The sequence below is a fragment of the Bradyrhizobium sp. Kon69 genome, from assembly GCF_055807515.1.
This window is the reverse complement of the sequence record NZ_JBVVOS010000026.1, coordinates 1-57061: the sequence shown is the minus strand read 5'-3', so window position 1 is coordinate 57061 and position 57061 is coordinate 1. Positions and strand designations below refer to the sequence as shown.

Sequence of the window (57061 nt, the reverse complement as noted above, 5' to 3'; positions counted from 1 at the left end):
ACAGCAACTCTGCCGAAGCAGCGGCGACTACATTGGGTGCCGAGCGGGCGGCAGCGTTTGAAACCTACAAGGACCTGATTGCCCGAATAGACACTTTGGTAACGATCGGCGTTGGAAAGGCGGAGGTTAATGCGAATCTGCCGTCGGCATCTGACTCCGTTTGGCTAACCGTGCCGATCACATTCTTTGCCAGCGGCGCCGCGAACAAGGAATGGACTGAGAAAATCAAGCTAATCGCGGACAAGCGCGAACAGGTCTCGTTAGAGGTGACCAAAATACCTAGCGAGCCTCGCTGTAGCCTGCAGACAATTTCGCCGGCGTCGCTACCGTTCAGAAAAGATTCGAACGCGGCCTTATCAATACCGGCCGTCTGCTTCGTCACAGGTGTGAAGAGATCGAGCCCCGAGGATTTCGCCGGCCCTGGTCGCGCCTATCAGCCACGTTCGGGCCGTTACGGAACTTTCGCTTCGGCTGAGTGCTTCGGACGCACGTTTGTTCGAGAAGAAGGGGCAGCCGTTAGCCTGGGCAAGCGCGCCTCAAACATCCTTCTGGTAGTCGAGTTTGCCGACGCCGACGGGAAGGTGATCCACACGGTTAACAGCGAGATGGGAAATTTTCCGGAGCTTCCAATCTGGGAGTCGATCCATCGCCCCCAAGACCGTCAGACAAGTTCGCTGGACTATTGCGCATCGGGCAGCAACGACGCGGGCTTGTTCTACCGAGCAACGCGCAATGCCGGAGGTGACACAATCATCTTCCCTCCTGAAGGCAGCCGGATGAATGCTTTGCTGAACGTCAAGATTTCCAATGACAAAGTCGGACAAATCGCCCGCATCCGGGCATCCCTCAAGAAGCCTTAAACAGAGTTCGGAGATAAGAAGATGACGCGATCGCATGTGAGGTACGTTGCAGCGGTAGCCCTCGCAGTCCTTTGCGGACCGACCGTAGCTGCGGCGGGTTCTGTAGACGAAAAGGGCGACGGGAGCACCGTTTGGCAGGCCGGCGTTGATGGCGTCGAGGTCGAATGGAATGGCGATAACTCCGTTAAACGGATCTCATCGCGGTTTAGCACGCCAGTCGAATTCGGAGACAGGAGAGGAATTTCGAAGGCGCAAATCATCGCGGAGGAAAAGGCCAAGGCAGCCATCGTGCGATTCCTTGAGCAATCGGTGTCTTCGACCCGTGTCACGGCTGAAATGCAAAATGACCTGAATCACGCGACTCAAGAGCGGAAAACCGGTGAAAAGGCGACCGCTCAGAAGGTTGATCAGCGCGTCATGATGGAATCGCTTACTGAAGTCACGACCTCCTTCGCGTCTGGCAAACTTCGTGGCGTAATCGTTCTCGAGAAGGGGTACGATGACAAAGCGGATGAGGCCTGGGTCGTAGTTGGCATCAGCGACAAAACGATAAAGGCCGCTAGTGGCGTGAAGGCGATGACCGATGAACGAAAGCCGGTTAGGACCGATGGGCCCGACGGTCTGGGTAAACAGCCGAGCGAGGTAAGGCGTTCAAACCAAAAGGATTGGTGATCGATTTAGCTTGTCAAAGTCTGCAGCGACGACGATTCGAAGTCGACGTGGTCGCTGCCGCGACCCCGCGAAACTGTAGGGCTGAGCTTACAGTGGCTGTGGGGTCGTCCCGCGCTTCGCCCCGTCCCGCGGCACCGCCACTCGGGCAGAACCCGGACACTAGTGCTTCGCTGCCGTCGCAATTGGCTGCGCCGTCGGCCTGAACCGCTCGGATGTTGACCGTCGCCGGATCACCGTTGTCTCCCTTTTCGCCTTTGACCCGGCGGCCCTTGAGGCCCCTGCGCGCCGGCGGGACCTTGCGGCCCTGGATCTCCTTTAGGCCTGGGTCTCTCCCACACGCTGCGAGTGCGAATGGCTGCTTGGAACAATGGCCTTCCACCATGATTGCCGGTCCATGAGGTGGCTCGTTGGCATCGTGGCGGCGTTCCTGATCTGCCTCTTCATCTATGCCGGGTCAGCCTTCGTTTCGGTCTTGGGCCTGGTTTCGGCCGTGCGAAGCGGAGATGCCGCTGAGATAATGGCCCGTACAAATTTGCCGCGCATCCGGCATTCGATCGTCGACCAGGTTGTGTCCGCATACCTCGATCGCATTGGCCAAAAGCGGCCGGTGCGGCCATTCGAACGGATGGCAATCAACGCATTCGGTGCGACAATTGCCGACGACCTCGCGGTCAAGCTCATGACATCGGAAAACTTATCCGTCCTTTTGAGCAGCGGCACCGTTCGCAACGCAGCAGAAAACATCACGTTTGGGACGATGTCGTCGCTGGCCGGGCTCGACGCGTCGAACATCTTTGTTCTCGCGGGACGGATGACGCCAGTGAAGCCGGTCGAGTTTGCGGTAAAGCTCGGAGAAAATCAGGACGCCGGGAGCGTTAGCCTGCATTATGAAGGGGCGACCTGGAAGCTATCCGGCATCACGTTGCCGCCAAAGGTCTTGTCCAGCATAGTGGACCGGCTACCGACGCGCTGAACCCACCACGTTCAGAGAAGAAGCGAGGTTCGCGCTCTACTCAACGCCACGTCCGACAACCAGCCATTGCTGGTGTGCGGGGAATGCCTTGATGCCGGAGACGAGTTCGTCTCCTGGCAGATGAAACTCTCGTCTCGGGCTTTCGAGCTTAAGCCAAGTAGTCCTCCGGCGGCGCCTTCCTTCAGCCCAGCACGATAGTTTCAACTCTCAGGCAGGGCACGCACCTGTAGGCATAGGCGGCGGGCAGGTTTGCAATTGCTGGCAGGGACGCGAGAAACTCCATTGGACGCTGACATCTGTTGCAGATGAGGGTTGGTGCCTTGTCCGTGCCACCGCCTTGCGCCATTGCTGGTCCGCCAAAAGGTGAGAACGGTAATTCCAATGGCCGGCGTTTACACCTCCGGACGACTACCGGTCGGCTGTATCGAAAATAGGCCCCACCAGCGTGAGCCGCTATTGCTCCTGAACCGAGACTCAGTTCTGGTTTCGATCATTGCGGCCAAATTGCTTGCGGGAGGCGATCGTGAATGGCGAAGCCGGATGCACCGTTTGTAGCCAAGCTCGACTCCTCAAAGCTGTTTTCCCCGTAACCGAAGGCTACGAACTGAAGCGTTATGAATGCGCCAGCTGCCGCAGCGATCTGTGGCTAGTTACGAGAGTGTCCCGATCACCAGCGCCTAAGCAGCAAAGCGGAAGATTCCGCCGAGGTACGCGGCCTAAGACCATCGAAGCGGCCTTGAAGGGCGCCTCTCGTGCCGCAAGTAATCCAAAGCCGAAAGCCCCGCCAGCGTGAACCTCGGCGCTCTTCTTGCCTGGGGTGAAGGCCTTCTGCCGTCCGTGAACAGATCATATGTGGTCAGAGCTGAATCCGCCGCCATCGCAACTTTGCACGAAGCCGTTTCCCCGCCCCGACGAAATCTCGCTGAAACAGAGGGGGTCGAAGGTACCGGCATCGAACACGGGGGATGCCACATGCTAGTCCTGATGAACCTGATCTGGCGGCGCCTCGCCTACACGATGCTGGCCGGTATGCGGTCCAAGCTGGTCCGCCAATGACGAGAAGGGCCGCCGCGTAAGATGGAGAGCATCCGTCAGGACTGTCCACCAGCGCTGCTCCGGAGCCGGCGCCCTCCCTTTGGGCGCCGCGACTTCAACCGCGGGCGGGCCTCCGTACGAAAGAGGCTTCCGTTAGACTGCCAGCGTCGAAGCCGCGACATTCCGCGGCGATGCCACCCTCTTCCGGGGGGCACATTTCAGAGTGTGACTCATCTTCGGTCAGGCTTGCCGAAAAGCGGCCCCAGGACAGGGCGGACCTGAGGCCGAAGATTACCTTCCCTATTTGCCTCAGGCTCTTACGCGAAACGACACCCGAGGGCATGTTCCAACCGTCGGCGCCCTAGACCGTTCCACCAAATTGGAACAGGCCCGCCAGCGGGGCGGCCTTGCTAGTCTCTTCAAAAGTGTTCTCACGAATCCCAGGTCAATTTCTTTGGGACCACCAGCCGCTCTAGTTGTGAGATGAAGTGCGGGCAAAACCTGGTCACGCTCGCCTACGAATGCAAATCTTCGAGCAGCGCGTATTAAACGATAGAACCCGCGGGGCGGCTTCTCCGCCTCACCCGCCGCGCATTTGCCGCGCTGCCGGTTGCGCTTCTTGTGCAACCGGCTTTTCCACACCCACGACAAGCAGTAGCTCGCGCGGGTCTGGAGCTACTAGGAATCGATAATTTGCGATGTACTTACGATGCCGCTTTGCTGGCGGCATGCGCACTCGCCGATACACGAAATGGTCCGGCCACTATCCGCCCCGCAGCCCTGCGGAATGGCTGGCCGACGGCCATGTGACCTGCAACATCCAATGCCTGAACGGCCGTTGCGATCGCAGGGTCGACGTGCGGCTCGACACACTCCCGCGAGATCAGCCGTGGTCGCGCGTCGGCTTGCGCCTGGTCTGCTCGGCATGCGGCGCCGCAGGATCTGTGCATATCGTCCCGAACTGGCATGACAGCCGCGGGCAAGTCAGGCCAAGCAGGGACGCGAGGTTTTGATTCCAGCGATGAAGCACGTCACCGAACGCCCTTTTGCAAATCCACAAGCCGCAGCCCGCAAGCTGATCGAACTCGCCGCCAGCATACAGCCGGTTCAGGACGGCCGTATCCACATTGAGAAGATCAACTACCCCTTCCTCTACACGCTCAAGGCAAACGGCGCAGAGTTCGGCGCGGGGATCAGGTGCGCTGTCGAGAAGGGCTGGCTTGAGCTGCATGAGAGCGGCACCTACGTACGGCTGCTGACAGCTGTAGGAACCTAGCACCACTGCCCGGCTTGCTGACTTGCTGGCTCACCTCTCCGAGTTGGCGGAGCGGCCCAGTAGGCGGCCTTACTCGGCGGGGCTTTCTTGGGAACATAAAGCTGCGTCCAGAGTCTGCCCACGTAGTGGCGAGACGTTCCTATGACATCAAGACAAGATTCCGTCCGATGTCCCAAGTGCGACCGACCTACACGGGTTATAGAGCGCATTTGGAGCTCACAGCCACCCGGCTTCCTTCGGATCTTCGAGTGCGAATGCGGCGAGCTAGTCTGGGAAGAACAGCCACATGAGGACGTGGAGGCAGGGTCTTGAACCCGCCCTACGCGCGCCGCTGGCCGGTAGATGAAGATTACCTTTGGCGAGATAACCAGCCAGCGCGACACGAACAGGCCGCGCGGTTTTCCACCTCCTGCGCATCCCCCGTTCACTAACCTCGGTTAATCGATTTCAGAATTTGGGGGGGTAACCTACTTAAATGGCGCCCAGCTTAGGCGGCTGCATGCTCGCTACATGTCTGATTCAGATTCTGCGCGCATCGAGCGAGTCTTCTATGAATCTCGGGCTATTCGCGAGCAGCGGCGTGCATTGTGCGAGGAAAGCGAACGGGCAATTCTCGCACTAAGACGCTCGATCTTTGAGAGTGCTTCCGTTCGCGCAGAGATCAGGGCTCAGCGAGAGAACCGGAAGGAATAAGGGGCCTGACGCCTTAGTTCATCCCGTGGCGGGATATGGGCCATCATTGCGCGCCGGTCGGCCTGGTACTCTTGCGCCATCCAGCCGGGGCTTGTTCGGCGTCAACGATCTGCTGCGCTTGCCGCGCTAGCTTCAGATAGTTCTCCGCGACCTTCCGGAGCGAGTCTCTGGTCTGTTGATACTCGCAGTTATCAGCCTTGGTGCGAAACTCTTGCGCACGCATAAGCCAGTACTTCGGGGAGTGCATTCGCTCCGCACCCATGGCCAATCCCTCAATTGGACCGTCGCAAAGACCAACAGAGGTTAAAACTACCGGGTTCCGGATGTCAGGTAAAAATAGCACACAGGCAGCCGGAAAAATGCCGATTCTGCTCCGATCGGCGGTCGCGAGCTAAACACCCACTCCGGCCCGCTGGCCAAAAAGCGACCCCAGGACGGGGTGGACCTGAGGTCGAGGATTACCTTCCCTATTCGCCCTCGGGCTTTACGCGAAACGACGCCGAGGGCCGTGTTCCAACGGTTCGCGGGTGAGACGGTTCCTGTTCTGGAACGAGCGAGCCTGCTGGAGCTCCGAAATTGGTTGGCGCTGCAGCGAGGAACGAACGCGCAGACGGAAGTCTTGCTGGCTCACCCGACCGGGAGCCGGCGGAGCGGCCCCGGCCACCCTCAAAAGCCACCCTGAAGCGGGCCGTGTCTCCTTCGACGGAGGAGCGTCGTCAAGCTCCCGGATATGCTTCGCCGGGGCATCCGGAAAGTCTTCGCGAGCTGCCAACAGTGCGCAAGCTTCCGCTGAACTGCCAAGATGTCCCGCTCGCTTTCCATAGACGTAAAATCGCCTTTCGGGCCGCCACGTTTGACGGCTAAATCAAACTGGCGCCAAGGCATTCGTGCAAAAAGCCGGCCCCAGAGGATGATTCCTGAGGCCGGAAGTTCTACGCGTCGCTCCGAGATATCGCCCGGAGCTGGAGACGAATGCGCCCGCATTGCCGGTTGTTCCCGACCTTGATGGACTGCGGCACCGGCTCACTGATGCATGTTAAGCCTGCTGCCGATTGTGAGATAGATCATATTGCACGCCGGAAACGCTGCAGTACGATCACCTCACCGGGGCTGGCTACATATTTCACTTAGATCATTTTACCCGGAATTTTTGACCGCGCTGGGCCGCAGCAGTATCCCCCTGCTGCGGCCTTCGTCGTGCCGCCTGCGGCCTCTGGATAACGCCTCGGTGAATGAAACCGTTTACTGCCTTGCGCGAAGCACTCCCGAAATAGTCCGAGTCTAACCTCCGCTCATTAACGAGGGGATTTCAAAATGATCACGCTCAAAGCAATTGCGCTTGTTGTCGGTGCCGGATTTATCTTCGAAATGTATTCGGGTGAGCTTGGCGCGGACGTGGTTCTCGCGATCGTGGCTTGCCTCTCATAACGAGAAGGCCCGCAAGCGTGAACTGGCGGGCCTGATCCTAAATTTCTCATTGTCCACGGCACTTCATCGCCCACGATAGGCGTCGGCGCTGAATACCTGGGTGCTAAGCGGGAGATAATTGAAGCTTGGCGCGCCGCCGAGCCCAGTCCCTGATGGGGCTCTCAAAACGAGCAAATGAGAACTTCGCGACCGCGGCACTGAGCAGGAACGAGAAGCCGCACACGATCAGGTGCTGCCGCGGGAAGGTCTCCCCTTTGAAGAAGATCATGCAGACCAGCAGGACGAGGCAGGTGCAGTACACGTGGTACATGTACATGCCGTAGGAAATCTCTCCGAGGAAGCGGGTTAGCGTGGTCTCAATCTGGATGATCGAATTTTTGTTGAGCGAGACGTTGAGAACGATGATCGAGAAGGCGATAGCATCCCACCTAAAGTCAAAATACTGCTCTTTGCCGGACAGGATGGCGGCCGTGATCACCACGCCAACGGCGGCCGCGGCCGCGCACTGAAGCATCGGAGAGAACAGCACCCTGTTGATGGTCTCGAGCTTCAAGCTGTAGATCAAATAAGTCAGGCAGCCGATCGCAATGGTGCCGTAGAACCCTGGCGCCCAATAGTAATCGTGAGCCAGTTTTTCGCAGGGCGCGAGGTGGCACGTCACTGGAGCGGTGAAGCGAAGGATCTCCGGGGAAAACGCAACGGCGAGCAGCGTCACGATCAGAGCAGGCTTGCCGAGCCCGCGCACCATGAGCGGATACAGGAGGTAGAAGCTCTCCTCGATCGCAATGCTCCAGGTCTGTCCGATGAACAGTGGGCGATCAGCATAGCCGGGAAGGACGAGCAGGATCAGAATATAGTCCGTGAGGGTCATCGGCTGGTAGAAGCTCGCGCTTCTGACCAGCTGGTTCAGGATGAGGGCGGGGATCACGACCAGAAAGTAAATCGGCCAAATTCTCGCGATGCGCTTGACGTAGAACTGCCTGACGTCAACGGCGCCGGTCGCCTGCACCTCGCGATCGAGCAGGTAGGTGATCAGAAATCCGCTGATGCAGAAAAACATCACCACGCCGAACTTGCCGGAGATCCACAGCCATTCGGGATTGTAATAGCCCGCAAACTCATACTGAAGAGCGGTCGCGTGCTGCATGATGACGACGAACACGCTGATGGCCCGAAGGCCGTTGAGGTTTGGCAGGTAGTTCGGCAGCACCATGGGGTCCCCTGGCATTGGGGCCGACCTTAGCGAGGCGCCCCGGTCCGGTAAATCGGAGAGAGGCACGGCCCACAGCGAAGCTGCTGTTCCAGACCTGTTCACCCAGCGTGCCACGAGCGTTAAGGAATAGCATCGCCATGTAACCCGCATTTTCCGAATCGCGTCTGTGTGCTCCCTCGTCAACTAGCTTGTGCGTTGCGGATTAGAGCGCCGGAGCCTCGAACGTGAAGGCCGCAGGAACGGCTAAAGGGCTGTTCCTGCGGCCGACGCCGCGACGTTCCGCACGATCGGCACGGCAACGTAGTGCTAGCACAGTCGCCCGCCAGCGTGACCAGCGGGCGAGGAAGGCGCTGTCATCAGCCTATGGCATAACCATTGCATAGTTGAACAGGAGTGGGATTTCAGTGCCCAGTCTGAGACAAGAGTGCTGCCGGGTGGACTGGCATTTCGAGCCCGGTAGCGCTCTCCTTTACTGTTCTGGCTCGACTGCTGAAGGCCCGCCCCGGCTTTGCGGCTGGAAGCGGGCCAAAACGGGAAACCAAGCTGCGGCTCACCTTCAGCGAGACCCGGCACACGCACCGCTTGCTTGCGGGCGCAGTGGTAATCGTGATTGACGCCTCCGGTGCCGAGATCGCATGGCATAAAGCCCTCGTCCTTTAGCCGCGATCATGCCCACATGCCCGGGACGGCCCGCACCTGTCAAAAACGACAGGGGCCTGGGAAGCGGATCACCGGGCGCCCTCCTCACAGCACCCGCCGCGTGTCCTCGTTGACCCGCAGCAACAACGCTCGACGCCTCCTGCTAGACAGCGTGGTAACACTCCCCGAACCTTGTCCCGCTGGGCAGTTGGCTGGCACCGACCACCTACCAGAGCCGATTCAATTCGTTTTGAACACAACGCCGATGCGAGTATCACTAGACCAAACGAGACGACAATCTCTGATGATGCGGTCTCTTTCCAACATCATCTTGAATGTGGCACGCATGTGCATCTTTGTGGGCAACTCGATCCCAGCCCCGTCCTCCGAGATGTTGAACACGCGGCAGCGTTGGCTGCCGCCATCTCCAAAAATGTAGGCGACCAAGTCGACCTCCGAACGATCGATCTTCCGGCGATCCGACATGATTATCCTTGCGTTGACGCGGCTGTCTCGGGTCCTTCATTGGCCGAAGCTATTTCAAGCAGTCTAAACTGCCTCGCGATCCGTGTTGCCAAGCCCGACCGCTCTTTGGCTAGCTCTCTCTCATAGTCGGATACGTCGTGTCCGTCTCGCTTAAGGACCTCGATCAGGATAGTTTGGCTCTGAACATAGGTCACGTTGTCAGCGATCTCTCGCGTCAAAACAGCCAGCTCGTCATCATTATCTGATGTCACGGCGATCTCCTTGGTCGGACTGATCACGCGCAGAAAGGCGCGATTTTGCACACCCAATACTTACAGATCGTTACGCGGGCACCCCGGACCGCCCTACAGGCGCGTGGCCAGTTCGGTCCTGGCCGAGCAAGCTGGGTGCAAGCGCAACCTCGCGACGTTCACGCTCCAAATCTGGAACTCATCATTTACCAGCATACTATACGATGGTGGTCCGCAGCGCTTTTGCTCGCGAGAAATCAATGTCCAACGATCGACAAGAGATCCGCCCGTGGTCGCATGAAGAAGAAGCGCAACTACTTGCGCTACTCGATGAGGGCATGACTGCAACCGAGCTTGGCGAGCGCTTGGGTCGCAGTCGCCAGGCCGTCTACGGTCGGTTACAACGTTTCCGCAAGCAGCGAGGCCGAGTAAGCCGAACCAGCAGGCGCGCCTTCGCGCAATGGATCGGTTAAGTGCGCTGCTTGCGAACTGCGCATTATGTTGTTAGACCGCGCCCTCAACATTGAAGGAGCGCCGCTTGCCTAAGAAGAAACAAGTAGTTCGTCGCGAGTGGACCACGTCCGACGTCAAGGATCTAAAAGCGCACTCAAAGGCACGAACGCCTGTCGTGAAAATAGCCAAGATGACCAAGCGAACCGAGGGCTCGCTACGTCAGAAGGCGCTGTACTTGGGAATTGGTCTGGGCCATCAGCGGTGATTGAAAGCTCGCTGGCTCACACAGAACCGACCTGCCGAATTTCGATACTGGTTTGACATCAATCTGACACGCTCGGGTGCAGACTATTCGTCTTGCGATGCGCCGCTGAATCTCGCGGCCTCGTGCTAGAGGTTGAGGGCTCGCTACCGCCAGCCCCGGCGGGCCCTCCCTCAGTCAGCAAGACTGACGTTTAAGTTTCCCATAGGGGTGACATCGACGACATTGCGCTCCCGCACTGTCGCTCTAGGCTTGTCCTGCCGGGGCTGGAATCAATATTTCACGTCTTCATTTTACCCGGCTGGCCGCAGTGGTTCGCCGCTGCAGCCTTTTCGTGTGGCGCCTATCTTAACGGCGCGTTTGGAGGGCTCACCCGACGCGCAGATTTTCCGCCGAGTCTTTTCCGCGATTGTTCACGACGTCAAAACTGACTTTGGCTCCCTCATTGAGGCTGCTTAAGCCGGCTTTCTCAACCGCCGAAATATGGACGAAGACGTCCTTGCCGCCGTTGTCAGGTTGAATGAACCCGTAACCCTTCGTCGGATTAAACCACTTCACTGTCCCCATAGCCACGTAACGTCTCCCTTTCCAAAAACTAAAACCAATACTGGAACTCAGACAAAAGCAAGGCTGGTGCTAGCGGCTTGGAGGCCACGGGCTCCACAATCGCTGCTCGCGGTCACAGCCGACGAGGATTGGCCCGGCTTTCGTCAATGGCGTTCTCGGAGTGATCAACACACCGCTACTCGGTGTCATTGAGCAACGAATACCGTCACTTTTTATCGGCCGGAAGTCCTTATCTCGCTGAGGACCAAATTCGGTTCGCTCGATTAGCCGCGGGCGGTGCTCGGCGACTTCGGGTGACCCCGTGAAGTGATTAGAGTTCGAGGCTCGGATGATTTTGGATCTTCTTGTCGTCGCGCTTGCCGTATTCGCCATCTCGTCGTTAGTCGCAAACCATGTTGTTGGGCGACGAGACGTTCTGTGGCGGATGCGAAAGAACAATCGAGAGGGTCGTCTTCATTCAGCGTCTCTCATGAATAGGCGCCGCTCCCCAATTTCCTTCAGAAGCCGCGCCCGCAATTCGAGCGCGACGTCGGCCGAGTCAACGTCGCAGCCGATCAACGACCTTGGCTCGCGATCCAGCGGAGATGCGCGGAACTTTGATCGCCCGAGAGCGGCGGCCATTGCGATCCGATCCCTCAACTCGTATGGGTCGTGAGGGCGTGCAACATTTCGATGCCTTGTGGGACACGGCAACTGCCTCGGGCGTGACCTACGCAGACGAAGCCGCTTCACGGCGCCACGCCGGTAAGAAACGACGCGCGCAGGATCGAACGGCGCTGAGTTTTGCACGTCACCTCGGGATCAGCATCCCTACATATCAATACGGTCCCACTCAAAGATAGGGCCCGCGTCGACAAAGACGTTGCGATCAGTTCAGAAACTTCACAGCGAGACGGCGCTCATCACGCCATACAACTGAGCAATCAATACTCAAGCCAGCACTTGGAACGCGCAGCCCAAATGCAGCGGGCACGATAGGCGCGCTATCGATTTGGACAATCGCAGAGGTATCCGTGAGGTGCCGGACCTTGCATCGAACAGGACTGCCGTCGACCAATATCTGCGCAGCATAGACGTTACGTCGCCGCTCCTTCGCCACGTCTCGCAGTCTCCCCCGCTCTAGCGCGCCAGAGATATTGATCGGCGATTCCAGTCTCAAATGAGGCTGGACCATGGTTTCATTGCTAGGCTACGCGTCTTTTCTCCATCGCAGCCAGAGCCTCAAGACCAGGTCCCGCGCTGCCAGCGCGATCTCGCTCTCGCCTAAGGCCAACAACTCTGTACCCTCGGATCGAAGGCCTGATTGGCGATCCATTTGCTCGAGAGCCCAAGGCCCACGGCGAGTTCAGTTCTTATGGCGCTGGCGTCACGAGCGATCTCCATCTGCTTCGAAACTTCGAGGCGCCTGTTCTGCAAGCAGGTCTCGCTTCGCTATTTTTTCGGCGCGGAGCCGTCCTTTAGGGAAGCATTGTAGTCGGCCTGCGAACTGTTGATGTTTGATTGATCGTTGGGTGTACTGCTTCCGGTTGTCGTTCCTGCCGTGCTGGTTGTCTCCCCCGGCGCATGAGAGGCCGCGCCAGGCTTGTCCTGATTGGCGACATAGCCAGATTCACCGGAGTTGCGGGTCTTAATGCCTTTGTCGGCTTCAGTTTGCACGTTTTGGTCCACACCGGCCTGAGACGTCGCGCCCGTTTGCTGCGCGGCAGCGGGTATCGAAATGAGTGGCAACGCGGCAACAAATGCCAAGGAAAGCTTTCGCATGGCTGTTCTCCATCTAAACCCTGCCGCTGCATCAACGCGCGCATCTCCGAACATTTCCGCGAAACTGCTGAGAACTTGTGACTGGAAGCTTGACACGTTTCAAACAGGGGACGACATGTCGCTTTAGCGTGCGGTACTCTTGGGCGATGTAACCGCCCTCAGTTTTTCGCCGTGTCCCCGTGGGGACTCCGGGTAGCCAGACAGAAGGTTCGCCCTTTCGGCTGACGCCAGCGCACTCCCGGTCTACCCTGATAACCAGACGTATTCGGTTTCGCCGCCACTTTGTGAAGGCCAGAAGCCCACATACCGAACAGCTCCCCTCATCACCGAATCCCTTGGCACTAAATCCGTAGACTGTCCGACCGAGCCAGGAGGGGAGATTTGGCGATACAGCGGCCAAATCGCCGGCTGACGACGATCCTCGCGGCCGATGCAATCGGCTACAGTCGGCTAGTGGGAGCTGACGAAGAAGGCACGCTCGGGCGCCTCCGGGCCGTCCGCAAGAACCTGATCGATCCTGTGATCGCAACTCATCGCGGGCGCATAGCCCACCGGATCCGCCGCTTTGGAAGCTGGAATCTTCACTCAGATGCAGATCGTGCCGAACGCCACGGTATTCGCCGCCCGCACGCATGATCAAGGTGACCGATGCGCGACGGATCGCGCCTAACAAGTGGGGCATTCGACTGAGGAGCGCTCATGGGACGACCTATGACCAAGTTTGCCGTTGAATTGACCACCGCATTGGCGACGTTCTCGTTATCGCTCGCTTCACAGGATGTGAATCGTGGGCCGATCAAGCGGCTCGTCAATGACGGCGCTTCTTCACGCCTGTGTCTTCGATGATCTGGCTGGTATCCGGCTCTTCGATTCCCGCGTCTATGTCCGGCGACCTGTTGCAGGTGCACGGATCACCGGCACCAACTGGCAGCCGAGCTCTGCACTCCATGCCCGGTCCGGGTGGTTCTCGCAGACGAAGCCGATGCCGAAGCAGATGGGGCAGTTGGGATTGGTCATGGCATGAAAAAGCGCGCGGGCCTTGCACCAAAGATCGCAAGCATACCGCGCGCCTCGGTTACGCCGCCAATTCTTTGCGAACCGCGGCGGCCGAATTGCCTACCTTGTCGACGGCCTTCTGCAAGCTCCGTGGTCCAATACTTGACCCCGAAGTCTTCGTGCATGTTGATCTTGCTACGGTCGCGCTGGTCCCGTTTGGTGAGATTGTCGCTCATGTTCCTCCTCCATCGCCTGGACAAGCCGCTCGTCGTCGAGAACGGCCAGCAGGTCATTGATTGTATTCTGGCAGTCCCGCGGGCCGGGCTCGACATACCGAGCCAGGATGGCCTGGGCTTCTTTTACCGCTCGGGTTACGCGATCCGGCATGCCGGTACTCCACTCACTGGCAAGGAAAACGCCCATAAGAAGGCTGTGTTCCCAAAAGGAAGGCCCCCGGGAGGGCGGAGGCCAAGTCGGTCTGGGGAGGTTGCATATGCTCGGAAAACTTAACCTGCCGCGCCCCGTTCCTACAGTTTCGCATGAGGAGGCGCCTCCGCGCTGATCGCTTAATCTGCGTTATAGGTGCGCATGAGCAGGAGCACTGCGCTTGTCCTGCCCTTGGCGAGCGATGACATAGAGCGCCGTCCTGCTTTAGTCGTTCGCGTTCAAAGCGATCGCATCTTCAGCGTTTACGCGGACGTATCACTCGCCCGCATGCAGAGGCGTCGAATGCATATGAGCTATTTTTTGGATAACCCTTTGAACGAACTGGCCCGCAGCAGGCCTTCAGAGGTGATGTCCCGGTATTCGATGTCGGCGTAGAACTTTGGCTCGACCCAAGTGGCCTTCGGTTTCCTGACCGGCTTGGTGAGCTTTTGCCTCGGGCTGACGACCGTATCGAGCGCCTTGCGGATCTCCGCCGACTTCGTCCGGCTCCAGCCCGTGCCGACCTTCCCCATGTACCGCAGCTCTTTCCCTTCCTGCTTGCCGAGGTAGAGCGCGGCGACGCCGGATGGGTCCTTGACGAAACCAACGACAGGGAATTTTTCGCGCTGCACCGTCTTGATCTTCTGCCAGGCCTCAACCCGGTCCGACCGGTAAGGGGCATCAACCCGCTTGGAGACGATGCCCTCATAGTTCAGCTTGCTCGCCGCCTCGAATAACGCCTGCCCGTCACCCTCATGATGCTCGCTGTAGAAAATGGGAGCTTCCAGCCCGTTCTCATCTATCAGCTGCTTCAGCAACTCCTTGCGGGCAAGCTGAGCCATTCTGCGAAGGTCCTTGCCGTCCAACCATAGAAGATCGAACGCGAAGTAAACCAGCCGGTCCTGGTCGCCCCTGCCGAGGTCCGCCTGAAGTTCTGAGAAGTTCGTTCGCCCCTGATAGATTACAACCACCTCCCCGTCGACGATGGCTTGCCCTTCGATGTCGAAGACGCCGGCAATGGCCGAGAACCTGTTGACCCAGTTGTGCCCGTTACGGGTGAAGGCCTTCTGGTCGTCGCCGTCGATGTGAAGCTGGATGCGGTAGCCGTCGTATTTGACCTCGTGGATCCACTGAGCCCCCGAAGGCGCTTTCATCTTCAGGGTCGCAAGCTGGGGGCTGATAAAGCCCGGCATGGATGCTTGCGGGTTCTTGGCCGGTGCCCGGGTACGCTTTGCCACTAACGCAACTCACAAAAGGCCGCCGCCGGTGTTGGGGACCGACGGCGGGGCAGTCTACCTTCTTAGTCACAAGTCTCTTAACTTCGACGCCGGCAGCGTGTTCCGCGGAGGGCGATACAACCGCTCCCGCGCTGTCAGGTTGTGTTTTTGAGAACGGTAGCCGAACAGGAAGCGAACGCGGTGTGATAATTCGTTCTCAGTAACACGCGCGCTGCGGCGCGCGCCGCCGGCCGGAGATCAGTACCAGGGCAGGTCGGCTTGGCGGCCTTGCGCCGATGATTGGCTGCGGAGATGATGCGGAATGTCAAAGGCCATGGAGTTGATTGTCGCAGGTTATGTGAGGGGCAAGGATCGACGCGCTCTCTCAGAATTGCTCGCGCATCGGCGCAAGATGCTGGGCGAGCTGCAGGCCGTCTCGGGTATCGACCCGGCGAACTCGATTCAAGCCGTTCAGGACGAAGTGGCCATCATCGAAGCCGGTCTGGAAGAGCTTAAGCCGCCACCTGGCTCATTGCCCGAGAACGAGTGGAGCTAGGCGGTCCGCCCCGGATACACGAGTCCTAGAATTCGTTGCGGAACCCCGGTCCGAACAGAGTGCTCACGTTGTTGCCTCGCAGGTCAGCCCAGTCGCCCTGCCCTTCGAGGCCGAACGCCCAACTCCCAGTATGCCAGCGATCGCTAACCTGACCACCAGCGCACCGCCGTTTGCATCGTGCAAACCCTCGGGCCCCAGGAGGAAGCGGCGCAACCGAATCCCAGCTGTTACGGCTTGAGCCCCAACCACCGCTGGCGCCGATGTAGAAGCCGCTAGTCGTACACGGTAGCAACCGCAGGCGCCGGAGCCTTGGTGTAAGGACGCGCGGCAAGCTCCCGCGTTTGCGTGCGTCGACAGCTGTAAGGGCAGCGCTTCAGAGGCGTTAAACGAAACGCCCAATGGCATTGCGGGTAACCGCTGCCGACGGTCATCTGCGGGCTTCGGCATGAGCTTTATTCATCGGACAGCCGCCTTCTGAGTAAGGGTCCTGGATCGATGCTTAAAACTTATCTTACAAGACTACTGTTTAGTAACTTGGCCCGTAAATCTTGCAGCAATCTAAGGGTGCGACATTCGCCGAATTGCGATGAGGCGAAAAATGCTCCCAAAGATGAATTTCGTTGACCCTGCATTGCCCAAGGATATTGCACTTCGCCTGGTGGCGATGCTCTACACCGCTCCGGCTGCCACTGCCGCTTACGTCTTCGGCTTGGTGGTGATGACCTGTGTGATTTTCCTGCGCACTGGCGACGACTTGATGACCGCTTATGCCGTTACCAGCATTCTGCTAGTTTCGTTCCGGGTGGGCTTCGTGAAACGATACCGCTCAGCGCCCTCTTACCTGCCGATCATGCTAGGACTTGGCTTGGTGTTCTCGGGAGTCTTGGCATCTCTGGTCGTGCGAGCATTCGACGTTGGTGACCAAGTAGTGATCGCGCTCGTTTGTCTGGCCGCCGCCGGATACCTGTCGGGCGTGACCATCAGAGCCGCCGCAGTTCCAGCACTCGCCATTCCACACGCTTCGACGCTGTTCGCACCTTTAATCGTGGTCGCCGTACGGTCTGCCGAATACTGGCCCGTAGCAATCCTGCTGACGTGCTACTGGATAGGCACTGTCCATCTGATAAGCACAATGCATCGCCGCATACGTTCTCAGCTGCTGGCGGAGCATCTCATGGCTCAAGCTGCGTCTACTGACGCGCTGACGGGTTTTGCCAATCGCGCTGCATTCGACGCAACGCTGAATAACCGGTTGGAAACCCGATCTGCCATAGTCGCAATGATCGATCTCGACCGATTTAAGCCAGTTAACGACACGTACGGTCATGACGCCGGGGATGAACTGTTAAAATCCGTCGCAGCTCGAATCGGTGCCGCGCTCGATAGTAGCCACTTCGCGGCTAGGCTTGGGGGCGACGAATTCGCTGTGCTGTTCGATGCAAAGGCGACAATTGCCGAAGCAACGCTCGCTGCAGAAGGTATCGTACGTGCGCTCGAATTACCCTTCAGCATAGATGCGCATACCATCAGCATAGGGGCTAGTATCGGACTGGCCACGGCACTCGACGGCGATGATGCTCGTACAATTAAGCGGCGCGCGGACGACCGGCTCTACAGTGTTAAACGCAACGGTCGGGGTCACGTCTTGTCGGACGCGGCGGCTGCCTCAGCCGCAGCCTAGAATCCCCCTTGGCTCTAGACTGCATATTGGCCCCGTCAGCCATCCACGACGACGTCGCAGAATATTCAACGAGAGTTTGAATGAGCCCGATTGTCGATGTGACTACCGTCCGCCCGGCGAAAGTGGCGCTGGTTATCGGGGCGCTCGTGTTTCTTGGCGGCGCAACGCCGGAGCCCGATCCCGTCGCGAGCCACATTAGAGGCATGGCAGCTTTCTGTAGGCAAGTTAAAGGAACTCCCTCGGCGGGCCCGGTTGTCGAGCGTGGCCAGCTCGACGGCGGCCCTGAATTCTGGGCGTTGGATGAGGCAACCTTCCAATGCAAGGGAGCGGAAAGTCTCTATTCCGGTTCTGGCGGCTCACAGATCGTTATCTACGCTGCACCGCCCGGCAACCCCCCGAGCAAAGTCTTTGAGAGCGGTGCGTTTGGCATGGCAATGGAAGGCCTAGGAGATCGATCCAAGTTGTGGCTGACAGTTGGGGGTAAGCTATGCGGTCAGTCTGGTGATCCACCTCATGCAGAACTGCTCAGTTGCCGGCGGCCGCTCAGATGGGATCCTATCTCAGAAACGCTGAACTTTGCCCCGTTGTCCGAGGCGCACTTCCCAAACAAAGAATCAGCGTACGAGAAGGTAACGTACGATTCCGGCTCGGAACTGGATTCTTCGCAATCGTATATCTTCAAACATTATTGGCGAGATCAAACCAGCCGCATCGACTGGAGCGCGCCTGTCGCTCGGCGCGGGCAAATCTACAACGGAGCGCTCGTGTCGGCCGACGGCCGAAACCTGTTGATCACGATGATGCAATCGAGCTCGTGCGATCCGCTGTGCCCAATTCGCGTATACACGGCGAGCCATTACAGGCTGATGGACATCATGGCATGCGGAAAACGCGACCAGCACAACGTCTCCGCCGACCATCGCACCTTTTTCGCCTGCGGTGAGAGCTTTCCGATCCCACAGGTGAGTGAGCACGCCGCGCTTATGGAAAACGCGCCCCCTGGGAGCAACCGTGAAGCCTACGCAGCAGCTGTGGTCGATGAGAGATCGCGTAGCGCGAGCCGTCCTAAGCCAGACCGGGTCGATTCTGCCATTCACAACAATTCGCAGGTGCTCATCAGCGAGTGGAAGAATGGCACGACCGAGATCACGTACGATGTACCTCGTCCTGGCCTGCCGGTTGCGAGAGGCACTCTTTTGTTTAAAGGCCGGAAAGAAGGAAGCCGCTATTCGGGGACGGCTTTCACGTTCAAGTCGGGATGCGCGCCCGCTGAGTTTCCAGTGTCAGGGTCCGAAGATCGGAAGAGAGAAAGTATAGTCCTAACCGGTTTCCCGCCGAGTCGTATAAGCGGATCTTGCGACGTTGCGACACTCCCGTCTGGAGGGCGGCCTTCCAACCTCGTGTTCGATACAAAGTTCTACGGTGACGAGTAGTCAAGCACGAGGTCGCCGGGACGAGGCCCGCCAGGGTGCCTTATCAGCTGTTCTCGAACAGCGCACGAGAGGATGTGATGAAGGAAAAAGCCCAAGGGATGTCGCCACAGCGCGGGCTGGCGTGGAATTTTCTTTGAATCTTTTCCGCGGTGACGCGTCTTGCAGTTGAAGCGCCCGTAAGCTTCATCCCCACCAGAAAAGCCCCGCTTCCCCCGGCGGAGTTTCGGCTTTGGCGCTGCCGGACGCGCCACCGCAGAGGGGCATCGAATCCTAGGCAGCACGCGGCTTTTTCCGGGGCGCGCTCACCGTTCTCTTTAAGTGCCAGTCCCGATGTTCAACACACCAACGACCCCTCCGAGTGCAACCGCAAGAACCACGCGCTGAGCGTCTAGCTAATGCATGTCGGCTTTACCGTGCTCGCAACCGTTCTCCATCCACACTGGCAGGCGCGCTCGCGAATTGCTTGTTCGAGATTCGTGTTTGCCGGCTGGAAATGTTGTTTAACGGTCTACCGGGAGCCGGATGGCGCTTTCAATCCTGTCGATCTCATTGCCGTCGATGAAGGCCGCGAGCCTTATCGCGAGGGACACTACTTCCGACCGGTTCGCCGTCGGCGCAAAGTTTCCCCCGGGTTTCCCGGAAGCGAACCAAACTCTTGGCCCAGTCAGACTAAGCCCTTGAATTTATTGGTCGGAGCGAGAGGATTTGAACCTCCGACCCCTAGTCTCCCAGACTAGTGCGCTAACCGGGCTGCGCCACGCTCCGAACGTCGTTCCATTAGCTAGGATCGCCGGTTTGCGCAAGGCGAGGTCACACCATTTTGGATTCTGGTGCCTCTGCCGAAAGGCACCGGAACTGCCCCAAAGCCGAGGAGATCCGGCGTCAGGCGTCCTTGAGCGCCTGATCCAGCATTTCGCGGCAGGCGATGAGCTCGGCGAGCACCCGTCCGAGGCGCTCCCGGTCGATGGCGCTGGGGCCGGCGGGCGCGGCGGGGGTACCGCCCTTGCGGAAGGTGGTGAGGATTTCCTCGTCATCGGTCTCGGAGAAGCGGAAGTCGATGCCCTCCTCCTCCTCGCCCTGATAGTCGTCATCGTCGCTGTCGCGGGCGCCGCGGACGCCGGTCTCCTCCTCAGGCTCCATCAGGCTGGCGCCGACGGCGTCCTCGATGGCGCCGAACGAGACCGCCGCCGCGCCGTCGGCGAGGCCCTGCACCGATTTGACGCCGTGCTCTTTCAGGATCCGCTGCACGCCGCGGATGGTGTAGCCCTCCCCGTAGAGCAGACGGCGGATGCCCTTGAGCAGGTCGACGTCGTCGGGGCGGTAATAGCGGCGGCCGCCGCTGCGCTTCATCGGCTTGATCTGAGAGAAACGCGTCTCCCAGAACCGCAGCACGTGCTGCGGAATGTCGAGTTCCTGCGCTACTTCGCTGATGGTTCGGAACGCATCCGGCGCCTTGTCCAAATGCCAAATCCTTATCCGGAGGGCGGATTACGCCTCGGGTTGCGCCTTGCTGGCGTCGCCATTGGTGCGGTGCTGGGCGTTGATCCGCTGCTTCAGGATCGCCGACGGCTTGAACACCATGACCCGGCGCGGCGAGATCGGCACCTCGGTGCCGGTCTTCGGGTTGCGACCGATGCGCTGACCCTTCTTGCGGACCATGAAGGAGCCGAACGAGGACAGCTTCACCGTCTCGCCTTTCTCAAGGCAATCGGTGATCTCCTTCAGCACGAGTTCCACGAAGGCGGACGATTCCGTGCGCGACAGCCCCACCTTCTGGTAGACGGCTTCGCACAGATCGACACGCGTTACGGTTTTACTTTGATCGGTCATCGCCCTGCCCCACATCACGGCGAACAATTGTTGTCTGAAATTATGAGCTTACGATACGGCGGTCAACAGCGCTCATCAATGCAGGCGCATCGATAATCCGCTCTGATTCGGGCAAAATTTTATCGACTGTGGCTTACCAGCGCACCAGCGCGGAGCCCCAGGTGAAGCCGCCGCCCATGGCTTCCAGCAGAACCAGGTCGCCGCGCTTGATGCGGCCGTCCTTGCGCGCCACCGACAGCGCCAGCGGAATCGAGGCCGCCGAGGTGTTGCCGTGAAGGTCCACCGTCAGCACCACCTTCTCCGGCGCGATGTGGAGCTTGTGCGCGGACGCGTCGATGATTCGCTTGTTGGCCTGGTGCGGCACGAACCAGTCGATGCTGTCGGCATTGAGCCCGGTCGCCTTGAAGGCATCGACGATCACGTCGGTGATCATGCCGACCGCGTGCTTGAAGACCTCGCGGCCCTCCATGCGCAGATGGCCGACGGTCTGGGTCGAGGACGGGCCGCCGTCGACGAACAGCTTGGCCTTGTGGCGGCCGTCGGAGCGCAGATGCGTGGTCACGATGCCGCGGTCGGTGGCGGCATTGCCCGGCTGCTCCTGCGCCTCCAGCACCACCGCGCCGGCGCCGTCGCCGAACAGCACGCAGGTGCCGCGGTCGCTCCAGTCGAGGATGCGCGAGAAGGTTTCCGCGCCGATGACCAGCGCGCGCTTGAAGGCGCCCGTGCGCAGGAAATTGTCGGCGGTGGCAAGCCCAAACACGAAGCCCGAGCACACCGCCTGAAGGTCGAAGGCCGCGCCATGGTTGATGCCAAGGCCGTGCTGCACGGCGACCGCGCTCGCGGGGAAGGTGTTGTCAGGCGTCGAGGTCGCGAGCACGATCAGGTCGATCGACTGCGCATCCACGCCGGCATCGGCGAGCGCGGCCTGCGCCGCCTTGAGCGCTAAGTGCGAGGTGAACTCGCCCTCGGCCGCGATATGCCGCTCGCGAATGCCGGTGCGTTGCACGATCCACTCGTCGGACGTGTCAATGCGCGCCGCCAATTGGGCGTTGGTCACCACCTGCTCCGGCAAATAAGAGCCGCAGCCCAGCACGACCGAACGAATCTGAGTCACGAAACAGCCTCCTGCGCGGCCTGCACGGAATTGAGTGCACCACCTTCGCGGTTGAGCATCTGATTGATCTTGTTGAGGAGATCGAATTTGACCATCTCATAGCCAACATCAATCGCATAGGCAAAGCCTTCGGCAGCGATTCCGCCATGGCTCTTGACCACGATTCCGTTCAACCCCAGCAACACGCCGCCGTTGGATTTGTTCGGATCCATCTTGTTCCGCAGGGCCTGGAAGGCGTTGCGCGCAAAGAGATAGCCGAGCTTTGACAGCCAGCCCCGTTTCATCTCGTCCCGGAGCAATTCCGCCATCTGCCGCGCGGTTCCCTCCGCGGCCTTCAGAGCGATGTTGCCGCTGTAGCCTTCGGTGACGATGACGTCCGCCACTCCCTTGCCGATGCCGTCGCCCTCGACGAAGCCGAGATAGTCGAGCTCGGGCAGGTTCCTGGCGCGCAGGATTTCGCCGGCCTCGCGAATCTCCTCGTGCCCCTTGATCTCTTCGACCCCGATATTGAGCAGGCCGACCGTGGGACGCTTCTTGTTGAACAACACGCTGGCCATCGCTGCGCCCATGATGGCGAGCGACACCAGATGGTGGGTATCGCCGCCGATGCTGGCGCCGAGGTCGAGGACCACGGAATCGCCGCGCCTGGTCGGCCACATGCCGGCGATGGCCGGACGGTCGACGCCCGGCAGCGTGCGCAGGTGGAAGCGCGACATCGCCATCAGCGCGCCGGTATTCCCGGCCGAGACCGCGACATCCGCCTCGCCCTTTTTCACCGCATCGATGGCAAGCCACATGGAGGAGGTCCTGCGGCCGCGCCGCAGCGCCTGGCTCGGCTTTTCCTCCCCGCTGACCGCGACATCGGTATGGATGATCTTCGACGCCGCCTTCAGCGCGGGGTGGCGGTCGAGCTCGGGCTCGATCTTGGCGCGGTCCCCGATCAGCAGGAATTCGATCTCGCGATGCCTGGCAAGCGAGATGGCGGCGCCTGGAATGACCACGGCGGCGCCGGCGTCGCCCCCCATGGCGTCAAGCGCGATGCGAACCTTGCTTGGCATAAAAGTCCTGGAAACCTGGTCTGGTGCGGTCTTGAACGAGCGGGGCCGCAAATGGGTTCGCCACGAACATGGCGGTCGGTCAAGCGCCACGCCGCACCCGGACCGGGGCGCGACAATAGCGTTTTGTTATCCCGAAACAACCTCTTGCCCCCAGCCTTTTGCATTCGGGACGATCCGGCCGCAGACGGCCGAATTCACAAGAAACACATCAAAATCAAACAGATAATTCGACCTTTCAAACCACGATCGCAAACACCTCGCGCCCCGCAGCAAAGCGGTCCTCTGGGAAAGACGGGACCTATTGGTCTTTCTTCTTGTCCTGGAGCGCCTTCAGCACCGCAAAGGGATGGTCCTCCGGATCGGGGGCGGTGACCTCGGGCTCAAACACCACCCCCGGCTTCCGCGGATAGGGATCGACCGCCAGGAACAGGGCGTCGGTGGCGAGCCGGCCGAGGTCGATGATGCCATTGACGATCGCCTCCGGGGGGTCGGCGACCTGCTCCTGATCCTCGTGCCCCTCCTCCATCAGGTCGGCCAGGCGGCGGACCTCGGCCTCGGGGGCGAATATCAGGTCCACGGCCTCATCGATCTCGCTCTCCATCGGGTCAAGCGTGACCACGCAGGTCTGGCCGATCCGGGCGCGGACGTGCCCCGTGACCTGGATCCGGTTGCCGCTTTTCGGCACGACATCGAAATCAGCCTGGACCGAGACAACCTCGCGCAAGCCTGCCGTCTCAGCCATGGCCTGCCGCTCGGCGGCCGAGGCCTCGAGCTTGCGATGCAGGCCGGTGTCCGGGATCTGTGCAACGATGACAGGCACCTGCCAGGGATCGGGCCCGGATGCGGTAATCGGTCGGCTCATGGCGTGACATCCTCAGGGAACGCTGGGGGAAACTTAAAGGACGCGGCCAACAATGCGGCCTCGCCGGTCCGGCCGAGCTCGGCCTCGGCAGCCCTGGCATAGCCCGCGAGCCGCTGCGCCTGGTTCATGCCGGCCCCATTCAAGATATTCTTACAGATCGCCGATGCCAGCACCTCGCCGCCGCTTTCCATGGCCTGATCGTAGGCTTGGACCCGGCCGTAAAACGCCTCGCCGAAAGCCCGCATCCGCTTCGGCACGGTCTGGTCGCCGATCCCCATCTCGCGCAGATTGTCGTCCATGTCCTCGCAAAAGCGGTCGAACAGCGCCTGCGACAGCTCGGTGGCGCCTTGTCCGGTGGCGCCCTGGACCGTGCGCAGGCGGCGCAGCAGCAGCCAGAGGTGCAGCAGCAACAGATCGAAACGCCCGTTAACGGTATCGGGCACGCCCAAGTCGCGGTAAAATATGGGTTCTCGCGCCTGCGTCACGATCATGCCATAGATGGCTTCAATGGTGCCCGGCGAGGCTAGGCGGGGTTTCCTGAAGTGATTGAACGGCCAAAGCATTGTGGTTTCCGCAAGCGGGCGCGCGCGTGTTGCATTCAGAGCCTCCGCCCGGTACTTCAGCGCCTCGCGCGACGCAAGGGGACGGAATCAGTTCCGCTATGACGATAACGAACCAGACCAGCCTGCGTGCAGACAAGCGGCGCGGCCTTCATGCACGTTGGCGCGGCTTGCGCCTGTTCGCGGCCGCGGCCCTGGTTGGCGCTGCGCTTGCGGGCTGCACCGGCGAGCAGTTCCAGAAGGGTTACATCCTGCCGCCCGGCGCGCTGGAGCAGATCCCGATCGGCGCGAGCCAGGACCAGGTGCTGATCGTGATGGGCACCCCCTCCACCGTCGCAACCCTGGACGGCGAGGTGTTCTATTACATTTCGCAGCGCTCCGAGCGCATGGTCGCCTTCATGAATCAGAAGGTGGTCGATCAGCGCGTCATCGCGGTCTATTTCGACAAGAACCGGCGCGTGCGCCGACTTGCGAATTACGGCCTGCAGGACGGCAAGATCTTCGACTTCATCAGCCGCACCACGGCGACGTCGGGCCAGGAGATGAGCTACCTCACGCCTATCTTCAAGCTGCTCAGCTTTAACTGAGCCTTCAGCCTGCGGCTTCGTGCGGCTTGCCGTTGCGCGTCCTGTTCCATACGCTCCCTGCAAAACAAGATGCAGGGAGTGGATTCGTGCCCAAACAATTGCTGTCCCGCCGTCGCGTGCTCACCGGTGCTGCCGCTATCTCGGCCGCAGCGATCCTGCCGCGATCGAGCCTTGCGGACTGGAAGCCCACCGAAAACGTCCGCCTCGTCGTGCCGGCTGCCGCCGGCGGCTCGACCGACGTGATGGGTCGGCTCCTGGCCGCGCATCTGCAGACCGCCTGGGGCCAATCGGCCGTGGTGGAAAACCGCTCCGGCGGCGGCGGCACGATCGGCACGGCCGAGGTGGTCCGCGCCAAGCCTGACGGTCACACCATCCTGATCGGCAATCCCGGCCCGAACGCGATCGCCTACAGCATCTTCAAGAACCTCACTTACAAGCCGGACCAGCTCCAGCCGGTCTCCAACATGATCCGGATCCCGAACATCGTCTCGGCGCATCCCAAGACCGGCATCAAGTCGATCGCCGAGTTGGTCGCCTATCTCAAGGCCAATCCGGACAAGCTCAGCTACGCCTCCTCCGGCGTCGGCCAGAGCCCTCACCTCACCGGCGCCTGGTTCCTGCAGCTCACCGGCCTGAAGATGACGCATATCCCGTTCCGCGGCGCCGGTCCCGCGCTGCAGGCGGCGCTCGCCGGCGACATCCAGATCCTGTTCGACAACCTCTATCCGAGCCTGCCGCAGGTGCAGAACGGCACCCTGACCGGCCTCTGCGTCACCACGACCGAGCGCAGCGACCTTGCGCCGAACCTGCCGACCATGCGCGAGAGCGCGCCGGAGCTTGCGGCTTTCGACGTCTCGTCGTGGTTCTCGGTGTTCCTGCCGAAGGGTGTGCAGCCCGCCGTTGTCGAAGCGCTCAACCTCCAAGTGAAGGCGATGCTCGAGCGCGACGACATCAAGAAGAACATCGTGGCCATGGGCGCCCGCGCCGACTACGGCACGCCCGACCAGTTTGCCGCCTTCGTGGACGCCGAGACGAAGAAGTTCGCCGGCATCATCCAGAAGGAAGGGCTGCAGATGGACGTGCAATGACGGGGGCGGTCTGCGGCGCCGGGGCTTTGATCCAGTTGAAAACGAGGAGCACCGCCGCCGCCAGCGCAACCGCCAGGAGGGTGCGCGGCTGAAGCGAGCCTGATCTCCTGGCTCCGCTTTGCGCTTTGCCGCAGCTTGGACAGAGGGTCGTGCCCATCGGCATATCGCTACCGCACTGATTGCACCTGGTCATCTCGAACTTCATGGTGCCCAACTTCTCCAGAAGAATCGCCGCGCCCGGCTGGCAGCCGACAAAAAACCCGCGGCTTGCACCGCGGGTTTGTCGCAGGAACGCTGCCTCTGGTTCAGTGCGCGAGCACCGCGAGCAGCAGCAGCGCCACGATGTTCGTGATCTTGATCATCGGGTTCACCGCCGGGCCGGCCGTGTCCTTGTAGGGATCGCCGACGGTATCGCCGGTCACGGCCGCCTTGTGGGCGTCACTGCCCTTGCCGCCGAAATGACCGTCCTCGATGTACTTCTTGGCGTTGTCCCAGGCGCCGCCGCCCGAGGTCATGGAGATCGCGACGAACAGGCCTGTCACGATCACGCCGAGCAGCATCGCGCCTACGGCCGAGAACGCCGCCGACTTGCCGGCCGGCCCGCCCCCCGCGATCGCGTAGATCACGAAGTAGACGAAGATCGGTGACAGCACCGGAAGCAGCGAGGGGATGATCATTTCCTTGATCGCCGCTTTGGTCAAAAGGTCGACCGCCTTGCCGTAATCCGGCTTGTCGGTGCCTTGCATGATGCCCGGCTTCTCGCGGAATTGGCGCCGGACCTCCTCGACGATCGCGCTCGCAGCGCGGCCCACGGCGGTCATGCCCATCGCGCCGAACAGATACGGCAACAGACCGCCGAACAACAGGCCCACCACGACGTAGGGGTTGTTGAGCGAGAAGTCCGGTTTGACGCCGGCGAAGTAGGCGTGGTGCGCGGAGTCCGCAATGAAGAACTTCAGATCCTCGTTGTAGGCCGCGAACAGCACCAGGGCGCCGAGACCGGCGGAGCCGATCGCGTAGCCCTTGGTCACCGCCTTGGTGGTGTTGCCGACCGCATCGAGCGCGTCGGTCGACTTGCGAACCTCCTTCGGCAGGCCCGCCATCTCGGCAATGCCGCCGGCGTTGTCGGTCACCGGGCCGAACGCGTCGAGCGCGACGACCATGCCGGCGAGCGCAAGCATCGTGGCGGTCGCGATCGCGATGCCGAACAGGCCGGCGAGGCTGTAGGTGACCAGGATACCGGCGATGATGACGAGCGCGGGCAGCGCGGTCGATTCCATCGAGACGGCGAGGCCCTGGATCACGTTGGTGCCGTGGCCGGTCACGGAGGCCTGGGCGATCGACTTCACCGGACGATAGTCGGTGCCGGTGTAGTATTCGGTGATCCAGATGATCAGCGCGGTGACGGCGAGGCCGACCACGCCGCACTCGAACAGCGCCATGCCGGTGTAATCGACGCCGGCGAGCTTGCCGAAGCCGATCAGGTAATAGATCACGCCGGCAATGCCGACCAGCGACAGGACGCCGGTTGCGATCAGTCCCTTGTAAAGCGCGCCCATGATCGACTGGCTCGGCCCGAGCTTCACGAAGAAGGTGCCGATAATCGAGGTGATGATGCAGATGCCGCCGATGGCGAGCGGCAACGTCATCATGTCGGCGAGGATCGGCGTCTTGGCGAAGAAGATCGCCGCCAGGACCATGGTGGCGACCGCGGTCACCGCATAGGTTTCGAACAGGTCGGCGGCCATGCCGGCGCAGTCGCCGACATTGTCGCCGACGTTGTCGGCGATGGTGGCCGGGTTGCGCGGGTCATCCTCGGGGATGCCGGCCTCGACCTTGCCGACGAGGTCGCCGCCGACGTCCGCACCCTTGGTGAAGATGCCGCCGCCGAGACGGGCGAAGATCGAGATCAGCGAGGCGCCGAAGCCGAGCGCCACCATGGCGTCGATGACGACGCGGCTGTCAGGCGCAAGCTTCAGCGAATGGACCAGGAAGCCGAAATAGAGGGTCACGCCGAGCAGCGCGAGACCCGCCACCAGCATGCCGGTGATGGCGCCCGCCTTGAAGGCAAGCTCAAGACCACCCGCGAGCGACGTCGTCGCCGCTTGGGCGGTGCGCACATTGGCGCGGACCGAGACGTTCATGCCGATGAAACCGGCCGCCCCCGACAGGATTGCACCGATGGCAAAACCGATCGCGACATAGAGCCCCAGGAAATAGGCAAGCAGCACGAAGATGACGATGCCGACCATCCCGATCGTGGTGTACTGACGCCGCAGGTAGGCCTGTGCGCCTTCGCGCACCGCTGCCGCGATTTCCTGCATGCGCGGAGACCCCGCATCCGCACTCAAAACCGAAGACGTCGCCCAGATCGCGTAGACGACGGAAAGCACTCCGCAGAGCACAATCAACCATAATGCTGTCATGTGATTTTTTGCCTCAGATCCTTGATGAACGTACCCCCGGCGCCTTTTGTTTTTCCGTCGTGCGGTGCGGCGCCTTGATTTGAAAAAGGCCGCCCCTTGCCCGAAGGCGCGGCCCTAGTCGGTCACAACCTTGCCAAAATCAAATTGAGGGTGCAACGCCAGATGAGGCCGAAAAGGCCGATCTCGGCAGGTATTTGGGCTGGTCTTAGGAGTCCCGACGCCGGTTTGGAGCAATTCCTAGAAGTGGCTGTAGGAGAGCCGCTTCAAGACCAGCTCCTGGCCCTGCCCGTCCAGGAAGCGCGGCCGCTCATGGCCCGCGACGATCGTGCCGATGGCCGTGACGGCAAGGCCTGCCGCCCGCCCCAAGGCAATCAGTGCGTCGCCTTGTGCCGGCGGGACGGTGCACAGCACCTCGTAATCGTCACCCCCGGCCAGCAGCGTCTCAACGGAAACGACCTTGGCCGCGATCAGGCCGGCGGCGGCAGCCGAGAGCGGCACGCTGGTCACGTCGATCGTGGCCGAGACGCCTGACGCCGCACAGAGCTTGGTCAGGTCTCCGGCAAGCCCGTCGGAGACATCCATCGCAGCCGTTGCATGGTCACGCACGCCGTGCGCGAGAGCATTGCGCGGCTGCGGCACGCGATAGCGCGAGATCAGCGTCTCGCGCGCGTGCGGATCGGAGGCCAGCGCATTCGCCACCGCGCCGCCCTTGAGCACATCGAGGCCAAGCGCGGCGTCGCCGATCGTCCCAGTCACCAGGATACGGTCGCCCGGTTTGGCGCCGGTGCGGCCGACCATCCGGCCCTGCGGCACGCGGCCAAAGGCGGTGATCGAGATCATCTGCGGCCCCGGCGTCGACACCGTATCGCCACCGAGCAGTGGACAGGCGAAGGTTTTCGCATCCTCGCCGAGCGCGTCCGTGAACGGCCTGAGCCAGGCGTCCTCCCTGCTGCGCAGCGCCAGTGTCAGCACGAAGCCGGCCGGCACGGCGCCCTTGGCAGCGAGATCGGACAGGTTCACCCGCAGCGCCTTGCGCGCGATGGTATCGGGCGGATCGCTGGCAAGATAATGCACACCCTCCACCACCGCGTCGGTGGTGACGACGATGTCGCTGCCGAGCGCCTGCAGGATGGCGGCATCGTCCACCAATCCCAACGCACCGGGATCAGTCGCCAGCGGCTTGAAATAGCGCGCAATGAGGGAGTCTTCGGCGGAGGGATCGTGTGGGTTTGCCATCAGCGTCAGCCACACACTTCGCTGTCATCGCCCGGCTTGACCGGGCGATCCAGTACGCCGAGCCGCCACTGTTCAGGCACGACCGCCGCGGCGTACTGGATCACCCGCCTTCGCGGGTGATGACAGCAGAATATGGGGCAGCCACATCGCATCAATTCACCGCCCTCGCGCCGCCTACCCCCGCCCGAACTCGTCACCGCGAAACTGGCGGCCGATCTGGTCGAGCACCGCGTTGACCATGCCGGTCTCCTCGCGGTCGACGAAGGCATTGGCGACGTCGACATATTCGGAGACGACGACGCGGCCCGGCACGTCCTTGCGGTGTTCCAATTCATAGGCCCCTGCCCGCAGCACCGCGCGCAGGATCGCTTCGATGCGCTTCAATGGCCAGCCCTTCGACAGCGCCTCGTCGATCAGCGGATCGAGCTTCTTCTGGTCGCGCACGACGCCGGAGACGACGTCGCGGAAGAACGCCGCTTCCGCCGGGAGATATGTGTCGCCCTCGACCTCGTTGCCGAGCCAGTGGCTCTCGAACTCCGCAAAAATGTCGTTGATGCCGGCACCGCCGATATCCATCTGATACAGCGCCTGCACGGCTGCGAGCCGCGCCGCACCGCGCCGGTTCGCCTTCTTCTCTGTGCCGGCGGGCGGCTTCTTGTTGTTATCGGCCATGATCAAGCCCGCGCCAGCCGGCGCTTTATGCGCAGCATCGCAATCGCGGCCCGCGCGGCATCGCCGCCCTTGTTCAACTCGCTGGCACGCGCCCGCGCCCAGGCCTGCGCCTCGGTGTTGACGGTGAGGATGCCGTTGCCGAGCGGCAGCTTGCGCGTCACTGCGAGGTCCATCAGCGCGCGGGAAGATTCCTGCGAGACGATCTCGAAATGGATGGTGTCGCCACGGATCACGCAACCGAGCGCGATCGCAGCGTCGTAGGGCTTGCCATTGGCGGCCGCGGCATCAATCGCGATGGCGATCGCCGCGGGAATCTCCAGCGCGCCGGGAACCGTGATGACGTCGTAGGTCAGACCGGCCGCCTTCAGCTCGGCCACCGCGCCTTCGAGCATCGCGTCCTGGAGATCGTCATAGAACCGTGCCTCGACAATCAGCGCGCGCGCGCCGGAAATGTCGGTCTGGTCCTTCAGGGGTGCGCGCCGCGCGTCTGCCATCGTCAAATCCGTTCCACAGGGGTTGGCGCTATGTAGTCGCCACCAGCGGGTAAGCCAAGTTGAAAGACGCCGTCACTTCATTTCCGTCAGCCGCGCCGCGTAGCGGGCCATCAGATCGACCTCGATATTGACCTCATCTCCGGCCTTCCAGCCGCCGATCGTCGTGACCGTCAGGGTGTGCGGGATGATCAGCACCGAAAAGGTCACGTCCTTCACCGTATTAACCGTCAGCGAGACGCCGTCGAGCGTGATCGAGCCCTTGGTCGCGATGAACCGCGCCAGCTCCCGCGTCGTGGAGAGCTCGAACCGCGCCATCTCGGGCAGGTCCTCGCGGCTGACGAGGGTCGCGATGCCATCGGCATGGCCAGCGACGATATGCCCGCCAAGCTCGTCGCCGATCTTGAGCGCTCGCTCGATATTGAGCCTGGTGCCGGCCCTCCAGTGCTTTGCGGTCGTCAGCGCCAACGTCTCGGCCGCGGCATCGACGTCGAACCAGGTCCTTTGAGCAGAGTCTTTGCCGCCTTCGACGCCGGAAGCAACCACCGTCAGGCAGACGCCGTTGCAGGCGATCGAGGCGCCGTCGGCAATGGTGGTCTGGTCGTAGCGGCAGGCGATGCGCAGCCGGTGCAGCTGGCCCTGCGCCGTCGGCGTGAAGCCGACGATCTCGCCGATATCGGTGACAATGCCGGTGAACATTACGCGCGCTCGTAGATGGTGAGAGTATCCTTGTCGAAGGTCTCGCTAGCATGAACCTTGTAGGCCTGCGACTGCGTGATTTTCGACAGCGGCAATGCGGCGAGCGCATCCACCCCGTCGGCGCCCACAGCCTCCGCGCCGCGGAACAGCCATATCTCGTCAACGAGGTCGGCGGCGATAAAGGACGCCGCGACGCGGCTGCCGCCCTCGACCATCAGCCGCGTGATGCCCTTGCCCGCCAATGCATGCAGCACCGCCGCAAGATCGAGTCCCAAGGCGTTGCCGGGCGGCACGCGGATCACCTGCGCGCCGGCAGCACCGAGCCGCGTGGCGGCTGCGGCCTCCGCGAGTTCGGAACCCACCACCCACAGCGGAATCTCGCGCGCGGAGCCCACGAGCTTGCTTGCGCCGGGAATGCGCAGGCTCTGATCGAGCACCACGCGCACCGGTGAGCGCGCCGCCATGCCCGGCAGGCGGCAGTCGAGCTGCGGATCGTCCGCCAGCACCGTGCCGATGCCGACCAGGATGGCGTCGCTTTGCGCGCGCAGGAGATGCACCCGGTTGCGCGCCGCCTCGCCGGTGATCGCGACCGGCTTGCCCCCGGCCGCGCCGATCTTGCCGTCGGGCGAGACCGCGAGCTTCAGGATCACATGCGGGCGCTGATCCCTGATGCGACGGAAATGTCCGGCATGATCGAAGGCGGCTTCGCGCGCGCACAGACCCACGTCCACCGTGATGCCGGCGGCGCGCAGGCGCGCATGACCCTGACCGGCGACTTCCGGGTTGGGATCCTCGATCGCGGCCACCACACGCTTGATGCCGGCGGCAATCACGGCGTCGGCGCACGGTGGCGATTTGCCGAAATGCGAGCACGGCTCCAGCGTGACGTAGAGCGTGGCGCCGCGCGCGGACTCGCCTGCGCGCCGCAGCGCTTCAGGCTCGCCATGCGGTCGTCCGCCTGGCTGGGTCCAGCCGCGGCCGACGATCACGCCGTCCTTGACGATGACGGCACCGACGGCGGGATTGGGCCAGGTACGTCCCTGCCCGCGCCTGCCGAGCGCCAGCGCAAGCTCCATGAAGCGCCGGTCGGCATCCCTGGACTCGCGCGCCTTCTGCGCGAATTGATCCTCCAGGATGCGGAAGATCATTTGCGGATCGCGGCGAGCCGCGCTTCCTCCTCACCGGAGAGCTCACCAAGCACGTCGGCGAAATCCTTGGCCTCGCGGAAATTGCGGTAGACCGAGGCGAAGCGGACATAGGCGACGTCGTCGAGCGTGCGCAGATGCTCCATCACGGTCTCGCCGATCACTTCGGAGGAGATTTCAGCCTCGCCCCCGGTCTCGAGCTCGCGCACGATGGTGGAGACCATCTTCTCCACCCTTTCAGGCTCGACCTGCCGCTTGCGCAAGCTGATCGACACCGAGCGCATCAGCTTGTCGCGGTCGAACGGCACGCGGCGGCCGTTGCGCTTGATCACCGTGAGCTCGCGCAGCTGCACGCGCTCGAAGGTGGTGAAGCGGAAATTGCAGGCGACGCACACGCGCCGCCTGCGGATCACGGAAGAGTCTTCGGTCGGACGCGAGTCCTTCACCTGCGTATCGAGACTGTTGCAGTTCGGGCAGCGCATCCGTTGACCTTGACCGGTTGTCTTGGACCTTACTGATAGATCGGGAAACGGTCGGTGAGCGCCTTGACCCGTTCCTTGATCGCGGCTTCCACCAGCGGCGCCTTGCCGTCGGAGGATTGCGCGATCGCGTTGAGGACTTCGGCGATCATGCCGGCGACCTGCTGGAATTCAGCGACGCCGAAGCCGCGGGTGGTTGCCGCAGGCGTGCCCAACCGAATACCGGAGGTGACAAACGGCGACTCGGGGTCGAACGGAATGCCGTTCTTGTTGCAGGTGATGGCAGCGCGAACCAGCGCCTTCTCCGAGGCGTTGCCCTTCAGGCCCTTCGGCCTGAGGTCAACCAGCATCAGATGGTTATCGGTGCCGCCGGAGACAATGTCGAAGCCGTGGCTCTTCATCGCCTCGGCCAGTGCCTTGGCGTTCTCGACAACGTTCTTGGCATAGACCTTGAAGTCCGGCCGCAGCGCCTCGGCAAAAGCCACTGCCTTCGCCGCGATCACGTGCATCAAAGGTCCGCCCTGCAGGCCCGGGAAGATCGCCGAGTTGAATTTCTTGGTCAGCGCCTCGTCATTCCACAGCATCAGGCCGCCGCGCGGACCGCGCAGCGATTTGTGCGTCGTGGTGGTGGTGATGTGGGCATAGGGCACCGGCGAGGCATGCACGCCGCCGGCGACGAGACCGGCGAAGTGCGCCATGTCGACCAGGAGATACGCGCCGACGCTGTCCGCGATCTCGCGGAAGCGCTTGAAGTCCCAGGCGCGCGAATAAGCGGAGCCGCCGGCCACGATCAGCTTCGGCTTGACCTCCTCGGCCTGCTTGGCGACCGCGTCCATGTCGATGATCTGGTCCTCGCGGCGCACGGTGTAGTGCGCGGCCTTGAACCACTTGCCGCTCATGTTGACGGGGGAGCCGTGGGTGAGATGGCCGCCGGCCGCGAGATCGAGGCCCATGAAGGTGTCGCCGGGCTGAAGCAGCGCCAGAAACACCGCCTGGTTCATCTGGCTGCCGGAGTTCGGCTGCACGTTGGCGAAGTTGGCGCCGAACAGCTTCTTGGCACGATCGATCGCGAGGTTCTCGGCGACGTCGACCCACTCACAACCGCCGTAGTAGCGCGCGCCCGGATAGCCTTCCGCATATTTGTTGGTCATCACCGAACCCTGCGCTTCCAGCACGGCACGGCTGACGATGTTCTCGGAGGCGATCAGCTCGACCTCATGACGCTGGCGGCCGAGCTCGCCCTTGATGGCGGCTGCGATTTCCGGGTCAGCCTGCTCGAGCGAGGCGGTGAAAAACGAATCGGGCGCGGAGGCGGTTTTGGCGAAGGTCATCTTGCGAATATCTCCACCGCCGCAGCCTTTTGGCGGGCTACGGGCGGGTCTGGTGTGGCGATCGGAAGCGGCGTGCGCGATCTACCACATCGCCCGCAACAGGCCAAGTAGTTGCGGGTCGGACCTGAGATTTATGCAAGATATGGTGGGATTGGAGGATTTGGACGACGGGGCGGTATCCGGTCGTCCATGTCCTGAAAGGCCCGCTTTGGGCTCGAAAGGCCGTGTGGATGCGAGCGGCCAGCCTCTACAGCCCGGTATACCCCGCCTTCACGGGATCCACGCTGCCGTCGAGCTGCCGCAGATAGGTGAGGCCGCAAACCGTCAACCTGTGGGTGTCTTTCTCGCCGGCTTCCATCAACGTATTGAGGTAGTTAGTCACCTTTTCCCGCGCCTCCGCGCTCGCCGCCGACGTGCGGTTGGCGAGCAAATCGTAGGTATGCATGATCCGGTCGATGGCAGCTTCCATGGCACCCTCTGGTTCTTGCCGCGTTTGGGAGTTGAGATCAGGCAACCGCTTTGGCCTCGGACTGCGCCTCGAACCTGACGATGGCCTTGTTTGCCAACCTGATCTTGTTGAATTCGCCGTGCTGGAGCAGCTTGATGACGATCTCAAGCAGGCTTTCGTCGGTGACGAGGGTGTCGCGGATCGCGCCGGAGCGGCGAAGATAGTTCGCGGCGATGGCATAGGCCTCGCTCACGAGTTCCACGTTCATCACCCCCACGCCACGCTCGACCAGCATCGTCCGCCCTCCGATCGAAGGGGATAAGCACCGAACCGGGAACTCGTTCCCTCCGGTTGGGGATTTTTTTCGCAACCGCGAAATGGAAGAAACGCACCGGTCCGGACACAGCCGGGCCGGCGCGCTTGGGGAAGTGAGGCACGTTCGGGAGGCTTGCCGGTCTTGTTGCGGGCCGGCTTGGCCTTGTCCCGTCAAAAAGAACTCAGAGACGATACAGGATCTGGTCGGTCCAGAACCGCTCGAGGCGGTGCAGCGACTTGTTGAGGGTCGAGAACTCCTCGCCCGAGATGCCACCGACCTGCTCGACCGTCTTGACGTGCTTCTGGTAGAGCGAGTCGACGATGCGGCGGACTTCCTGGCCCTGCGGCGTCAGGCGGATGCGCACCGAGCGGCGATCGACGCGCGAGCGCTGATGGTCGAGGAAGCCGAGCTCGACGAGCTTCTTCAGATTGTAGGAGACGTTGGAGCCGAGGTAATAACCGCGCGTGCGCAGTTCGCCCGCGGTCAGCTCCTTGTCGCCGATGTTGTAGAGCAGCAGCGCCTGCACCGAGTTGATGTCCGCACGGCCGCGGCGATCGAACTCGTCCTTGATCACGTCGAGCAGCCGGCGATGCAGCCGCTCCACCAGAGTCAAGGCTTCCAGATAGAGCGTCTGCACCGAACCCTGCTGGCCGGAGACGCGTTCCGCGGTATCTGCCGCAGTTGCGACGGCTTTCATCATGACACTTCCCCTGTTGTCGTTTTTATCGACACTCATTCGACGAAACTTGTGTCCCGTCTGATAGGTGCAACTTAAGGGGCGCCGTTTGAAGATCGGCTTAAATAAGAGAATAAAGAGATCATGAATTTAAGACAGTGAATTGCGGATTAAGCCTGTGCCACAAGCACTTTTCGCAACTCTCTGTTGACTCTCGCAAGGTCCTGTTCACCCTCCGTCCGCCGCGATTGTCGCATTCCAGAACAGCCCCGCCCCGTTTCGAAACGGCCGCGTAACAGCTGTGGCGGAACACGCTGGTTAGCGAAAACTTACGTCGAATTTTACGCAACCAACCGTCAACCAAGCGCGACAATCTGGTGTCCCGGACCAGCACAGCGAAGCCGGGTGCAGAGCCGGGGCACGAGAGTTTGCTATGGCGGCCGTTCGCGTGCGGCCATCCAGGCGAGCGCGAGATAGGCCGCCAGCATGAAGGCTTCGACACCGACCACGACCAGGCTGCCGCCGTAGATGCCCGGGAACATCAGCTCGATCACCGCCATCGACACCACGGTCGTCAGCCACACCACGGCGCCCCAAGGCGTTGCCAGCCACAGCCCGACCGCGGCAACGAGTTCGATCACGGCGAAGTAGATGGTCGAGGCCTGCCAGGCCATCGACTGGTTCTCGAAAGCCTCGTCCTCGCCGCCGACGAAGCCCGTCACCTGCGCCCAATGATAGAGACCCTTGAGGATCGAGAGCAGCGCCATCACCCGCAGGAACAGCACGAGCCGGCGCGTCCAGACATTGTCGTCGGATTCAGCCCGCTCCGACGAGATCGCCGCCACCGACATTGCGCTGTCTCTGGCATTGTCTCGGACGGCGTCCCTGGTGCTGTCGCGGGCCGCATCGCGGGTGGAGATCTCGGACATGCCCCCTTCTGGCTGCTTTGCCCCGCAAAATCAATCGGCTGCCATCTTTTGCGGCAGGTCAACCCGCGGTGACGGGAACCATGCGAGCTGGTATAAGAATAATTCCAGCCGGAGGAAGAGTGATGGCGATCAAATACGGACGTCCGATCGAATTGCGCGAGGTCTCGCGCCGGGACGGCACCGGGGCCTCCCCTGCCCTCGATCTGACCGTCCGCCCGCGCCGCAACCGCAAGGCCGAATGGGCCCGGCGTATGGTGCGCGAGAACGTGCTCACCACCGACGATCTGATCTGGCCGCTGTTTCTGATCGACGGCAACAACAAGCGCGAGCAGATTGCCTCAATGCCGGGCGTCGAGCGCCTCAGCGTCGACCAGGCCGTGCGCGACGCCGAGCGCGCGATGAAGCTCACCATCCCCTGCCTCGCGCTGTTTCCCTACACCGACCCGTCCCTGCGCGACGAGGAGGGCTCGGAAGCCACCAACCCGAACAATCTGGTCTGCCAGGCGGTGCGCGCGATCAAGAAGGAGTTTCCGGAGATCGGCATTCTCTGTGACGTCGCGCTCGATCCCTTCACCAGCCACGGCCATGACGGCTTGATCTCCGACGGCAAGATCCTGAACGACGAGACGGTCGCCGTGCTGGTGCGTCAGGCCCTGGTGCAGGCCGAAGCCGGCTGCGACATCATCGCGCCCTCCGACATGATGGACGGCCGCGTCGCTGCGATCCGCGAGGGCTTGGATCGCACCGGGCTTCTTGACGTGCAGATCATGGCCTATGCCGCAAAATACGCCTCCGCCTTCTACGGTCCGTTCCGCGACGCCATCGGCTCGGCCAAGACGCTCACCGGCGACAAGCGCACCTACCAGATGGATAGCGCCAACACCGACGAGGCGCTGCGCGAGGTCGAGCTCGACATCGCCGAGGGCGCCGACATGGTGATGGTCAAGCCCGGCATGCCCTATCTCGACGTCGTCCGCCGCGTGAAGGACACGTTCGCCATGCCGACCTTCGCCTACCAGGTCTCCGGCGAATACGCGATGATCGCGGCCGCTGCCAACAACGGCTGGCTCGACGGCGAGCGCGCCATGATGGAGAGCCTGCTCGCTTTCAAGCGCGCCGGCGCCGACGGTGTGCTGAGCTATTTCGCACCGAAGGTGGCGGAGAAGCTGCGCGCGCAGGGGTAAGCCCCAACGTCGTCCCGGCGAAGGCCGGCCGCGGAGAAGCTCCGCGCGCAGGGGTAAGCCCCAATGTCGTCCCGGCGCAGGCCGGGACCCATACCGCGTGATCTATCGGGCGCGCGGGGTATTGGTACCGGGGAAGCGATCAACCCCTGAGCCTTCGCCAAACTGCTTTGCGTGGTTATGGGTGCCGGCCTTCGCCGGGACGACACTATTCGTGTGGCGGCGCGCCCTTTTCCTCCCACCTCCGCCGCCCCCGAATCGCCGGAATATTTCGGCTTGTTAATCCCGGCGCCCTTGGCACGCGGACGGCCTGTTCCCATGTCTTTCCACGGGAGTCCTGCCACGGGAGTTTCCCTCGGGAGAACGGTCATGTCGTATTCGGACTCGGGCAATGCCTGGCGCAATGACGGTGGGGCGCAGCCGCATGCCTACGATCCCTATCTGCATCCGGAACTGTTCCGCGGCGTTGCGACGCGGCGGGTGTTCGCCTTCCTGATCGACATGGTCGTGATCTCGGTGCCGGTGATCCTCGGCTACCTCTTCATCGCGGTGTTCGGCGTGGTCACGCTCGGCATCGGCTGGGCGCTGTTCTGGCTGGCCTGGCCGGCCTCCGTGATCTGGGCCATCGTCTATTACGGCGCCTGCATCGGCGGTCCGTCGTCCGCGACCATCGGCATGCGCGTGATGGATCTTGAGTTGCGCACCTGGTACGGCGCTCCCGGCTATTTCGTGCTGGGCGCCACCCACGCCGTGTTGTTCTGGGTGACCGTCTCGTTCCTGTCGCCCTTCGTGGTGCTGGTCGGGCTGTTCAACGGCCGCCGGCGCTTGCTGCAGGATTTCGTGCTGGGAACGGTCGTGATCAACAATTCCGTTCGTGCGCCGGTGCCTCAGGGCGCCAGGACCTTTTGAATAGGTACCTATTGATCAACGACCTGCTGATCAACGACCCCGGATCAAGAACCTATCAACCTGGACCCGCTATGCTGTCCGACCTGACCTGCCGAGTAGACCGATTGACCGGGGGCTTTCGTAGCGCGATGCTGACGCACATTTTGGAGGCCCACGACGTCCCTTGACCCAGCACTCGCGCGACACCCCACAATTTTACCTCACGGCGCCCTCCCCCTGCCCCTATCTGCCGGGCCGGCACGAGCGCAAGGTGTTTACGCACCTCGTAGGTGAGCGCGCCGGTGACCTCAACGACCTCCTGACCCATGGCGGCTTCCGTCGCAGCCAGTCGATCGCCTATCGTCCCGCCTGCGACCAGTGTCGCGCCTGCGTCTCGGTCCGGGTGATCGCCAACGAGTTCCGCCCCTCCCGCAACTTCCGCAAGGTGATCGCGCGCAACGCCGACATCATCGGCGAGCAGCGCAGCGCGGTGCCGACCTCCGAGCAATATTCGGTGTTCCGCGCCTATCTCGATTCCCGTCACCGCCATGGCGGAATGGCCGACATGACCGTGCTCGACTACGCCATGATGGTCGAGGACAGCCATGTCGAAACCCGCATTATCGAATACCGCAAGCGCGGTCCCGACAGCGGCATCACCGGCCGGGGCGAGGAGCTGATCGCGGTCGCGCTGACCGACGTGCTCAGCGACGGCCTGTCGATGGTCTATTCGTTCTTCGAGCCCGGCGAAGTCAGCCGCTCGATGGGCACCTTCATGATCCTCGACCACATCGCCCGCGCTCGCCGGCAGGGATTGCCTTACGTCTATCTCGGCTACTGGATCGAGGGCTCCAAGAAGATGGACTACAAGGCCCGCTTCCTGCCGCAGCAGCGCCTCGCGCCCTCAGGCTGGCTGCGCATCGACGCACAGGGCGATGCGGCCTCCGAGCCGCAGGATTGATCGGCATAGCCGTTCGCCCGCGGGCGACCAATATGCAAGGGCCGTAAGCAGGAGTGACTACGGAGGTATCCTTGTCGCAGACTTACGATCTGATCGCCCGGGCCATTATCGAACGACTTCAGGTGCACTGCTCGTATCAGGGTCACCCGCGCGCCATTTGTCCCGCGTTGCTGGGCCATACGAACGGCGAGGAGTACACACTTGCCTTCCAATTCTCTGGCGGCTCCAGCAAAGGACTTCCTCGCGCAGGCGACTGGAAGTGCCTAAAGATCGCCGAGATGAGGAAGGTCGAGCTTCGTTCAGGCAAGTGGCACGCCGGCTCAAGTCATCGCGAAAGTCAGCAATGCGTGAAAGAGGTCGACCTCGACGTCAATCCGCTCAGCCCATACAAGCCGAAACGCCGCCACGGCCCTGATTGATCACCCGAACAGCGTATCCGCGAGCAGCTTCAGGTTCAAAACCACGATGATGCCGGCAACGATCCAAGCGATCGCCGCCACCCACGCCGGGATTACGAACTTGCCCATCTTGCGGCGGTCGGAGACGAAGCGGACCAGCGGGATGACGGCGAAGGGCAATTGCATCGACAACACGACCTGGCTGAATACTAGCAGATCAGCCGTGCCGCGCTCGCCGTAGATCGCGGTGACGACGATCACGGGAACGATCGCGATGCCGCGCGTCAGCAACCGGCGCGCCCAGCTCGGCAGGCGCAAATCGAGAAAGCCTTCCATCACGATCTGGCCGGCAAGCGTCGCCGTCACCGTTGAATTCAGACCGGAGGCGAGCAGTGCCACCGCAAACAGCGTCGAAGCGATGCCGAGGCCGAGCAGCGGAGACAGCAGCTCGAACGCCTGGCCGATCTCGGCGACGTCGGAATGGCCGCTCTTGTGGAAGGTCGCGGCCGCCACGACGAGGATCGCGGCATTGATGAACAGCGCCAGCATCAGGGCGACGGTCGAATCCGTCGTCGCCCATTTGATCGCCTCGCGGCGGCCCTCGTCGTTGCGCTCATAGGCGCGCGTCTGCACGATCGAGGAGTGCAGATAGAGATTATGCGGCATCACGGTGGCGCCGATGATGCCGATCGCGATGTAGAGCATCTCGGGATTGGTGAAGATCTCGGTCTTCGGCACAAATCCCCTCAGCATCTCGGCAACCGGCGGTGCGGCCGCGGCAAGCTGGACGGTGAAGCAGACTGCGATCACGACGAGCAGCGCGATGACGAAGGCTTCGAGGAAACGGAAGCCGCGATTCATCAGGATGAGCAGCAAAAAGGCATCCAGCGCGGCGATCAGCGCGCCGCCGATCAGGGGAATGCCGAACAGCAGTTTTAGGGCGATCGCCGTGCCGATGACCTCGGCGAGATCGCAGGCGATGATCGCCGCCTCGCAGGCGAGCCACAGCATGAAGTTCACGGCCGGCGAATAGGTCGCGCGGCAGGCCTGCGCGAGGTCGCGATCGGTGACGATACCGAGCCGTGCCGCCAGCGATTGCAGCAGGATCGCCATCAAATTCGAGAGCAGAATGACCGAGAGCAGCGTGTAACCGAACTTGGACCCACCGGCGAGGTCGGTCGCCCAATTGCCGGGGTCCATGTAGCCGACCGAGACCAGATAGCCCGGGCCGACAAAGGCGAGCAGGCGCCGCCACCACACCCCCGCGATGGGGAGGGCGACCGAGGCATTCACCTCGGCCAGGCTCTTGGTCGCAGGCGCGTCGTTGCGCCAGCCGGCGGCGTCTCGGGTCAGATCGGGAGAGCGAGCATCCATGGGGCGAGAATACCGAAGTCGAGCCTTATTGCAACTCATTTGCAACTGCATCTAGCCGGGTGCGTTCCGGTGGCGGTCGCTATGTGCCGCCCCTGTCGGGAAGCGGGTGGGTTTGGCCGTGGTCGGAGGGGATAGTGGCGCCAACCCGACTTTGCAGGAAATGAGCCATGTCAATTCCCCCGCGCCTCCCCGAGACATTCAACCGCCTCGCCTGGTCCAATTTGGCGGCACAGTCGGCCGAACAGATCGCGCTGGCCGCGGCCCCCATCGTCGCGGTGCTGACGCTCGGCGTCGCCGAAGGCCAGACCGGCCTGCTCCAGACCGCGCTGACCCTGCCCTTCGTCCTCTTCGCCATCCCGGCCGGTTTGCTGGCCGACCGCATCTCCCGCCGTTCGCTGATGGCGGGCGCCGAGGCGCTGCGGGCCGCGGCCCTTGCAGCGATCGTGCTGCTGCTCGCGCTCGGCTCGCTCAATCTGCCGCTGCTGGCGCTGCTCGGCTTTGCCGCCGTATGTGGCACCGTCGTCTACAGCGTGGCCGCGCCTGCATTGGTGCCCTCGCTGGTGAGTTCGGACCTGTTACCGGCGGCCAATGCGCGGATCGAGCTCGCACGCACCATCGCCTTCGCCAGCGGCCCTGCGCTCGGCGGCGTGCTGGTCGGGTGGTGGGGCGCGAGCCCGGCCTTCGGCTTTGCGGCCGCGCTATCGGCGATCGCCGTCGTGCTGCTCTCGGGCATCTACGAGCCCGCCCGCACGCCGGCCGCACGGCGGCATCCGTTTCAGGACATCCGCGAGGGCGCGGCCTTCGTGTTTCACCATCCGCTGCTGCGGCCGGTCTTCATCACCCAGTTCATCTTCAACACCGGATGGTTTCTGCAGATCGCGGTGTTCGTGCCCTACGCCGTACGTCACCTCGGCCTGACGGCTGCCGGTGTTGGCGCCGTGCTGACCATGTACGGCGTCGGCATGGTGATCGGCGCGCTGTTCGCCACGCGTGTGATGAAGCGCATCGCGTTCGGCACGGTCGTCGGCCTCGGCCCCGTCACCGGCTTCGTCGCGGCGGTGGTGATGGCGCTGACGGTGCTGATCCCCTCGCCCTGGCTTGCGGCCTTGAGCTTCTTCCTGCTCGGCGTCGGGCCGATCCTGTGGGTGATCTCGACCACGACGTTGCGCCAATCAGTGACCCCGCCTCGCCTGCTCGGCCGCGTCTCCGCCATCAACATCATGAGCTACGGCGCCCGCCCGGTCGGCTCGGCGCTGGGTGCGATCGTCGGCGGCCTCTGGAGCGCGGAAGCCTGCCTCTATCTCGCCGCCGCCGTGTTCGGCGTGCAGGCGCTGGTGATCTGGCTCTCGCCCGCGGTGGCGCTGGACCGGCAGCCGGACATGGTGGGCGACGAGGTGGCGGCGCGGTGTTAGCCGCACCGTCATTGCGAGCGCAGCGAAGCAATCCAGAATCCGTCCGCGGAGACAGTCTGGATTGCTTCCTCGCAAGAGCTCCTCGCAATGACGGAGTATGTTGAAGCAGCTAGCCTAGCCCGCCAGATACCGCTCGTAGCTGCCCGTCACCGGCTCGCTCGCGTCCACCTCCGGATCGAGCGTGTAGAGATCCTGTGCGCGGCCGATGCCACGCAACGCATAGCGGCCGGTGGAGACAAGGTAGCGGCGGCCGGCGGCGTCGAGGCCCTTGTAGAACTCCGCCGAGGCCAGCAGCTCGCGATCGACCGAACGGCTCATCGAGGCGATGCGACTGACCTCGTTCACGGTCGGACCGACCACGGTGAAATCAAGCCGGTCCTCGCTGCCGATATTGCCGTAGAAGACCTCGCCGACATGCAGGCCGATATAGGCGGACGTGGTGGGACGGCCCTCGGCCCCCCGCCGCAGGTTCAGCGCCGCGACGTTCTTGCGGAACAAATGCTCGGCGCGCAGCGCCGCGCGCCGGGCATGCGCCATGTCCTCGCCGGTGAACATCGCGAGCACGCCGTCGCCGATCAGCTTCAGCACGTCGCCGCCGGCGTCGTGGATCGCATCGATCACGGCCTGCGCATAGTCGTTGAGGAACGGGATGATCTCGTCGGGGCCGATGCTCTCGCTGATTCCGGTCGAGCCGCGCAGATCCGAATACCACAGCACGGCGTTGATGCGCTCGGTGACGCCGCGCGAGATACGTCCGCTCAAGACCTGCTCTGACGCATCGCGTCCGAGATAGACGCGGCCGAGCGTGCGCGCGATGTCGACCTGCTGCGCCGACTTGATCGCGAGCCCCAGCACCGGCACGAGATCGCGCAGCGCCGTGAGCTCGGCGTCGGTAAAGCCAACCTCGCGCCGCGTTGTCCAGGAGGAGTAGAGGCAGTCCATCTGCCCGAGCGCGCCGGTCTCACCGAAGCGGTGCACAAAGGCCAGGAAATGGCGGTGCCCCGTTTCGGCGAGCTCGCCGATCTGCGAAAAATCGAGCGAGGGCGCGTCGGCGAGGTCGATCACCATCTTGTCGTGACCATGCTCGAGCAAATGATAGAACACCGACCGGCGCCAATTGTTGGCCGCGTCGCCCTCGGCCGTCGAGCCGTATTCGACCACGTCGCTCTCGTTGGTCGGCGTATCGCTCCAGCGGAAGGCGCGTCCCTCGTAGATCGGGTGCAGCGTATCGATCACGACAAGCCCACGCGAGAGTTCCAGCCCCTCGGCGCGGCAGCGCTCGCAGAAGCCGCGCAGCAGTTCGGGTTCGGGCAGGCCGGTGAGCCCCTGGCCGGCCAACCAGTTCATCAGCGCAAGTCGCGAGGTCAATTGCATGCGCCATTATGCCGTGCATTCGTGACGAGCGAAAGGCGGCGCGCGGACCTTGCGTCAAGGCTCCCACCCGCGGCAGGTCGCATATGTCGCGGACGCTGTTGACGCGCTCCCGCCTCGGGCGGCAAATGCGAACGATGACACCGCCGATCAGAAATACGGGGATATGAGCCAGCGCCAGCTTCCGATCATCCTGGCGCTCGGTACCACGCAGACCCTGGCCTGGGCCTCCAGCTACTATCTGCCGGCGCTGCTCGCCGATCCCATGGCGCGCGATCTCGGCATCTCCTCCAACTGGGTGTTTGGCGCGTTCTCGGCCTCGCTGGTGATCTCGGCGCTGCTCGGCCCGCGCATCGGGCGACAGATCGATCTGGTCGGCGGCCGGCAGGTCCTCTCGGTGTCGAACCTGACCATCGCCGCCGGCCTCATTCTGCTTGGCCTCTCGCAATCCGTGGCGGTGATGGCGATGGCCTGGCTGGTGCTCGGCATCGGCATGGCGATGGGGCTCTACGACGCCGCCTTCGCCGCGCTCGGCCGCATCTACGGCACCGAGGCGCGCAGGCCCATCACCGGCATCACGCTGATGGCGGGCTTTGCATCGACCGTCGGCTGGCCGCTCACCGCCTGGGGCCTCGCCCATATCGGCTGGCGCGACACCTGCTTCGCCTGGGCCGCCGCCAATATCCTGATCGGCCTGCCACTCAACTTCTTCCTGCTGCCGACGATCAAGGGCGCAAGGCAGGCCGCGGCGACAGCGGTGAAGCCACATCTGCCGCTCGACCGCACCATGATCCTGCTCGCGTTCGTCTTCGCAGCGGTCTGGACCGTCACCGGCGCTATGGCCGCGCATTTTCCGCGCATCCTGGAGACCACCGGCGCTACGCCGGTCGAGGCGATCGCGGCCGGCGCGCTGATCGGCCCCGCGCAAGTCGCCGCGCGGGTTCTGGAAGCGGGCTTCCTCAGCCGCTTTCATCCGCTGTGGTCGACGCGGCTCGCCTGCCTCACCCACCCGATCGGTGCGGTGGTCGTGGCGATCTTCGGCGGCGCCGCGGCCAGTGCGTTTGCGCTGTTCCACGGCTCCGGCAACGGCATCCTGACCATCGCGCGCGGCACGCTGCCGCTGTCGATCTTCGGCCCCAAGGATTTCGGCTATCGCCTCGGCATCATCGGCGCGCCGGCACGGATGGCGCAGGCCGTGGCGCCGCTGGCCTTTGGCCTGCTCATCGACGTCATGGGCGCCAAGGTGCTGATCGTCTCGTCCGCACTCAGCCTCTCGGCCCTGGCCGCGCTGTTCATGATCCGCGCGCAACCGCGGCCGGATTGACCGGGCGGGAGCTTTCGCGCACAAGCGCAGCATGACCGAAGACACGCGCCCGCCCCGCACATTCAAAGGCCTCCTGCGCTGGGCGACCACGCCGCCGCAGGCCTGGGGTGTCTATCTCCTCGCCATCATCCTGGTCTGGCTGATCTCCTTCTACGCCGGTTCGCTGAAGCCGAAGAAGGCGCCGGACGCGAGTCCGCCCGCCGTGACCGCACCGCGCAGCTAAACCGTCAACGTTTCGCCGGTCGCGATCCAGATGCCGGCGAACACGGCGACCAGCCCGATCAGCAGATTTGGCGTGATCGGCTCGCCGATCAGCAGCGCGGCAAGCAAGGTGGCAGCGATCGGATTGACCGTCATCGTATTGGCGACGCGCGTCGGCGTCGCGCGCGCGAGTGCCATGACCCAGAGAATGAAGGCGAGCGCGCCGCCCCCGATGCCAAGATAAATGCCGGCAATCCACTGCCCCATCGTGAAGTGTCCGAGCGCTGCGAAACTCCCTTTCACCAGACCCGCCAGCACCAGCACGGCGGCGCCCGCACCCATGCCGACCGTGAGAAAACCGAGCGGGCTGGAGCGCTGCATCAGCGGCCGCGACAGCACGTTGTAGAACGCCATGCAGAACACGGCACCGGTCATGATCAGCTCGCCGCGCCAAGCCCCGGGCGGGCTTTGCGCCAGGCCCGCGGCCAGCGCCGCCGCCACGCCGAGCACGGCGATGCCGACACCAATGATCTTGCGCGCCGTCAGCCGCTCGACGCCGAGGATGGCGCCAACCACCATGGTGTGGAGCGGCAGCGTCGCCAGCGCGAGACTGGCGCGCGCGGCCGTCGTGTAGGAGACTGCGATGTTGTAGAGGATGAAGAACAGGCCGAAAAAACAGATGCCGAGCAGCGCCACGGCCGGCCAGTCGGACCGCCGCGGCCAGCGCACGCCGAGCAGAACCGCGCACGGCAGCAGGCAGAGAAAGCCGATCCCCCAGCGCAGGATCGCGAGCAGGATCGGATCGGCGCCGCCGACCAGATAGCGGGTGATCGCCGCGGCAGTGCCGCCAAGGCTGCTCGACGCCAGCGCGATCGCAACCCCGGCCCACTCACCCACAATCGTCTCCCGTTGCGGAGCCTGCTGAGGGCGCTAGCACGTTCCTGCTGCCACCGTAGTGGCAACAGGGGCGTCGCGGGAAGTTAGTCGTAAAACTCCGGCGACATCTTCTGGCTGTCGCGCTGGACCTTGTCGTGGTTGATCCAGAGCTGCGCCTTCTCCTTCCCGAGCGTGTCGGCGATCTTCTGCATCGAGGCCGCACTCTGGTCCTTGTTGGCGTTCATGCTGGGCACACGGCGGTTGTCCCAGTTGTCTTTGAAGTGCACCGCATCGCCCGACAGCACGACGGCGCCGGTCTTCGGCAGCTTCACCAGCAGCGATTGGTGTCCCGGTGTATGGCCGGGCGTCGACAGGATGGTCACGCTGCCGTCGCCGAACACGTCCTTGTCGCCCGCAAGCAGCTCGACCGGATGCGACGGCTTGAATCGCGGCTCGTTGTTGGCGCCGGGCCAGTCATACTCGGCCTTCTGCACGTAGAGCGTGGCTTGCGGGAACAGCTCGACATTGCCGGTGTGGTCGGGATGGGTGTGCGAGACGGCCATCATCTTGACGTCATCCGGCTTGAGGCCCAGCTGTTCGAGCTGGGCGGCAAGCGTCTTCGGCCGCCGCCAGGTCACCGCCTTGGGATCGGCGGGCGTAAGTCCATTGGGCATCGCGGCGACTGCGTCGGTGATGCCGGTGTCCCACAGGAACCAGCCCTTGGCGTGCTTGACGAGATAGCAGCTGTCGACGAAGTCCATCGTCTTGCCCTCGTTGAGGCCGGGCGTCCAGCGCGAGATGTCGCCGGCGGTGCCCTCCCCGCAATTGAGCACGTAGAGCTTTTCGACACCGGTCTTTTCCGATTGCGCCAGCGCCGCATGGCCGGACAGAGCAAGCGCGGCGACGGTGAGAGCGAGCGTGATCCTTGACGTCATTCGTTCCTCCCTTGCAGCCATTGTCGGCTGTGACCGAGGGTCAACCCCGGCCAGTTCGCAGAATTCCCGCCTCAATGTGGGCAAGTCTCGACCTCGACCGTGACGTGGCTCAGCCCCTTCAGCCCGGCGAGCCGCTTCTTATAGACCGCCGGCTGCTTCGGCTTGTCCGAGACCACCGACACCAGCACGGCGCAATGGCCGGGGCCGACCTGCCACAGATGCAGATCGGTGACGCGGTCGTCGCCGATCTCCATACGCGCCCGGATCACACGCTCGAGCTTCTCGTCGGCGCGCACGTCGAGCAGCACCGCGCCTGATGTCTTGATCAGGCCGAACGCCCAGCTTGCGATCACGGCACTGCCGATCAGGCCGACCGCCGGATCGGCCCAGGCCCGTCCCGAATACATGGCGACCACGAGCGCGGCGATCGCCAGCACCGAGGTCGCCGCATCCGCCATGACGTGGACATAGGCCGCGCGGAGATTGTTGTCGTGATGATGGTGGTGGTGATCATGGTCATGATCATCGTGATCATCATGCGCATGGCCGTGATGGTGATGACCATGGTTATCGCGGAGCAGCCAGGCACTGGCGAGATTGACGCACAGGCCGAGGGCAGCGACCACGATCGCCTCGCCATAGACGATCGGCACCGGATTGATCAGCCGCAGCACGCTCTCATAGGCGATCTCGACCGCGATCAGGCCGAGGATGATCGCGCTGGCGAAGGCGGCGAGATCGCCGAATTTGCCGGTGCCGAAGCTGAAATGCGAGCTCCCCAGGTGCCGCCGCGCAAAGCGATACGCGAACGCGGCAATCCCCAGCGCCGCCGCATGCGTGCCCATGTGCCAGCCGTCGGCGAGCAGCGCCATCGAGCCGAACAGCGAGCCGGCGACGATCTCGCCGACCATCATGACCAGCGTCAGCACGACCACGAGCCAGGTGCGCCGCTCGTTCTCGTCGTGCTTGTCGCCCAGGAAGGCGTGGTCATGAGTCCATTGTTCGATGGAATGGGAATGCATCGCAAAGTCTCCGAAAGGCCCGGGCCGTTGACCCCTAATATAGACCTGCGAGTCTTCTGGGCAAAATCGCCGGAATGAGCCGATTGACAGGTCGGTGCCGTTTCGGTGTAATGAAGGCCATGGGGATTTGAGCGATCTCCCCACGAGGCGACATGCCCAAGTATCGCGTCCCGTTGTTTTCACGAGGGCGCATCATGTCTTCCTACACGACGATATCATCTGACAAACTGGCACGGTTGATCGGCACGGCGAACGCCCCTGCCCTGATCGACGTGCGCACCGACGAGGATTTTGCCGCCGACCGGCGGTTGATCCCGGGTTCGATCAAGCTCAGCCACGACAATGTTCCGGAATGGGGTGCCGAATTCGCGGGCCGCACCGCCATCGTCTCCTGCCTGCGCGGCGCAAAGCTCGCGCAGGGCACGGCGGCCTGGCTCAGGCAGCTTGGGGTCCAGGCCGAGACGTTGGAAGGCGGCTTCGAGGGCTGGAAGGACGCAAAGCTGCCGCTGCTCGACACCCGCAAGCTGCCGCCGCGCGACGCCAAGGGACGCACCGTCTGGGTGACGCGGGCGCGGCCCAAGGTCGACCGCATCGCCTGCCCCTGGCTGATCCGCCGCTTCGTCGATCCCAATGCGGTGTTCTTGTTCGTAGCTCCGTCCGAAGTGGTCGCCGTCGGCGAACGCTTCAAGGCGGCCCCGTTCGACATCGAGAACGTGTTCTGGAGCCACCGTGGCGAGCTCTGCACCTTCGACGTGATGATCGAGGAGTTCGGGATTGCCGCGCCGGCGCTGCTCCGGCTCGCAACGCTGGTGCGCGGCGCCGACACCGGGCGGCCCGACCTTGCGCCGGAGGCCCCCGGCCTGCTCGCAGCTTCGCTCGGGCTGTCGCGGATGTATGATGACGACCTCGAACAGCTCGAGGCCGGCATGCTGCTCTACGACGCCTTCTATCGCTGGTGCCGTGACGCCACGTCCGAGACCCACAACTGGCCGACCAACAAGGCGAAGGCTTGATGGATACCCGTACGATCGAAGCAGGAGCTGATGCCGGTCACGGCGTCAGCTTCAGTGAGGCCTTTCGCGTCTGGCTCCGTGTCGCCTGCCTGAGTTTTGGCGGGCCCGCGGGCCAGATCGCGGTCATGCATCGGATCCTGGTCGAGGAGAAGAACTGGATCTCGGAAGCCCGTTTCCTCCACGCGCTCAATTACTGCATGCTGCTGCCGGGCCCGGAGGCACAACAGCTTGCGACCTATATCGGCTGGCTGATGCACCGCACCGCCGGTGGCCTGATGGCTGGCGGGCTGTTCATTCTACCCGGCATCATCGCCATCATGGGCCTCAGCTATGTCTACGCCGCCTTCGGCAATGTCAGCTTCGTCGAGGCGCTGTTCTTCGGCTTGAAAGCCGCCGTGCTCGCTATCGTCGTCGAGGCCGTGGTGCGCGTCGGCAAGCGAGCATTGAAGAACCGCATCATGATCGCGCTCGCCGTGATCGCCTTCGTCGCGATTTTCTTCTTCGCGATCCCCTTCCCGGTCATCATCATCGCCGCCGGCATCATCGGATATATCGGCGCCAAACAGGGCCGTCCGGAATTCGCGCCGGCCGGTCACGGCCCTGCCGGCAGCAGCGCCGTGATCGACAGCATGCTCGGCGACGCTGTGCCCGAGCATGTCCGCCCCAACACCGTCCGCACGATTCGCGTCGGCGCGTTGTGGCTGGCGCTCTGGCTGGTGCCGGTGATCGCGCTGTTGCTCGCTGTTGGACAGGACAACGTCTTCAGTCACATCGCGCTGTTCTTCTCGAAAATGGCGCTGGTCACCTTCGGTGGCGCCTACGCGGTGCTGGCCTATGTCGCCCAGCAGGCGGTCGAGCACTATCACTGGCTCAAGCCGCACGAGATGCTCGATGGCCTCGGCATGGCCGAGACCACGCCGGGCCCGCTGATCATGGTGCTTCAGTTCGTGGGCTTCATGGCCGCCTACCGCGACGCCAGCGGCCTGTCGCCGATGCTCGCGGCTACCTTGGGCGGATTGCTCGCGACCTGGGTCACCTTCACGCCTTGCTTCCTCTGGATTTTCGTAGGCGCCCCCTACGTCGAACGGCTGCGCGGCAACAAGGGCCTCGGCGGTGCGCTCAGTGCGATTACGGCTGCCGTCGTCGGCGTGATCCTGAACCTCTCGATCTGGTTCGCGCTGCACACCCTGTTCCGCGAGACCGTGCCGGTGCACAGCTTCCCGTTTGCCTTCGACATGCCGGTGCTGACGAGCGTCGATCTCCCCGCGCTCGTGCTGTCGATCGCAGCCGCAACCGCGATCTTTCGGTTCAAGCTGGGGATGTTGACGGTGCTCGCCGGCAGCTGCGCTGCGGGTGTGGCGCTGCGGCTGGCGGGGCTGATTTAGCCTCCAAGCATCGGCTTAAAGGCTGCCTCCATGAGGTCGCAAAATGGGCCAAACCGAGTTCGGCTGCGTCAACCGGAACGTGAGCTAGGACCGGCACTGAATTTGAAAACGGCTTTCTTGCCTCCGGGAGAAGGAATCCCAAAAAGCACGAAATATCCAGCCGGAACGAAGAACAGGGTCAGGAGCGAGGCGACAGCAAGCCCGGACATCATGAGCACCGCCATGGGTTGCCACAACGCGCCGCCGGAGATGGCCATGGGTGCGAGCCCAAGGACCGTAGTGGCCGACGTCAGGAGGATCGGACGAAGACGCTTTCCCGACGCAGCTACGATGGCTTCCCGCAGCGGAAGCGTCTCTCGCTCGATATCGATCTGATCGATCAGAACGATGGCGTTGTTGATGATGATGCCCGACAGGCTGATGATGCCGAGGGTGCCGAAGAACGAGAGCGGTTGTCCGGCCGCCAGCAGGCCGAACGGAATCCCAATCAGGATGAGCGGTATGCTCATGAACGTCAGAAACGTGCGCCGGAAGGAGTTGAACTGCAGGATGATCGCCAGCACCATCACTGCAAGTGCGATCGGAAAGCCCGCAGCGAGCTTCTGGTTCGTCTCCGCGCTTTTCTGGATCTCGCCGCCGACGGTCACGTGATATCCCCCAGTAATGTCCATCTCGTTGAGCCTGGGCTGAATCGTTTCCAAAAGCTGCCCGGCCGTCAGGGAGGTGCTGCGGGCGGTCACCGTGATCGTTCGTTCCTGGTTCTTGCGGCGGATCCGCGCGAAATCGAACCCCGGCTTCAGCCTCGCGACCTGCGCCAGCGAGATGAGGCCGCCGCTCTTTGCGAAGGTGGCGTTGGTGAGGCCTTCCAGGCTCTGCGACGTGTGCGCGCCGGCGCGCAGCACGATTGGGATCGAGTTGTCGCCTTCCCGGTAGATGGACACCGCGGTGCCGGTGAAATACGTGTTCAGGAGCCGAGTGACTTCCTCAGAAGTGACTCCAAGCTGGCGCGCACGGTCCTGGTCGATCTCGACGACCACCTTGACGATCTTGTTGCCCCAGTCGTCATCGTTCTCACGGACGTTCGGCGCCGCCTGCAACAGGGATCGAACCCGTTCGCTGAAAGCGAGCAGCCGGTCACCGTCCGGGCCCGATATCTCCAGCTCCACGACGCCCGATTCGACGGCTCCCATCGCCAGCCGCTTGATCTTGAAGCTTGCTTCCGGGTGATTGGCATAAAGGTATTTCCAGGCACGATCGGCCGCACGCACCGCAGCCTGGTAGTCCGTCGTGTTGACAAGGAAGAACGCGGACGCCGGATCCGGCGGGACTGGGGTCAGAGTGAGATAGAATCTCGGCCCGCCGTCACCCACGTACAGGATTTCGCTGGAGATCTCCGGATTGGCCGTTCTGTCCCCGAGCCACCGTTCGATCTCGCGCGCGCGATCTTCCGTTTGCGAGATGTCGGTCCCGTCAGGCATATTCATGTAGATCAGGAATTGGCTACGTTCGCTGAGCGGAAACATCTCCTTCGGGATGCGCGGGAATTGAGTAAGCGCAATTACGACGAGCGCAATGCAACCGGCCAGGACGATAGGAGAGAAGCGCAAGGCCGAGCCGAGCGCGGAGGCATAGAGCCGCTGCAGGCGAGGCGGCGCCGCATCCTCCTCAGCAGATCCGGCCCGCCGGCCGATCAGCCACACGGTCAGGGCGGGAAGAATGTACATCGCCGTGATCCAGGAGCCGCCGAGCGTGAGCGCCACCACGGCCGCCAGCGAAAACGCATACTCGCCAGACGCGCCCGATAGCAGCATGAGCGGCAGGAACGCAGCGGTGGTGGTGATCGAGGAGATCAGGAGCGGCAGCGCGTACTGCTCTCCGGAGGCGAGCCCGGCCTCTTCGGGAGGCACTCCGCGGCCGATCCGGCTGACGATGTCCTCCACGATCACGACGCCGTTGTCGACCAGCAGACCGAGCGCGATGATGATCGCCGCGATCGAGACCTGCTCCAGCGCGATCCCCAGCGCCCGCATGCCGATCAACGAAAACATCACGGCGAAGGGAACGATCATCGCCGCGATAGTGCCCGCCCGCAGGCCCAGAAAAACGATCACCAGCACTGCCACGACGACGAAGGTCTGGGCCACACTCGAGAGGGCGGAATTGACGGAGGCGCTGACCTGATCGGCCTGGTACGTCGCGAAGAAGACGGCGTAGCCGATCGGAAGCCGCTCCTCATAATCGCCTGCGGCCGCGCGGAGCTTGACTCCAAGCTGCGTGACGTCCTGGTCCGGCTGCATAATGACGCTGAGGACCACGGCGGGACGACCATTGAAATAGATCGGCTTGACCTTCGGGGAGACGTAGTCTCGGCGGACCGTGACGATATCGGCAAGCCGAACCAGGCTGTCGGTGGTCCCGACCCGCGTGAGCATGGTCTCGATCGCCCGCACGTTTGGAAAATCGCCGGAGGTCTCGAGCAGAAGGCGCGTGCCGTCGGCGTTGATGTTGCCGGACGGCAGCACGACATTCTGTCCCTGAAGATCCTTGATCAACGCGTTAACCTGAACGCCGATGGCGGCCATCTTCCGGGTATCGAGCTCGAGCCATACCCGCTCGTCCTGCACGCCGTGAAGCTCCACTTTTGAGATGCCACCGATCTGATAGAGCTTCTTCCGAAAGTCCTCGGCCGCGTCCTTCAGTTCGCGGGGGGAAAAGCCTTCCCCTGTGATGGCGATGGTCGCGATCGCGACATCGCCGAAGTCGCTGTTGACGAACGGTCCGACCACCCCATCGGGCAGCTCGATCTTGGCGTCGGCCATCTTGTCGCGCAGTCGCTGCCAGGTGGCGTTGACGTTCGCGATTTCGTCCTTCAGGTCGACATAGATGGTCAGGGATCCTTCGCCGGCAAGCGTTCGGATGTCCTTGACCTCAGCGAGCTCGCGTACTTTTCGCTCGACGGGAACGGCGACCAGATTCTCCATTCGCTCGGGCGCCATGCCCGGAAAAAGGGCCGACACAACCGCCGTCCGGATGACGATGACCGGGTCTTCGCGTTTAGGGAAGTTCGGATAGAGCCCGATGCCGGCAATCAGCAGACCGATCATGGCCATGATCGTGAATCGGGACCGCGCCAGCCCGAACCGGGTGAGAAGATTCACGGTCCCGCCTCCTCGAACGGAAGCAGCTTCACCTTTTGTCCGTCCGAGAGGTAGGACACCCCTGCCGAGGCGAGGACGTCCCCAGCCTTGACGCCCTCCACCACGACGAGACGATTGTCCCGGATCCCGCCAACGGTGACGGTGCTCTTCTTCACCGTCGAACTTGCCTCGTCGTAGCGAAACACCGTACCGGTGTTCTGCAGGACCTTTCCGCCTTCGGGCACCAGCACGGTGAGCGGAACGAGAAACCCGCTGCGGCCCACGACCAACGGTTCTTCGATCGCGACCTCGACCGACATACCGGCGTTCAGACCAGGGGCATTGTTGTCCAGCCTGACCACAACCGGGAACGCCGATACCTGCTCGGCTTTGGACCCGAGCTCCCTGATCTCGCCCTTGAGCGGAAGATCGGGCTTATCGGCGACCTTGATGGCCACCTTCTGCCCGACCTTCAGGCTCTGGAAGGTCGCGGCCGGCACCAGAAAGGACATTTCGAAGCTGTCGTCGCTGTAGAGGGTAGCGACCGGCTGCCCCGCAGCGACCTGCGCGAAGGATTTGACCTCCACGCGAGCGATGGTCCCGGCGAAGGGAGCCAGCAGCTTGCTGCGATCAAGGTTTTGATCGGCCAATTCGAGCTGGCGGCGCGCCTGGTCGAGCTGGGCTCTCGAGCTGAGCAAGGTGGCGTTAGACTGCTCGAAAGCCGCCTGGGTCGCGACGCCGCGCTTGAGGAGTTCTTCCTTGCGCTGGAAATCGGACTGGGCGTTGTCGAGCTGCGCCTGCGCCTGCTGCACGCCCGCGCTGGCCTGGTCCACCTGGCTCTGCAGCGATCTCGGATCGATTTCGGCAAGAACGTCGCCGAGTTGCACCTTCTGGCCGACGGTGAGGCCGACGGCCTTCAGCTGGCCCCCGATCTCGAAGGAGAGGCTGCTGACGTCGGCCGGCTGCAGAACGCTCGGGAAGCGCCGAACGCGGCTTTCCGCCGTCGCGGCCACCTTGTAGGCGCGCAGACCGCGGACCGGCTGTTCGCTCGCCTCCTTCTTCTTTTCCCCGCAGCCCTGCAAGCCGACGACAAGGAGCGTCAAGATGCCAAATCGCGTAAGATGTCGGATCATCGAGCGCTCCTCGAATCCTATCGAATTTGATCCTTCGGCCTGGCGGCGTCGTTCCGCGAGCTCACGGCACTACCGCGAAAAACAGAAACGCGGCGAAGATGACCAGATGCACGACGCCCTGCAGCACCGTGGTCCGCCCGGTGCCGAGTGTGATGACACTCAACAGCAGCGTGAGCATGAGCAGCCCCAAATCCTTTATGTCCAACCCGAGTTCGAGCCGATATCCCATGACGATCGAGACAGCCGCGACGGCGGGAATGGTCAGGCCGATGGTCGCGAGCGCCGAGCCGAGGGCGAGGTTGAGACTGGTCTGAAGCCGGTCGCTTTGCGCCGCCTTGATGGCCGCCACTGCCTCCGGAAGAAGAACGAGTGCGGCGATGATCGTGCCGACGACTGCCTTAGGGACCTGGAGATAATCGATAGCGCGCTCCACGCTGGGGGTAAGGACTTTCGCAAGCCCCACGACGGCCACAAGGGAGACGACGAGGAGAGCGGCACTCAGGCTGGTCGTTCCCTTGTCCGGAGGAGGCGAATGCTCGTCGGCCGCGGCACCTTTCGCGGCTAGGAAATAGTCACGGTGTCTGACCGTCTGAACGAAGACGAACGCGAGGTACAGAATCAAGGACGCAAGCGCGGCAAAGATGAGCTGCGAGGTGTTGTACAGCGGACCGAGCTCTTGGGCTGCAAGGTTCGGAAGCACCATCGTGAGGCTGGTGAGAGCCACCAGCACGGCGAGAGCGGCACTGGCGCCTTGCGCCTGGAAGCCCTGTTCATGGTGGCGCACGCCGCCCCACAGCAGACAAGCACCTACGATGCCGTTACAGACGATCATGACTGCCGCGAAAACCGTGTCGCGGGCCAGCCCGGCCTTCTCGGCAGGCGCGCCGATCATCACCGAGACGATGAGCGCCGTCTCGATCACCGTCACGGCCAACGCCAGGATCAGCGTGCCGAACGGCTCGCCGACGCGGTGAGCGACCACCTCGGCGTGATACACGGCGGCGAAGACCGTGCCGAACAGAGCCGCTCCGGCGGCGGCGTCGATGACCCCGCCTTTGCCGAGAACGAAACTGATCAACAGGACGCCCCACGCCAGCCCTGGCCAAATCCACGTCCACCGAGCTGTCCCTGCTACAGCCATGGCGACTCTCCCTGAACGTGTCCCCGCTAGGTGTGAGACTCTTCAGTTGCATCATACTCAGGAAATGGCATGGCCAAAAGACATCGCATCACAATTTCGGAACAATGTTGCTTCTGGCGGATAGCTCCAGACGCCTCCCTGGAGCGCGGTGCGCCAAAGGGCGAAACACTGCGAAAGTGTGCCGCCTTGGCCAGTCAAGTGCACCTGGCAAAAATATTCCACTTTACCGAAATTCGGATTTGACGTACAAGCGATACACCCTGGCCCGAGACAAGGGGCGGATCGCGATCGTCACGAACCGCGGGCTGGGCAGCGATGGACGCGACGGCGTCGGGCATAACAGGCATTGCAGGGCGGCTTCGGCTGCGAGCAATGGCTTTCGTGCCTACGACACGATGCCGAAAGCGTCTTCGCATGGCTTCGGGTGTGAGCACACGCCAGCACTCGAAGCGACATGCGAGGACGTGCGCGGACGAACAAGTCGTGTGGTCCTGACGCCCGGGGT

Annotated in this window: 53 protein-coding genes, 1 tRNA gene and 1 pseudogene (1 of these 55 cut by a window edge); 22 read left to right on the top strand and 33 right to left on the bottom strand. The window is 62.7% G+C overall.

Features of this window, described 5'->3' with window-relative positions; all coding sequences use genetic code 11:
• The 4 genes from AC0L3U_RS29540 to AC0L3U_RS29525 all read left to right on the top strand — a co-directional run.
• Positions 1–860, top strand: the end of a protein-coding gene (locus AC0L3U_RS29540) for a peptidoglycan-binding protein (protein ID WP_473364164.1). The gene continues 1171 nt to the left of window position 1, outside the view; the window shows 860 of its 2031 coding nt (coding positions 1172–2031); its start codon lies beyond the left edge, outside the window; the stop codon is at positions 858–860.
• Positions 861–881: 21 nt separating this feature from the next.
• Positions 882–1532, top strand: coding sequence for a hypothetical protein (locus AC0L3U_RS29535; protein ID WP_473364163.1), 651 nt, complete (start codon positions 882–884; stop codon positions 1530–1532).
• Between the two features lie 394 nt (positions 1533–1926).
• Entirely contained in the window at positions 1927–2505 is a 579-nt protein-coding gene (locus AC0L3U_RS29530; RefSeq protein ID WP_473364162.1) for a DUF2939 domain-containing protein, read from the top strand.
• 2056 nt (positions 2506–4561) lie between these two features.
• Positions 4562–4816 (top strand): hypothetical protein, encoded by a 255-nt coding sequence (locus AC0L3U_RS29525; RefSeq protein WP_473364161.1) that lies wholly within the window; start codon positions 4562–4564, stop codon positions 4814–4816.
• A gap of 2224 nt (positions 4817–7040) precedes the next feature.
• Here the strand turns inward: AC0L3U_RS29525 and AC0L3U_RS29520 are convergent.
• Together AC0L3U_RS29520 and AC0L3U_RS29515 are read right to left on the bottom strand one after the other, a co-directional pair.
• A complete protein-coding gene (locus AC0L3U_RS29520; RefSeq protein WP_473364160.1) occupies positions 7041–8165 on the bottom strand; it encodes an acyltransferase family protein in 1125 nt (374 codons plus the stop codon).
• Positions 8166–9029: 864 nt separating this feature from the next.
• Positions 9030–9275: a PilZ domain-containing protein gene (locus AC0L3U_RS29515; RefSeq protein ID WP_473364159.1), complete on the bottom strand. Its 246-nt coding sequence runs from the start codon at positions 9273–9275 to the stop codon at positions 9030–9032.
• Positions 9276–9765: 490 nt separating this feature from the next.
• On the opposite strand from AC0L3U_RS29515, the gene AC0L3U_RS29510 reads away from it, so the two are divergent.
• Together AC0L3U_RS29510 and AC0L3U_RS29505 are read left to right on the top strand one after the other, a co-directional pair.
• Complete coding sequence (locus tag AC0L3U_RS29510; RefSeq protein ID WP_473364158.1) at positions 9766–9978, top strand: helix-turn-helix domain-containing protein; 213 nt, start codon at positions 9766–9768, stop codon at positions 9976–9978.
• Positions 9979–10028: 50 nt separating this feature from the next.
• A complete protein-coding gene (locus AC0L3U_RS29505; RefSeq protein WP_473364157.1) occupies positions 10029–10223 on the top strand; it encodes a hypothetical protein in 195 nt (64 codons plus the stop codon).
• Positions 10224–10589: 366 nt separating this feature from the next.
• Here AC0L3U_RS29505 and AC0L3U_RS29500 read toward each other — a convergent pair whose 3' ends face one another.
• Both AC0L3U_RS29500 and AC0L3U_RS29495 read right to left on the bottom strand, forming a co-directional pair.
• A complete protein-coding gene (locus AC0L3U_RS29500) occupies positions 10590–10793 on the bottom strand; it encodes a cold-shock protein (RefSeq protein WP_247395343.1) in 204 nt (67 codons plus the stop codon).
• A 1425-nt stretch (positions 10794–12218) separates the two neighbouring features.
• Positions 12219–12548: a hypothetical protein gene (locus AC0L3U_RS29495; RefSeq protein ID WP_473364156.1), complete on the bottom strand. Its 330-nt coding sequence runs from the start codon at positions 12546–12548 to the stop codon at positions 12219–12221.
• 811 nt (positions 12549–13359) lie between these two features.
• Here AC0L3U_RS29495 and AC0L3U_RS29490 point away from each other — a divergent pair.
• On the top strand, positions 13360–13572 hold the full coding sequence (locus AC0L3U_RS29490) for a hypothetical protein (protein WP_473364155.1): 213 nt from the start codon (positions 13360–13362) through the stop codon (positions 13570–13572).
• Positions 13573–13623: 51 nt separating this feature from the next.
• Here the strand turns inward: AC0L3U_RS29490 and AC0L3U_RS29485 are convergent.
• Both AC0L3U_RS29485 and ligD read right to left on the bottom strand, forming a co-directional pair.
• A pseudogene (locus AC0L3U_RS29485) lies at positions 13624–13780 on the bottom strand (DUF3606 domain-containing protein).
• Between the two features lie 504 nt (positions 13781–14284).
• Positions 14285–15208: a non-homologous end-joining DNA ligase gene (ligD, locus tag AC0L3U_RS29480; protein WP_473364154.1), complete on the bottom strand. Its 924-nt coding sequence runs from the start codon at positions 15206–15208 to the stop codon at positions 14285–14287.
• Positions 15209–15509: 301 nt separating this feature from the next.
• Here ligD and AC0L3U_RS29475 point away from each other — a divergent pair, with 301 nt between their 5' ends.
• The 3 genes from AC0L3U_RS29475 to AC0L3U_RS29465 all read left to right on the top strand — a co-directional run bounded on the left by AC0L3U_RS29475 (position 15510) and on the right by AC0L3U_RS29465 (position 18857).
• Entirely contained in the window at positions 15510–15743 is a 234-nt protein-coding gene (locus AC0L3U_RS29475) for a hypothetical protein (RefSeq protein WP_473364153.1), read from the top strand.
• A 598-nt stretch (positions 15744–16341) separates the two neighbouring features.
• Entirely contained in the window at positions 16342–17424 is a 1083-nt protein-coding gene (locus tag AC0L3U_RS29470) for a GGDEF domain-containing protein (protein WP_473364152.1), read from the top strand.
• A gap of 80 nt (positions 17425–17504) precedes the next feature.
• Positions 17505–18857 carry a hypothetical protein gene (locus AC0L3U_RS29465; RefSeq protein WP_473364151.1) on the top strand — a complete coding sequence of 451 codons (1353 nt, stop codon included), beginning with the start codon at positions 17505–17507 and terminating at the stop codon, positions 18855–18857.
• Between the two features lie 687 nt (positions 18858–19544).
• On the opposite strand, the gene AC0L3U_RS29460 is transcribed toward AC0L3U_RS29465, so the two are convergent.
• From AC0L3U_RS29460 to AC0L3U_RS29430, 7 genes are all read right to left on the bottom strand, one after another.
• Positions 19545–19622, bottom strand: a tRNA-Pro gene (locus AC0L3U_RS29460).
• Between the two features lie 117 nt (positions 19623–19739).
• Positions 19740–20318, bottom strand: a complete 579-nt coding sequence (locus AC0L3U_RS29455; RefSeq protein ID WP_219685258.1) for a MerR family transcriptional regulator — start codon at positions 20316–20318, stop codon at positions 19740–19742.
• A gap of 27 nt (positions 20319–20345) precedes the next feature.
• Entirely contained in the window at positions 20346–20687 is a 342-nt protein-coding gene (locus AC0L3U_RS29450; RefSeq protein ID WP_018456841.1) for an integration host factor subunit alpha, read from the bottom strand.
• 133 nt (positions 20688–20820) lie between these two features.
• Positions 20821–21801: a beta-ketoacyl-ACP synthase III gene (locus AC0L3U_RS29445; RefSeq protein ID WP_456764044.1), complete on the bottom strand. Its 981-nt coding sequence runs from the start codon at positions 21799–21801 to the stop codon at positions 20821–20823.
• Positions 21798–22859, bottom strand: coding sequence for a phosphate acyltransferase PlsX (gene plsX, locus AC0L3U_RS29440; RefSeq protein ID WP_247462565.1), 1062 nt, complete (start codon positions 22857–22859; stop codon positions 21798–21800). The genes AC0L3U_RS29445 and plsX overlap by 4 nt, the downstream gene beginning before the upstream one ends.
• Before the next feature lie 298 nt (positions 22860–23157).
• Positions 23158–23721: a YceD family protein gene (locus AC0L3U_RS29435; RefSeq protein ID WP_473364150.1), complete on the bottom strand. Its 564-nt coding sequence runs from the start codon at positions 23719–23721 to the stop codon at positions 23158–23160.
• On the bottom strand, positions 23718–24284 hold the full coding sequence (locus AC0L3U_RS29430; RefSeq protein WP_473364149.1) for a ubiquinol-cytochrome C chaperone family protein: 567 nt from the start codon (positions 24282–24284) through the stop codon (positions 23718–23720). Before AC0L3U_RS29430 ends, AC0L3U_RS29435 begins: the two co-directional genes overlap by 4 nt.
• A 98-nt stretch (positions 24285–24382) precedes the next feature.
• On the opposite strand from AC0L3U_RS29430, the gene AC0L3U_RS29425 reads away from it, so the two are divergent.
• Positions 24383–24868: an outer membrane protein assembly factor BamE gene (locus AC0L3U_RS29425; RefSeq protein ID WP_473364148.1), complete on the top strand. Its 486-nt coding sequence runs from the start codon at positions 24383–24385 to the stop codon at positions 24866–24868.
• An 86-nt stretch (positions 24869–24954) separates the two neighbouring features.
• Positions 24955–25956, top strand: coding sequence for a Bug family tripartite tricarboxylate transporter substrate binding protein (locus AC0L3U_RS29420; RefSeq protein ID WP_473364147.1), 1002 nt, complete (start codon positions 24955–24957; stop codon positions 25954–25956).
• A 305-nt stretch (positions 25957–26261) separates the two neighbouring features.
• Here AC0L3U_RS29420 and AC0L3U_RS29415 read toward each other — a convergent pair whose 3' ends face one another.
• The 12 genes from AC0L3U_RS29415 to AC0L3U_RS29360 all read right to left on the bottom strand — a co-directional run bounded on the left by AC0L3U_RS29415 (position 26262) and on the right by AC0L3U_RS29360 (position 36804).
• Positions 26262–28382, bottom strand: a complete 2121-nt coding sequence (locus tag AC0L3U_RS29415; protein WP_027518323.1) for a sodium-translocating pyrophosphatase — start codon at positions 28380–28382, stop codon at positions 26262–26264.
• Between the two features lie 237 nt (positions 28383–28619).
• Complete coding sequence (gene thiL, locus AC0L3U_RS29410; protein WP_473364146.1) at positions 28620–29618, bottom strand: thiamine-phosphate kinase; 999 nt, start codon at positions 29616–29618, stop codon at positions 28620–28622.
• A 174-nt stretch (positions 29619–29792) separates the two neighbouring features.
• Positions 29793–30290 (bottom strand): transcription antitermination factor NusB, encoded by a 498-nt coding sequence (gene nusB, locus AC0L3U_RS29405; RefSeq protein ID WP_007611091.1) that lies wholly within the window; start codon positions 30288–30290, stop codon positions 29793–29795.
• A 2-nt stretch (positions 30291–30292) separates the two neighbouring features.
• On the bottom strand, positions 30293–30784 hold the full coding sequence (ribH, locus tag AC0L3U_RS29400; RefSeq protein ID WP_473364145.1) for a 6,7-dimethyl-8-ribityllumazine synthase: 492 nt from the start codon (positions 30782–30784) through the stop codon (positions 30293–30295).
• 72 nt (positions 30785–30856) lie between these two features.
• Complete coding sequence (locus tag AC0L3U_RS29395; RefSeq protein WP_473364144.1) at positions 30857–31480, bottom strand: riboflavin synthase; 624 nt, start codon at positions 31478–31480, stop codon at positions 30857–30859.
• Complete coding sequence (ribD, locus tag AC0L3U_RS29390) at positions 31480–32628, bottom strand: bifunctional diaminohydroxyphosphoribosylaminopyrimidine deaminase/5-amino-6-(5-phosphoribosylamino)uracil reductase RibD (protein ID WP_473364143.1); 1149 nt, start codon at positions 32626–32628, stop codon at positions 31480–31482. Before ribD ends, AC0L3U_RS29395 begins: the two co-directional genes overlap by 1 nt.
• Complete coding sequence (gene nrdR, locus AC0L3U_RS29385; protein WP_007603426.1) at positions 32625–33107, bottom strand: transcriptional regulator NrdR; 483 nt, start codon at positions 33105–33107, stop codon at positions 32625–32627. The genes ribD and nrdR overlap by 4 nt, the downstream gene beginning before the upstream one ends.
• Positions 33108–33136: 29 nt before the next feature.
• Positions 33137–34435: a serine hydroxymethyltransferase gene (gene glyA / locus AC0L3U_RS29380; protein WP_456764033.1), complete on the bottom strand. Its 1299-nt coding sequence runs from the start codon at positions 34433–34435 to the stop codon at positions 33137–33139.
• 247 nt (positions 34436–34682) lie between these two features.
• The gene (locus AC0L3U_RS29375; RefSeq protein WP_007603423.1) at positions 34683–34904 is read right to left on the bottom strand and encodes a hypothetical protein; all 222 of its coding nucleotides are present in this window, start codon (positions 34902–34904) and stop codon (positions 34683–34685) included.
• Positions 34905–34941: 37 nt separating this feature from the next.
• Positions 34942–35178: a hypothetical protein gene (locus tag AC0L3U_RS29370; RefSeq protein ID WP_456764032.1), complete on the bottom strand. Its 237-nt coding sequence runs from the start codon at positions 35176–35178 to the stop codon at positions 34942–34944.
• A gap of 202 nt (positions 35179–35380) precedes the next feature.
• Complete coding sequence (ldtR, locus tag AC0L3U_RS29365; RefSeq protein ID WP_007603420.1) at positions 35381–35899, bottom strand: transcriptional regulator LdtR; 519 nt, start codon at positions 35897–35899, stop codon at positions 35381–35383.
• 407 nt (positions 35900–36306) lie between these two features.
• Positions 36307–36804: a DUF6163 family protein gene (locus AC0L3U_RS29360; protein WP_007611119.1), complete on the bottom strand. Its 498-nt coding sequence runs from the start codon at positions 36802–36804 to the stop codon at positions 36307–36309.
• Positions 36805–36926: 122 nt separating this feature from the next.
• On the opposite strand from AC0L3U_RS29360, the gene hemB reads away from it, so the two are divergent.
• From hemB to AC0L3U_RS29340, 4 genes are all read left to right on the top strand, one after another.
• A complete protein-coding gene (hemB, locus tag AC0L3U_RS29355; protein WP_473364142.1) occupies positions 36927–37988 on the top strand; it encodes a porphobilinogen synthase in 1062 nt (353 codons plus the stop codon).
• Between the two features lie 366 nt (positions 37989–38354).
• The gene (locus AC0L3U_RS29350) at positions 38355–38894 is read left to right on the top strand and encodes an RDD family protein (RefSeq protein WP_473364141.1); all 540 of its coding nucleotides are present in this window, start codon (positions 38355–38357) and stop codon (positions 38892–38894) included.
• A 163-nt stretch (positions 38895–39057) separates the two neighbouring features.
• Positions 39058–39834 carry an arginyltransferase gene (locus AC0L3U_RS29345; protein ID WP_007603416.1) on the top strand — a complete coding sequence of 259 codons (777 nt, stop codon included), beginning with the start codon at positions 39058–39060 and terminating at the stop codon, positions 39832–39834.
• 71 nt (positions 39835–39905) lie between these two features.
• Positions 39906–40253 carry a hypothetical protein gene (locus AC0L3U_RS29340; protein WP_473364140.1) on the top strand — a complete coding sequence of 116 codons (348 nt, stop codon included), beginning with the start codon at positions 39906–39908 and terminating at the stop codon, positions 40251–40253.
• Here AC0L3U_RS29340 and AC0L3U_RS29335 read toward each other — a convergent pair whose 3' ends face one another.
• Complete coding sequence (locus tag AC0L3U_RS29335; RefSeq protein ID WP_473364139.1) at positions 40254–41606, bottom strand: Nramp family divalent metal transporter; 1353 nt, start codon at positions 41604–41606, stop codon at positions 40254–40256.
• Between the two features lie 167 nt (positions 41607–41773).
• Between AC0L3U_RS29335 and AC0L3U_RS29330 the strand changes: the two genes are divergently transcribed.
• Positions 41774–43018 carry an MFS transporter gene (locus tag AC0L3U_RS29330; protein WP_473364138.1) on the top strand — a complete coding sequence of 415 codons (1245 nt, stop codon included), beginning with the start codon at positions 41774–41776 and terminating at the stop codon, positions 43016–43018.
• Between the two features lie 114 nt (positions 43019–43132).
• Here the strand turns inward: AC0L3U_RS29330 and AC0L3U_RS29325 are convergent, their stop codons facing one another.
• Complete coding sequence (locus AC0L3U_RS29325) at positions 43133–44392, bottom strand: adenylate/guanylate cyclase domain-containing protein (protein ID WP_473364137.1); 1260 nt, start codon at positions 44390–44392, stop codon at positions 43133–43135.
• 163 nt (positions 44393–44555) lie between these two features.
• On the opposite strand from AC0L3U_RS29325, the gene AC0L3U_RS29320 reads away from it, so the two are divergent.
• A complete protein-coding gene (locus AC0L3U_RS29320) occupies positions 44556–45713 on the top strand; it encodes an MFS transporter (protein WP_473364136.1) in 1158 nt (385 codons plus the stop codon).
• A 31-nt stretch (positions 45714–45744) separates the two neighbouring features.
• Complete coding sequence (locus AC0L3U_RS29315; RefSeq protein ID WP_354128887.1) at positions 45745–45936, top strand: hypothetical protein; 192 nt, start codon at positions 45745–45747, stop codon at positions 45934–45936.
• Here AC0L3U_RS29315 and AC0L3U_RS29310 read toward each other — a convergent pair.
• The 3 genes from AC0L3U_RS29310 to dmeF all read right to left on the bottom strand — a co-directional run bounded on the left by AC0L3U_RS29310 (position 45933) and on the right by dmeF (position 48747).
• Positions 45933–46811, bottom strand: coding sequence for a DMT family transporter (locus tag AC0L3U_RS29310; RefSeq protein ID WP_473364135.1), 879 nt, complete (start codon positions 46809–46811; stop codon positions 45933–45935). The genes AC0L3U_RS29315 and AC0L3U_RS29310 overlap by 4 nt on opposite strands.
• Positions 46812–46894: 83 nt before the next feature.
• Positions 46895–47725, bottom strand: coding sequence for an N-acyl homoserine lactonase family protein (locus AC0L3U_RS29305; protein WP_473364134.1), 831 nt, complete (start codon positions 47723–47725; stop codon positions 46895–46897).
• Positions 47726–47796: 71 nt separating this feature from the next.
• Positions 47797–48747, bottom strand: a complete 951-nt coding sequence (gene dmeF, locus AC0L3U_RS29300) for a CDF family Co(II)/Ni(II) efflux transporter DmeF (protein WP_473364133.1) — start codon at positions 48745–48747, stop codon at positions 47797–47799.
• Between the two features lie 194 nt (positions 48748–48941).
• Here dmeF and AC0L3U_RS29295 point away from each other — a divergent pair, with 194 nt between their 5' ends.
• The gene (locus AC0L3U_RS29295) at positions 48942–49760 is read left to right on the top strand and encodes a chromate resistance protein ChrB domain-containing protein (protein WP_026233570.1); all 819 of its coding nucleotides are present in this window, start codon (positions 48942–48944) and stop codon (positions 49758–49760) included.
• A complete protein-coding gene (gene chrA / locus AC0L3U_RS29290) occupies positions 49760–51145 on the top strand; it encodes a chromate efflux transporter (protein WP_473364132.1) in 1386 nt (461 codons plus the stop codon). The genes AC0L3U_RS29295 and chrA overlap by 1 nt, the downstream gene beginning before the upstream one ends.
• A gap of 68 nt (positions 51146–51213) precedes the next feature.
• Here the strand turns inward: chrA and AC0L3U_RS29285 are convergent, their stop codons facing one another.
• From AC0L3U_RS29285 to AC0L3U_RS29275, 3 genes are all read right to left on the bottom strand, one after another.
• Positions 51214–54303, bottom strand: coding sequence for an efflux RND transporter permease subunit (locus AC0L3U_RS29285; protein ID WP_473364131.1), 3090 nt, complete (start codon positions 54301–54303; stop codon positions 51214–51216).
• Entirely contained in the window at positions 54300–55415 is a 1116-nt protein-coding gene (locus AC0L3U_RS29280; protein ID WP_473364130.1) for an efflux RND transporter periplasmic adaptor subunit, read from the bottom strand. Before AC0L3U_RS29280 ends, AC0L3U_RS29285 begins: the two co-directional genes overlap by 4 nt.
• Positions 55416–55476: 61 nt before the next feature.
• Entirely contained in the window at positions 55477–56556 is a 1080-nt protein-coding gene (locus tag AC0L3U_RS29275; protein ID WP_473348579.1) for a calcium:cation antiporter, read from the bottom strand.
• Positions 56557–56795: 239 nt separating this feature from the next.
• Between AC0L3U_RS29275 and AC0L3U_RS29270 the strand changes: the two genes are divergently transcribed.
• The coding region (locus tag AC0L3U_RS29270) for a hypothetical protein (protein ID WP_473364129.1) at positions 56796–57061 on the top strand (266 nt) is incomplete at its 3' end.

Excerpts from the sequence above, each read along its gene's own strand:
- AC0L3U_RS29535 (WP_473364163.1), top strand. The coding sequence starts at position 882 with ATGACGCGATCGCATGTGAGGTACGTTGCAGCGGTAGCCCTCGCAGTC.
- AC0L3U_RS29530 (WP_473364162.1), top strand. The coding sequence starts at position 1,927 with ATGAGGTGGCTCGTTGGCATCGTGGCGGCGTTCCTGATCTGCCTCTTC.
- AC0L3U_RS29525 (WP_473364161.1), top strand. The coding sequence starts at position 4,562 with ATGAAGCACGTCACCGAACGCCCTTTTGCAAATCCACAAGCCGCAGCC.
- AC0L3U_RS29520 (WP_473364160.1), bottom strand. The coding sequence starts at position 8,165 with ATGCCAGGGGACCCCATGGTGCTGCCGAACTACCTGCCAAACCTCAAC.
- AC0L3U_RS29515 (WP_473364159.1), bottom strand. The coding sequence starts at position 9,275 with ATGTCGGATCGCCGGAAGATCGATCGTTCGGAGGTCGACTTGGTCGCC.
- AC0L3U_RS29510 (WP_473364158.1), top strand. The coding sequence starts at position 9,766 with ATGTCCAACGATCGACAAGAGATCCGCCCGTGGTCGCATGAAGAAGAA.
- AC0L3U_RS29495 (WP_473364156.1), bottom strand. The coding sequence starts at position 12,548 with ATGCGAAAGCTTTCCTTGGCATTTGTTGCCGCGTTGCCACTCATTTCG.
- AC0L3U_RS29490 (WP_473364155.1), top strand. The coding sequence starts at position 13,360 with ATGACGGCGCTTCTTCACGCCTGTGTCTTCGATGATCTGGCTGGTATC.
- AC0L3U_RS29475 (WP_473364153.1), top strand. The coding sequence starts at position 15,510 with ATGTCAAAGGCCATGGAGTTGATTGTCGCAGGTTATGTGAGGGGCAAG.
- AC0L3U_RS29470 (WP_473364152.1), top strand. The coding sequence starts at position 16,342 with ATGCTCCCAAAGATGAATTTCGTTGACCCTGCATTGCCCAAGGATATT.
- AC0L3U_RS29465 (WP_473364151.1), top strand. The coding sequence starts at position 17,505 with ATGAGCCCGATTGTCGATGTGACTACCGTCCGCCCGGCGAAAGTGGCG.
- AC0L3U_RS29450 (WP_018456841.1), bottom strand. The coding sequence starts at position 20,687 with ATGACCGATCAAAGTAAAACCGTAACGCGTGTCGATCTGTGCGAAGCC.
- plsX (WP_247462565.1), bottom strand. The coding sequence starts at position 22,859 with ATGCCAAGCAAGGTTCGCATCGCGCTTGACGCCATGGGGGGCGACGCC.
- AC0L3U_RS29435 (WP_473364150.1), bottom strand. The coding sequence starts at position 23,721 with ATGAGCCGACCGATTACCGCATCCGGGCCCGATCCCTGGCAGGTGCCT.
- AC0L3U_RS29430 (WP_473364149.1), bottom strand. The coding sequence starts at position 24,284 with ATGCTTTGGCCGTTCAATCACTTCAGGAAACCCCGCCTAGCCTCGCCG.
- AC0L3U_RS29425 (WP_473364148.1), top strand. The coding sequence starts at position 24,383 with ATGACGATAACGAACCAGACCAGCCTGCGTGCAGACAAGCGGCGCGGC.
- AC0L3U_RS29415 (WP_027518323.1), bottom strand. The coding sequence starts at position 28,382 with ATGACAGCATTATGGTTGATTGTGCTCTGCGGAGTGCTTTCCGTCGTC.
- thiL (WP_473364146.1), bottom strand. The coding sequence starts at position 29,618 with ATGGCAAACCCACACGATCCCTCCGCCGAAGACTCCCTCATTGCGCGC.
- nusB (WP_007611091.1), bottom strand. The coding sequence starts at position 30,290 with ATGGCCGATAACAACAAGAAGCCGCCCGCCGGCACAGAGAAGAAGGCG.
- ribH (WP_473364145.1), bottom strand. The coding sequence starts at position 30,784 with ATGGCAGACGCGCGGCGCGCACCCCTGAAGGACCAGACCGACATTTCC.
- AC0L3U_RS29395 (WP_473364144.1), bottom strand. The coding sequence starts at position 31,480 with ATGTTCACCGGCATTGTCACCGATATCGGCGAGATCGTCGGCTTCACG.
- ribD (WP_473364143.1), bottom strand. The coding sequence starts at position 32,628 with ATGATCTTCCGCATCCTGGAGGATCAATTCGCGCAGAAGGCGCGCGAG.
- nrdR (WP_007603426.1), bottom strand. The coding sequence starts at position 33,107 with ATGCGCTGCCCGAACTGCAACAGTCTCGATACGCAGGTGAAGGACTCG.
- glyA (WP_456764033.1), bottom strand. The coding sequence starts at position 34,435 with ATGACCTTCGCCAAAACCGCCTCCGCGCCCGATTCGTTTTTCACCGCC.
- AC0L3U_RS29375 (WP_007603423.1), bottom strand. The coding sequence starts at position 34,904 with ATGGAAGCTGCCATCGACCGGATCATGCATACCTACGATTTGCTCGCC.
- AC0L3U_RS29370 (WP_456764032.1), bottom strand. The coding sequence starts at position 35,178 with ATGCTGGTCGAGCGTGGCGTGGGGGTGATGAACGTGGAACTCGTGAGC.
- ldtR (WP_007603420.1), bottom strand. The coding sequence starts at position 35,899 with ATGATGAAAGCCGTCGCAACTGCGGCAGATACCGCGGAACGCGTCTCC.
- AC0L3U_RS29360 (WP_007611119.1), bottom strand. The coding sequence starts at position 36,804 with ATGTCCGAGATCTCCACCCGCGATGCGGCCCGCGACAGCACCAGGGAC.
- hemB (WP_473364142.1), top strand. The coding sequence starts at position 36,927 with ATGGCGATCAAATACGGACGTCCGATCGAATTGCGCGAGGTCTCGCGC.
- AC0L3U_RS29350 (WP_473364141.1), top strand. The coding sequence starts at position 38,355 with ATGTCGTATTCGGACTCGGGCAATGCCTGGCGCAATGACGGTGGGGCG.
- AC0L3U_RS29335 (WP_473364139.1), bottom strand. The coding sequence starts at position 41,606 with ATGGATGCTCGCTCTCCCGATCTGACCCGAGACGCCGCCGGCTGGCGC.
- AC0L3U_RS29330 (WP_473364138.1), top strand. The coding sequence starts at position 41,774 with ATGTCAATTCCCCCGCGCCTCCCCGAGACATTCAACCGCCTCGCCTGG.
- AC0L3U_RS29325 (WP_473364137.1), bottom strand. The coding sequence starts at position 44,392 with ATGCAATTGACCTCGCGACTTGCGCTGATGAACTGGTTGGCCGGCCAG.
- AC0L3U_RS29320 (WP_473364136.1), top strand. The coding sequence starts at position 44,556 with ATGAGCCAGCGCCAGCTTCCGATCATCCTGGCGCTCGGTACCACGCAG.
- AC0L3U_RS29315 (WP_354128887.1), top strand. The coding sequence starts at position 45,745 with ATGACCGAAGACACGCGCCCGCCCCGCACATTCAAAGGCCTCCTGCGC.
- AC0L3U_RS29305 (WP_473364134.1), bottom strand. The coding sequence starts at position 47,725 with ATGACGTCAAGGATCACGCTCGCTCTCACCGTCGCCGCGCTTGCTCTG.
- dmeF (WP_473364133.1), bottom strand. The coding sequence starts at position 48,747 with ATGCATTCCCATTCCATCGAACAATGGACTCATGACCACGCCTTCCTG.
- AC0L3U_RS29295 (WP_026233570.1), top strand. The coding sequence starts at position 48,942 with ATGTCTTCCTACACGACGATATCATCTGACAAACTGGCACGGTTGATC.
- chrA (WP_473364132.1), top strand. The coding sequence starts at position 49,760 with ATGGATACCCGTACGATCGAAGCAGGAGCTGATGCCGGTCACGGCGTC.
- AC0L3U_RS29280 (WP_473364130.1), bottom strand. The coding sequence starts at position 55,415 with ATGATCCGACATCTTACGCGATTTGGCATCTTGACGCTCCTTGTCGTC.
- AC0L3U_RS29275 (WP_473348579.1), bottom strand. The coding sequence starts at position 56,556 with ATGGCTGTAGCAGGGACAGCTCGGTGGACGTGGATTTGGCCAGGGCTG.